The organism is Methylobacterium gregans (genome assembly GCF_022179245.1).
GTDB classification, from domain to species: Bacteria; Pseudomonadota; Alphaproteobacteria; order Rhizobiales; family Beijerinckiaceae; genus Methylobacterium; species Methylobacterium gregans.
Genome location: NZ_BPQM01000030.1, coordinates 1 through 55,485 on the forward strand (window position 1 = coordinate 1; position 55,485 = coordinate 55,485).

Below are 55,485 nucleotides of genomic sequence, written 5' to 3' on the forward strand. Positions count from 1 at the left end.
GATCGCGGTGCCGACCTCGGCCTGCCGCTCCCGGTCGAGGGTGCCGCGCGAGCGGTCCTCTTGTGCGAGCAGGAGGCCCGCCAGCACGACCTCGTCGTAGTAGGTGACGAGCGCCCGCTCCTTCAGGAACTGCCGGCCCTGGTCGATCGCCTCGGCCGGGTCGTTGGCGAGCATGCGCTGGTAGAAGATCTCGGGCGGCGCCAGCGCCGGCTGGTCGCCGAGTAGCACGTCGAGGTACCAGAGGCGCTCCACGTGACGGCCGAGCACCACGAGGCAGACGGTGAGCGGCGTCGCCAAGATAAGGCCGACGGGCCCCCAGAGGAAGGTCCAGATCGTCGCCGCCAGGATCACGGCGATCGGCGAGAGCCCGGTCGAGTGGCCGTAGAGCAGCGGCTCGACCACGTGGCCGGCGATCGGCTCGACCACCACGAACAGGATCGCGGTGGCGATCACCATGCTCCAGCCGGGATCGACCGCGGCGGCGAGGATCAGCGGCAGCACCGCGGAGACGACGGCGCCGATATAGGGCACGAAGCGCAGGATGGCGGCGAGCACGCCGAACAGGGTCGGGCTCGGCACACCGATGATCCAGAGGCCGAGCCCGATCACCACGCCGAACGAGATGTTGAGCGCGAGCTGGGCCAGGAAGAAGCGCGACAGCCGGCTCGCGGCGTCGTCGATCGCGGCCGTGGTGCGGCGCAGGTCGCCGGAGCCGGCGATGCGGATCGCCCGGTTCCGCAGGTCCTCGCGCTGGAGCAGGATGAAGATCGTGAAGAGCAGGATCAGGCCGGTCGTGGCGAGCGGGTGCAGGATCGGCCCAGCGAAAGTCTGAAAGGTCTCCAGCACGCCGGCCTTCGCCGCTCTGATCTCCACGGTCAGCGGGTGCGTGGCCGAGCCAGGCTCGCCCTTCAGCTCGGCCTGGGGCGGGGGCTGGAGCGCGTTGCCGAGATCCTGGACCATGTCGACGATGCGCGAGAGCGTGCCGGCGTCGGCGGTGGCCCCGCGCAGGGCCGCGATCTTGTCGCGCATGGTCAGGGAGTAGCGCGGCAGGTCGGCGGCGAGCTGGGCGCCCTCGCTGGCGATGAGACTGCCGACACCGAACAGCACCCCGAAGGTCACCGCGACGACGAGCAGCACCGCGAGCGCACGCGGCACGAGTAGGCGGCGCAGCGCCCGTACCGCCGGCACGAGGACGAAGCTCAGGAGGATCGCGAGCGTGACCGGCATCAGGATCTCGCGCCCGAGATAGAGCGCCGCCATGACGGCGAGCACGAGCAGCACCGAGGCCAGGGCGACGAAGATCGGCATCCCCTGCCGGATCTGCCGCGCGGTGACGGGATCGTCGCTCATCGGTTTCTCGGGGGCTCCCCGCCCGGATTACGCAGGAACACGTCTTTCCCCGCATGCAAGCCGGGAAGAGAGAAGGTGAGGCTCAGCCCGCAGCAGCCGTCTCGCCGAGGGCGGCGCTGATCTGGCTGAGCAGCTTCGAGAAATCGATCGGCTTCGGGTGGTAATCGTCGCAGCCCGCCTGGATCGCCTTGTCGCGGTCGCCCGACATGGCGTGGGCCGTGAGCGCGATGATCGGGATCGCGCGGGTGTCGCCGCCCGCCTTGAGCGCGCGCGCGGCGGACCAGCCGTCGAGCACCGGCAGGTTCATGTCGAGCAGGATGACGTCGGGCCGGCCCGCGCGCGCCTGCTGCACGCCGGCCTCCCCGTCATGGGCCAGGATCACCTCGTAGCCGCGGCGCTTGAGCCGGCGGGAGAGAAAGTCCCAGATCTCCTCGTGGTCCTCGACCAGCAATATCTTCGGCATCGACGAACAACATCCTTCGGGCGCGCCGGCCGCAGCCATCGCGTTCAAGCGCCCTGACAACGCGTGACGGTCGAGAATGGACCAGGGCCGGGGCGGATTTCTCCACCCCGGCCCAGTCCGTCCTCAGGCTTCGTCGAGGTGGAAATGCACGCTCTCGATGTTGGCCCGGTCGAAGGCCTGCATCACGTGCTGGTAGGAGCGCTCCATCTCGGTCGGTGCGTCGCCGGGCGTGTCCTCGGGCTTCAGGACGAACATCAGCATCGAGCGCCCGGTGACGTCGTAGCTGTCGCCGGCCTTGAAATGCTCCACCGACTGGCTGTCGGGGAGGTTGGTGTCGAGGAGCCGCGTCCACTCCTCGCCGCCCACCGTGTCCGGCAGGGTGAAGGACACGAGGTCGTGGTAGGCGTTGTAGAGGATGAGGAGCGTGGCATCCCCCCCGCGACGGTGGACGCCGGTGGCCTGCGCCCGCCCGTCGAGCAGCACGGCGAGGGCCCGGGCGCCGCCGTCGCCCCAGTTCTCGCCCTCCATCTCGGCACCGTCCGGCCGGAGCCACGTGACGTCCTTGACGCCGAGCTCCTCGTCGAAGCGGCCCGAGAGGAAGCGGCCGCGATTGAGGATCGGCAGGGCGTTCCTCAGGATGATCAGGCGCTGGGTGAACTCGGCGAGATCCCGCTCCTCCTCGCCGATGGCGTTCCAATCGAGCCAGGAGATCTCGTTGTCCTGGCAATAGGCGTTGTTGTTGCCGTTCTGGGTGCGGGCGAACTCGTCGCCGGCCAGCAGCATCGGCGTGCCGCGGGAGAGGAACAGCGTGGCCAGCATGTTGCGCATCTGGCGCAGGCGCACCGCCCGGATCTCCGGATCCGTCGTCGGACCCTCGACACCGTAATTGTACGAGAGGTTGTGTGAGTGACCGTCGCGGTTGTTCTCGCCGTTGGCCGCGTTGTGCTTGTCGTTGTAGGCCACCGTGTCGTGCAGAGTGAAGCCGTCATGGGCGGTCAGGAAGTTCACTGAGGCCCATGGCTTGCGCCCGCGTTTGTCGAACTTGTCGGCCGAGCCGGTGACGCGGGAGGCCAGATCCGGCAGCAGGCCGGCATCGCCCTTCCAGTAGGCACGGACATCGTCGCGAAAACGGTCGTTCCACTCGGCCCAGCCCGGCGGGAAGCCGCCGACCTGATAGCCGCCCGGGCCGCAATCCCAGGGCTCGGCGATGAGCTTGACGGAGTTCAGCACCGGATCCTGCCGGCAGGTGTCGAGGAAGCCGCCGCCCTCGTCGAAGCCGTAGGGCTCGCGGCCGAGGATGGTGGCGAGATCAAAGCGGAACCCGTCGACCTGCATCTCCTGCGCCCAGTAGCGGAGCGAGTCCGTGACGAGCTGCAGCACGCGCGGGTGCGAGAGGTTGAAGGTGTTCCCCGTGCCGGTATCGTTGATGTAGTAGCGCTTCTGGTCGGGCAGCAGGCGGTAGTACGAGGCGTTGTCGACGCCCTTGAACGACAGGGTCGGGCCCTTCTCGTTGCCCTCGGCGGTGTGGTTGTAGACAACGTCGAGGATCACCTCGAGGCCGGCGCCGTGCAGGCGCGAGACCATCTCCTTGAACTCCGAGAAGGCGAAGTCCGGCACCGCGGCGTAGCGCCGGGCGGGGGTGAAGAACGAGATGGTGTTGTAGCCCCAGTAGTTCACCAGCCCCTTCTCCTGCAGGTAGTCGTCCTGCACGAAGGAGTGGACCGGGAGCAGCTCGACCGAGGTGACGCCCAGACTCTTGATGTAGTCGAGCACGTCCGGCGTGCCGAGGCCCGCATAGGTGCCGCGCAGCTTCTCAGGAACTCGCGGGTGGAGCTTCGTCAGGCCCTTGACGTGGGCCTCGTACACGATCGTCTTCTCCCACGGCACGTGCGGCTTCTGGTGCCGCCCCCAGGTGAAGGCCGGGTCGATCACGCGCGAGCGGCGGGTGTAGGGGGCGCTGTCGCGCTCGTCGAAGGTGGTGTCGTCCCCCGTCTCCATCTTGTAGCCGAACAGCGCCGGGTTCCAGGTGATGGAGCCGACGAGGCCCTTGGCGTAGGGGTCGATCAGCAGCTTGTTCGGGTTGAAGCGGTGGCCGTTCTCCGGCTCGTAGGGGCCGTGGACGCGGTAGCCGTAGATCGTGCCGGGGCGCGCGTCCGGCAGGTAGCCGTGCCAGATCTCGTCGGTGTACTCGGGCAGCTCGATCCGCTCGATCTCGTTCTCGCCCGCGTCGTCGAACAGGCAGAGCTCGACCTTGGTCGCGTAGGCCGAGAAGATCGCGAAGTTGACGCCGAGGCCGTCCCAGGTGGCACCGAGCGGGTAGGGCAGCCCTTCCTGGATACGGGCGCGCGCCACGCGGGGCTGGGGCGCGGAACGGGAATTGTCTGGCATGCTCACTCCGGGAACCGCGGCCGGCCCTCGACGCGCGGCAGCCGGTGGCCGCCGCGGGGCTCGCGATCCTGGTCTGAACGTACTGGTGTCGGCGAAGCTCCCGTGCGCTGCAGAAAATTCCTGGCCGGCCGGCGGAGGGATGTGGAGAGCGGGCACCGGGGCGAACCGCCGCCGCTTGTGCGGCGCCCACCCGCCCCTCTGCGGCGGAGGGATGCGCGTCGCGACGACCGATCCTGATGCCCGAACCCGACAGCCCGCAGATGGGTGCGGATCGACGGCCTCAGAGGCGCTCCTCGACGAAGCGCTCGGCCTCCGGATCGCGGCCGCGGCCGGTCTCGCGCAGCATCGGCACGACCGCGTCGGCGTCCGGCGCGACGAGATAGCTGAGGTCAAGCCCCTCACGGATGAAGCCCTGCTCGCGCATGTGCGCGAACAGGGTGAGGAGCGGGCTCCAGAAATCGGCCACCGAGACCAGCACGATCGGCTTGCGGTGCTGGCCGAGCTGCGCCCAGGTCAGCTGCTCGACCAGCTCTTCCAGGGTGCCGATGCCGCCGGGCAAAGCCACGAAGGCGTCGGAGCGCTCGAACATCAGGCGCTTGCGGGTGTGCATGTCGCCCACAACGATCGTCTCCTGGATGTCCTCGAGCATGTGCTCGCGAGCCTGGAGGAAGTCCGGGATGATGCCGGTGACGTGGCCGCCGCCCTGCATCACCGCGCGCGCCACCGTGCCCATCAGCCCGACATCGCCGCCGCCGTAGACGAGGCCGATGCCAGCCCGCGCCAGCGCCGCGCCGAGGCGCTCGGCGGCCACGCGGAAGGCCGGGTTCCCGCCGAAGCCGGAACCGCAATAGACACAGACCGTCTTCACCGGAGCCATCCGGCCTCCTCCGTCACTCGTCCGTGCAAGCCGCAAGATCGGGGCCGATCATCCCGAAGAGCGGGCCAAAGTGCTGATGCACCCGGGAATTCTCCGCCGGTTCCTCCGCGGACGCGGTGGGGCGGCTTGGTGTCCCGACCATGTAGAGTATTATGGGCCGGCCAGTCGATGGTTTTAGCGGAAGCGGCGTCGCCCGTGGAAGCCGCCCAGGAGGTCCGAGGCCGAGATGTCCAGCGCGGTCGCACGCAGCCTCGCGCTCGCCGCAGGCGGGCTCATCACCGGCCTGGGCCTGGTGCTGGCCCTGTTCGGCGCCGACTTGCGGCAGCACTGGTCGCCGTCGCCCCAGGCTGCCCTGCCGCTGGCCGGACACGAGATCCCGCAGGGCACAGCCGCGCCCCCGGCCGCTCCGGCGGAGGCTGCCAAGCCGGAGAGTGCCGGGCAACAGCCACAACGACAGCCGGGAGCCCTCGCCCACCACGCGTCCGCCGCCCCCCGCTTCGACCTGGTGCGCGTGGAGCCCAACGGCGAATCCGTCGTGGCGGGCCGGGCCGCACCGAACACCACGGTCGAGCTCTTGGTCGACGGCAGGCCCGTTGCCCGCACCAGTGCCGACGCGGAGGGACAGTTCGCCCTGGTGCCGCCGCCCCTGCCGCGGGGCAACAGCGAGGTCTCCCTGCGGGCGACCGGACCTGACGGCCGCGCGATCACTTCCGGCCAGAGCGTGGCGGTGGCGGTGAGCGGGACCGCCAAGCCCCTCGTCGCCCTGACCGCGCCGGACGCCCCGACCGTGGTGCTGTCGCGGCCCGAGGCGGGGGGTGCCGCGCCGAGCGCCGCCGCGCCGGCCCGAAGCCTGCGCATCGTGAGCGTGGATGCGCAGGCGGGCGGCCGCCTCGACGTGACGGGCGAGGCGCAGCCGGGTGCCGCGGTGCGACTCTACCTCAACGACACGCTGGTGGCGCCGGCCCAGGCCGGGCCGGACGGCCGGGTCGTCGTCACCATCGGCAAGGGCGTGCGCCCGGGCGCCTACCGGGTGCGGCTCGACGCGGCCGATCCGAAGACCGGCGCCGTGCAGCAGCGCGCCGAGGCGCCCTTCAGCATGCCGGAGACGGCTGCGCGGGTCGCTGCCCGGCCGGCCCCGACCGAGACCGTCCGCCCGGGTACGCGGGTCGCGGCCGGCACGCCCGAGGCTGGAATCGCGGCATCCTCCACAGCCCCGCCCGCGGTCTCGCCCGCGGCGCCATCCGCCGCCGCCCCGGCCCTTTCCGGTCCGACAGAGGAGGCGCGCACGGCGCCGCCCGGCACGTTCGTGCCCGAGATCAACACGGCGAAGATCACCCGCGGCAACAGCCTCTGGCAGATCAGCCGGCGCATCTACGGCCGGGGCAACCGCTACACGGTGATCTACGACGCCAACCAGGAGCAGATCCGCGATCCCAACCGGATCTATCCTGGCCAGATCTTCGTGCTGCCGGAGGACAAGGGCGGAACGGCCGGACGCGGGCGGGGCTGAGGCGCCCGCGCAACCGCCCCCTGCCGCCCGCGACGGTGCGCAACTGGCGCGGCCGACCTATATGCGCTTGCGCCCCCGGTGGGCCGCAACCCGCGCGGGCCCGCCCATTCCGACAGAACCGCACCGCATGACCATCGAACCCGCGAGCCCGGCGGCGGCCGCCCCGGAGCGCCCCGGACTCGTCGCCACCTACCGCCGGCTCTGGCCCTATCTCTGGCCGCACGGGCGGATCGACCTGCAGCGGCGCGTCTTCCTGGCCTTCGGGCTGCTGCTGGTGGCCAAGCTCGCCACGATGGTGATGCCCTTCACCTTCAAGTGGGCGACCGACGCGCTGGTCGCGGCGGTCGGCGGCCACACGGAGGGCGTGCCGGCGGGGCTCATCGCCGCACCGATGCTCCTGATCGCCGCTTACGGCCTCGCCCGCATCCTGATGGTGGGGCTGACGCAGGTGCGCGACGGGCTCTTCGCCAAGGTGGCGATGCACGCGGTGCGCCGCCTCGCGCTCCAGACCTTCGAGCACATGCACCGTCTCAGCTTGCGCTTCCACCTCGAACGCAAGACCGGCGGCCTGACCCGCGTGCTCGAGCGCGGGCGCAACGGCATCGAGGAGTTGTCGCGCCTGATGGTGCTGACGCTGGTGCCGACCATCGTCGAGTTCGTGCTGGTGCTGGGCGTGCTCGCCTACGAGTTCGACTGGCTCTACTCGGCCGTCGTCCTGATCATGGTCGTGGCGTATCTGGGTTTCACCTACAAGGCTACCGAGTGGCGGATCGGCATCCGCCGCCGCATGAACGCCTCCGACACCGACGCCAACACGAAGGCGGTCGACTCGCTGCTGAACTTCGAGACAGTGAAGTATTTCGGCGCGGAGACCCGCGAGACCGCCCGCTACGAGGCCTCGATGGCGCAGTACGAGAAGGCCTCGACGCAGACCTACGTCTCGCTCGCGGTGCTCAACGCCGGACAGGCTGTGATCTTCACCCTCGGCATGACCGCGGTGATGTGGCTCGCCGCGCGGGACATCTTAGCCGGACGCACCACGATCGGCGGCTTCGTGCTCGCCAACACCATGCTGGTGCAGCTCTCCATGCCGCTCAACTTCATGGGCATGATCTATCGCGAGATCAAACAGGCGCTCATCGACATCGACGACATGTTCCGCATCCTCCACCGCAACCCGGAGATCGCGGACCGGCCGGACGCGGCGCCGCTCGCTGTCGGCACCGCGGCGGTGCGCTTCGAGGACGTGCACTTCGCCTACAACCTGGACCGGCCGATCCTGCGGGGCGTCTCCTTCGCGGTGCCCTCGGGGAAGACGGTCGCGATCGTCGGCCCGTCGGGGGCCGGGAAGTCGACGCTTTCGCGCCTGCTCTTCCGCTTCTACGAGCCTCAGAGCGGCCGCATCACGATCGACGGGCAGGACATCGCCGCCGTGCGGCAGGATTCCCTGCGCGCCGCTATCGGCATGGTCCCGCAGGACACGGTGCTGTTCAACGACACGATCGGCTACAACATCCGCTACGGCCGCTGGGAGGCCTCCGACGCCGAGGTGCGCGAGGCCGCGCGGCTGGCGCAGATCGACCGCTTCATCGAGGCGCTGCCGGAGGGCTACGACACGCCGGTGGGCGAGCGCGGCCTCAAGCTGTCGGGCGGCGAGAAGCAGCGGGTGGCCATCGCCCGCACCATCCTCAAGGGTCCGCCGATCCTCGTCCTCGACGAGGCGACCTCGGCACTCGATTCCTTCACCGAGCGCGAGATCCAGCACGCGCTCGACCGGGTCGCCCAAGGCCGGACAACCCTCGTCATCGCCCACCGGCTCTCGACGGTGGTCAACGCCGACGAAATCCTGGTGCTCGACCGCGGCGCGATCGTGGAGCGCGGCACCCACGGGGCGCTGCTTGCCCGGGGTGGCACCTACGCCGCCCTGTGGAACCGCCAGCGCGAGGCGGACGCCGCCCGCGAGGCCCTGAAGCGGGCGGAGGACCGGGAGGAAACCGCCGGCGCCTCGGTCGGCGAGCCGGTGGCGGCGGAGTAGCCGCCCCGGCTCGAGTGGCGAATATTTGAGCAAGATCTGAATTCGATGCGCACGAAATCTGTGGAACCGACCGGATCGAATTGAGTTTAAGGCCATCGACCGCGCGGGGCGCGGTTCAGCCCGCTGCCATTCAGCTCTTTCCTGCTCAGACGACTCCCATGCAGATCCGCACCGGCTTCACCCTCGCCTTCGACACGCCCGGCCCGACGCCGATGAACCTCCTGCTCAACGTCCGGCCGGAGCGCCGGCCGGATCTCGTGTCCCCGGAGGTGATCCGCTTCGATCCACCGGTGGCGGCGCACCAGCACGTCGACGATTTCGGCAACGTCTGCACCCGCATCGTCGCGCCGGGCGGGCGCATCACCATGAGCGCCGATTTCGTGGTGGCCGATTCGGGGGCGCCCGACGACCTCGCGCCGGAGGCGCGCCAGATCCCGGTCCACGACCTGCCGGACGAGGTGATGATCTTCCTGCTCGGATCACGCTACTGCGACACTGACAAGCTCTCGCAGACCGCCTGGAACCTGTTCGGCTCCACGCCGGAGGGCTGGGCCCGCGTCCAGGCGATCGTGGACTACGCCCACAACCGGCTGCGCTTCGACTACCAGATGGCCGACGCGACCCGCTCGGCCCATGACGGCCACGGCCAGCAGGTCGGCGTCTGCCGCGACTTCGCCCATCTGGCGATCACGCTCTGCCGCTGCATGAACATCCCGGCCCGCTACGCCACCGGCTATCTCGGTGATATCGGCGTGCCAAAGGACCCGGCGCCGATGGACTTCTCGGCCTGGTTCGAGGTGTTCCTGGAGGGCCCTCAGGGGCCGCGCTGGTACACGTTCGACGCGCGCCACAACACGCCCCGCATCGGCCGCATCGTGATGGCCCGGGGGCGCGACGCCACCGACTGCGCGCTGACCACAAGCTTCGGCCCGGCCTGGCTTGCCCGCTTCGAGGTGCATACCGACGAAGTGCCGGAGATGCCGCTCGCGCAGGCGGCCTGATGTCCGCGCACCCGTAACGCAGCGCGGCGGATCGGCGGCCGCGACCCGCCGCACGGTTGACGGACGGCGATGGGACTGCCATCCGCGGCGGCCTGACCCCTGAACGGGTCGGCCGCCGCAGTGAGGAAGACCCGCAAGCCCATGACCGATCTCCTCGAGACGATCCGCCGGGTGCTGGTGCCCATCCACAAGGAGGGCTACCCCTTCATCCTCATCGGCATCGTGCTCACGGTGCTGGCCGGCTACTTCTCCCAGTTCTTCGGCTGGATCTTCCTGATCCTGACACTGTGGGTCTGCTATTTCTTCCGCGACCCCGAACGCGTCACGCCGGTCGGCGACGGCCTCGTGGTCTCGCCCGCGGACGGACGGGTGAACCTCATCGCCAAGGCCCTGCCGCCGCCCGAGCTCGACCTGCCCCAGGTCCCGATGACCCGGGTCTCGGTCTTCATGAACGTGTTCGACTGCCACGTGAACCGCACGCCGGTGACGGGTACGATCGGACAGATCCACTACACGCCGGGCCTGTTCCTCAACGCCGAGCTCGACAAGGCGAGCGAGGACAACGAGCGCAACGGGCTCGTCATCGAGACCAAGTTCCGCGACATGCCGGTGCGCGTCGGCGTGGTGCAGATCGCCGGCCTCGTGGCGCGCCGCATCGTCGGCTTCGTGGGCGCGGGCGACCAGCTTCAGGTCGGCGAGCGCTTCGGCCTGATCCGCTTCGGCTCGCGCGTCGACGTCTACCTGCCGGAGGGCACGCGGGTGCTGGTCGGGCTCGGCCAGAAGGCGGTCGCGGGCGAGACCGTGCTCGCGGACCTCGCCGGCGGCCCCGAGCGGCAGTTCCGGCGCATCTGACGACACGCGGGGGAGCCCGATGGACGACCTCTTTCCGCCCTTTGAGCCGGACGCCAACGAGCCGCGCCCGCGCCGGTTCAAGCCGGTGCCGTTCCGGATGATCGCGCCCAACATGATCACCCTGATGGCGCTCTGCCTCGGGCTGACGGCGATTCGCCTCGCGTTCGAGGGCAAGTTCGAGCCGGCGGTGATCGCCATCGTGGTGGCGGGGCTCCTCGACGGCATCGACGGGCGGGTGGCGCGTCTGCTCAAGGGCACCTCGCGCTTCGGGGCCGAACTCGACTCGCTGGCCGACTTCGTCAACTTCGGCTGCGCCCCGGCGCTGATCCTCTACGGCTTCGCCCTGCACAACCTGAAATCGGTCGGCTGGATCGTGGCGCTGATCTTCGCCATCGCCATGGGGCTCAGGCTCGCCCGCTTCAACGCGATGCTGGACGATCCCAACCGCCCCGAGTGGAAGAAAGACTTTTTCGTCGGCATGCCGGCGCCGGCCGGGGCGCTTACCGCGATGCTGCCGCTCTACCTCAGCTTCCTCGGGCTCGGTTTCGAGGCCTGGGCCACGCCCGCGATCCTCGTCTACGTGCTGTGCATCGCGCTCCTCGTCGTCTCCACGGTGCCGACCTTCTCGGGCAAGACCATGGGCAAACGCGTACCGCGGGCCTGGGTGCTGCCGATCTTCCTGGCAGGCGTGGCCATCTTCGGGGTGGTGATCAGCTTCCCGTTCGAGGCCCTGGTGGCGATCAGCGTCGCGTATCTGGTGACGGTGCCGCTGGGCGCCGCCCAGTACCGCCGCCGCCAGAAGCTGGAGGACGCCGGCCGGACCGAGCCCGCGCCGCCGGCCGCGCCGGTCTGAGGACGGGAAGACCGGCGCGATTCGCGGTGGACGGCGACGTCACGCCCTGGTGCGCGCCGCTCGGGCACGCCACCCTTCCGCGGAGGATCATCCGCTGCGAAGGTCGGGTATGCTGGAAGAATTCAAGAAATTCGCGTTGCGCGGCAACGTGGTCGATCTCGCGGTCGGCGTGATCATCGGCGCAGCGTTCGGAGCGATCGTCACCTCGGCGGTGCAGGACGTGTTCATGCCGGTGATCGGCGCGATCACGGGCGGGCTCGATTTCTCGAACTACTACCTGCCGCTCTCCGCGAAGGTGCAGACCGGCCTCGCCTACGCGGAGGCGAAGAAACAGGGCGCTGTTCTCGGCTACGGCCAGTTCATCACCGTGGCGCTGAACTTCCTGATCGTCGCCTTCGTGCTGTTCCTCGTCATCCGGGCGATGAACCGCCTCCAGCACGCGGAGGAGAAGAAGCCCGAGAAGGCGGCCGAACTGCCGGCCGACGTGAAGATCCTCGGCGAGATCCGCGACATCCTGGCGGCCCAGCCGAAGGCCTGAGGCCCGCTTCCGCGGACGGTCAGGCTCTCGGCGCTCCGCCCTGCCCCTGGTCGTCCGGGTCGATGCCGAAGGCGTCGAGGATGCGGTCCAGCGCGTGCTCGACCGCGACCGTGCCCTCTTCGTGGGTCTTCAGCCGGGTCTCGAGCTTTGCGATCTGGGGCGCGAAGGCGTCGGGTACCGGCTCGTCGCCGAGGAATTGCGGTTTGCCGCCGTCGACCGGGAGCGCGCCGCGCAGCTGCTGCCCGAGATGGTCGCGCACCGGCTCCGGCAGGTTCGCCTTGTCGCCCTCGTCCATCGGATCGTCTCCTGTCTTCGCGTCCGCCAACGCGCGCGCGCGAAAAGCGTTTCGCCGAGCGTGAGACCCGGCCGGGCGTGCCGTCCCCGGGCGACCGGCGCCGGCAGGGCCACCCAAATAAAAAAGCCCCGGAGCGTGGGGCTCCGGGGCCTTCGGGCCGGTGCGGGGACCGACCCAGCGTCTTAGTCGATGACCTCGACGATGCGGTGGCTGCGGTCGACCAGCACCGGACGGTCGTTCACGACCGTGTAACGGTAGCCCGGACGCACGCGGTACTCATCCGGCACCTCGTAGTAGGTCACGCCCGAGGTCGGCAGGGTGGTGCCGACGGCGACGCGGCCGTCATAGTCGTAGGAGCGCACGTTGCGCTCGCGCACGTAGGAGCGGAAGCGCGGGGCCATGTCGACGCCCAGGATGCCGCCGACCGTGCCGGTCGCCGCGCCCACCGCGCCGCCGACGATGCCGCCGATCGGGCCGGCCGCATCGGCGCCGGCCGCCGCGCCGCGCTCGGCACCCGGGATCGTGCCCTGGGCCTGGGCGGCGAGCGGCAGCGAGAGGGCGAGGGCCGAGGCGGCGATGAGGGTCTTGATGCGCATGAAAGTCTCCGTCTTTGGGACGTTCGCCGCACCGTGATGCAGCGAAGTTCGGGGCGGTAACGCGCCAAGTCCCGAAACGGATGCGTCAAAAAATGCACCTCCGCGCATGCACGATCCCGTGCGCGGAGGCTGGAGTGAGGACGCGCTCAGCCCTCGCCGGGCATCGCCGACTTGATGAAGCGGTCGGATCCGAGGTCCTCCTCGTCGTAGCCGAGGAGCTCCGCGAGCCGCCCGCGGGCGCGGCTGACGCGGCTTTTCACGGTGCCGACCTTGCAGCCCATGATCGCGGCGGCCTCCTCGTAGGAGACGCCTTCGGCACCGACGAGCACCAGCGCCTCGCGCTGGTCCGGCGGGAGCTTGGCCAGCGCGCTCTGCAGGTCCTCGACGTCGAGCCGGTCGCCCTGGTGCGGCGCGGTCGCGAGCCGGGCCGCGTAGGAGCCGTCCTGGTCCTCGACCTCGCGCACGCGCTTGCGGTGGTCGGAGTAGAAGATGTTGCGCAGGATGGTGAAGAGCCACGCGTTGAGGTTCGTGCCCGGCTGGAAGCGGGCGCGGTGCTGCCAGCCCTTGAGCAGCGTGTCCTGCACGAGGTCGTCGGAGCGGGCCGGGTTCGAGGTCAGCGAGAGCGCGAAGGCGCGCAGGGACGGCACCGCCGCCAGCAGCCCGTTGCGGAACTCGGGCTCGATCGCCTCGCCGCGGGCGCGGAGCGCCGCCTCAAGCTGGTCGATCAGCTCGGCGAATCGGGTCGGCATCTCCTCGGCACCCAGGCGCTCGTAGGTGTCGCGCAGGTGGTCGCCGAGATGGGCGCGGATCGCGTGGGGCAGGTTCGGCCGGGCGGATGTCTCGCCGTCCGCGTCACGGTAGAGGACGTTCTCGGTCTCGTCGCGGGTCATGGCATGTCGCTTGTGTTCGGCGGCAGGGCGCGCCGGGCGGTCCGGACCCGGCGCGTGGACCGTGTGGCGGCATGCTGCCGGGCCGGTCCTCTATTGACATGCGTTGTAGCGCATCGGCTCTCATCGTGCACCTTCGCCGGCCGGTTAGCGGCCGTCCGTACCCTGCGCTCAACAGGGAGGGATCTCCGTCACCTGCGCGGCGCGGCCTCGCGTGCCGGGCCGGATCAGCCGAATCACGCCGTCGCGCAGCGACAGCACGTCGCCCCGCGCGAGGTCCGTCCAGCACTCGTCGCGGGTCAGCGCCTGCGTGGCGATCACGGTCACGATGTCCCGCTCGGTGGTCTCCTGGGCGAAGTCGACCCGCCAATCCTCGTCGATCAGCGTCGCGGTGCCGAAGGGCGCCTGCCGGGTGAGATAGCAGAGCCGCTTGCCGCAATGGGCGTAGAGAGTGCGGCTGTCGGTGAGCAGCATGTTGAACACGCCGAGCGTGTGCAGCTCGGCGCAGAGGCCGGCCACCGCCCGGTCGAGCGCGGCCGGCGCCGGCAGGCTGCGAAAGCGGGCCTGGAGCCGGCCCATCATCCAGCAGAAGGCGTACTCGCTGTCGGTTGAGCCGACCGGCGTGAAGGCGCCGAGCGGCAGCCGCTTCACGCCCTTCAACTGCCCGTTATGCGCGAAGGTCCAGGCCCGGCCCCAGAGCTCGCGGGTGAACGGGTGGGTGTTCTCCAGGCTGACCCGCCCACGATTGGCCTTCCGCACATGGGCGACCACGATGCGGCTCTTGATCGCCGCGTTGCGCAGGAACTTGGCGAGTTCCGAACGGGCGGAGGGCTCGGGCTCGTGGAAGCTCCTCTGCCCGCGCCCCTCGTAGAAGCTGATGCCCCAGCCGTCCGCGTGCGGGCCGGTCTCGCCGCCCCGGCGCGCCAGGGCCGCGAAGGAGAAGCGGATGTCGGTGGGCACGTTCGCGCTCATGCCCAGCAATTCGCACATGGTCCCGGATATCCACCCCTTGCGTCCCGCGCCACGCCCGCGGAAGAGCGGGATTTAGGGGCGTTGCGGGCGCGGAACAACAGAGCGTCCGCCCTTCATCCCCTCACTTCAGTGAGGCGGCGATGGCCTGCTGGATCCCGAGCACGTTGGCCCCTCGCCGCAGGGTGCGCTGGATCGGCTCGGGCCGCCCCGAGACCCAGATCTTCAATTCCGAATCGAGATCGAAATTGCCGGCGGTCTCCACCGAGAAGGACGTGATCGCCCGGTAGGGCACCGTCAGGTACTCGACCTTGCGGCCCGTGAGCCCCTGGCGGTCCACCAGGATCAGGCGCCGGTCGGTGAAGACGAAGAGGTCGCGGATCACCCGGAAGGCAACGCGCACCGGCTCGCCCTCGACGAGGATGCCGGCCATCTGCTCGTCGACCTCGCCGGGCTTCAGGTCGCTGCCGTGGCCGAGCAGGCCGTCGAGGAACCCCATTGCCGCCTCCTTCGACGACGGGAGCGTCGCCGTGCGGACGATGTGGGGCTTGCGGGCGGGCGCGGCAATCGACAGGTGTGGCGCGACGAATCGGAACGACGAACCCATGACCGCCCAGAAACTTCGCCTCGGCGTCAACATCGATCACGTCGCCACCGTGCGGAACGCCCGCGGCGAGTCCTACCCGGACCCGGTGAGGGCCGCGATGCTGGCCGTCGAGGCAGGAGCGGACGGCATCACCGCGCATCTGCGCGAGGACCGCCGCCACATCCGCGACGCGGACATGCGGGCGCTCAAGGCACGGTTGTCTGTACCGCTCAACTTCGAGATGGCGGCGACCGACGAGATGGTGGGGTTGGCCGTGGAGCTGCGCCCCCACGCCGCCTGCCTCGTGCCGGAGAAGCGCGAGGAGCGCACCACCGAGGGCGGGCTCGACATCGTCGGCGGCCGGGACCACCTCGCGCCCCGCATCCGGCAGCTGGCGGAGGCCGGCATCCGGGTCTCGCTCTTCGTGGAGCCGGAGCCCGAGGTGATGGAGGCGGCCCACGCGCTGGGCGCCCCGGTGGTCGAGTTGCATACCGGCAGCTACTGCAAGGCGGTGGTGGCGGGCGATGCGGCGCGGATCGCCCACGAGCTCGCCCGCATCGCCCGCGCGGCAGCGCACGGGGCCGGGCTCGGCCTGGAGATCCATGCGGGCCACGGATTGACGCTCGCGAGCGTCGGCCCGGTCGCGGCGCTACCCGAGATCCGCGAACTCAATATCGGCCACGCGCTCATCGCCGAGGCGATCTTCGTCGGCCTGCCCGAGGCCGTGCGCGACATGCGGGCCGCCATGGAGCGGGCTCGTGAGGGCGTGGGGCGCGCATGATCCTCGGCATCGGCTCCGACCTCTGCGACATCCGTCGCATCGAGCGCTCGCTGGAGCGCTTCGGCACGCGCTTCACCCACCGGATCTTCACGGAGGGCGAGCGGGCCAAGTGCGACCGGCGCGCCGCCCGCGCGCCCTCCTACGCGCGGCGCTTCGCCGCCAAGGAGGCCTGCGCCAAGGCGCTCGGCACGGGCCTGAGCCACGGCGTGTTCTGGCGCGACATGGAGGTGGTCAACCTCCCGACCGGCGCGCCGACGCTGCGCCTCACAGGCGGGGCCGCGGACCGGCTCCGGGCCATGCTGCCCGCCGGTCACGAGGCCCGGATCCACGTGACGCTCACGGACGAGCCGCCGCTCGCGCAAGCCTTCGTGATCGTCGAGGCGGTGCCCTCCGGCACATCCTGAGGGTCCCGAGCGGGACGGCCGCGTTGCGGGGCGACGGCGCTTGGTCTAGACCGCCGCATTCTGCGGACACGATCGCGGCTTAATCCCGAGGGCTTCAGGCTCCGGCAGGGCGGCCCCGAACGGCCGCGCTCGGCCGGATTTCCCACTGGGAATGGCCGGCGACGGGATCGAGCTGATGGAACGCGCGCGCGTGGATCACGACAGAGACCACCAGACCGGCGACCCCGGCATCTGGGCCAGCACCCGCGAGACCCTGAAGGTCGGCATCCAGGCGCTGCTGATCGCGCTCGTCGTGCGCACGCTGCTGTTCCAGCCCTTCAACATCCCCTCGTCGTCGCTGGTTCCAACGCTCCTGGTGGGCGATTACCTGTTCGTGTCGAAATATTCCTACGGCTACTCCAAGTACTCGCTGCCGCTGAGCGAGTACATTCCGATCAAGGCCAGCGGCCGGATCTGGGGCGCCGAGCCCAAGCGCGGCGACATCGCGGTGTTCAAGCTGCCGAAGGACAACGCGACCGACTACATCAAGCGCGTGATCGGCCTGCCGGGCGACAAGATCCAGGTCATCGAGGGCGTGCTCAACATCAACGGCAAGCCGGTCAAGCGCGAGCGCATCGCCGATTACGAGACGCTGGACGCCTACGGGCAGGTCACCAAGGTGCCCCAGTACAACGAGACCCTGCCCGGCGGCGTCACCCACCGGGTGATCGAGATCAACGGCGACAACGGATTCTGGGACAAGACCGAGGTCTACACCGTGCCGGCCGGTCACTACTTCATGATGGGCGACAACCGCGACAACTCCACCGATTCGCGCGACCTCGCCAACGTGGGCTACGTGCCGTTCGAGAACTTCGTCGGCCGCGCCGAGATGATCTTCTTCTCGATCGACGAGGGCACGCCCGCCTGGCAGATCTGGAACTGGCCGACCAAGACACGCTGGGGCCGGCTGTTCAGCACCATCAACTGACGGACGCTGACGTGACCGACGACGCCGCGCGTCCCTCCGCCGCCGCGCGGCGGGGACGGCGCCCCAAGCCGCCGCTGGGCCTGCTGGAGGCCCGCATCGGCCACAGCTTCGCCGACCGCGCCCTGCTGGAGCGGGCACTGACGCATGTCAGCAAGGCCGGCGGGCGCGGGGGCAGCTACCAGCGCCTTGAATTCCTCGGCGACCGAGTGCTGGGCCTCGCGGTGGCGGACCTGCTCTACGCCGCGCTGCCCGACGCCGACGAGGGCGAGCTGTCGCGCCGGCTCGCGGGCCTCGTGCGCCGGGAGACCTGTGCGGCGGTCTCGAATGCCTGGGAGGTCGGGCCGCACCTCGTGCTCGGCCAAGGCGAGGTCAGCGGCGGCGCGCGGCGCAACCAGACGATCCTGGCCGACGTCTGCGAGGCGATCCTCGGCGCGGTCTACCTCGATGCCGGCTACCTGAAGGCCCGCGAGATCGTGGAGGCCGCCTTCCGGCCGGCCGCGCTGACCGGTGCCCCCCGCGGGCGCGACGCCAAATCGGCCCTCCAGGAATGGGCGATGGCGCGCAGTCTCCCGCTGCCTACCTACGCGGTGGTGGAGCGCTCCGGGCCGGACCACGCGCCGCATTACCGCATCGCCGCGCAGGTCGAGGGGCTGGAGCCCGGGATCGGCGAGGGCCCCTCGAAACGGGTCGCCGAACAGGAGGCCGCCCGCGCGTTGATGGAACGGGAGGGCATCGCGGACGCCGCTCCGACGGAACCGAACGATGGCTGACGAGACACCCGACACCATATCCCAGGCACCGACTCCGCTGCCGGGCACACCGGATGGCGCGCGCGCGGGCTTCGTCGCGTTGATCGGCGTTCCGAACGCCGGCAAGTCGACGCTGCTCAACAGCCTCGTCGGCACCAAGGTCTCGATCGTCTCGCGCAAGGTGCAGACGACCCGCGCGCTGGTGCGGGGCATCGTGATCGAGGGCACGGCGCAGATCGTGCTGGTCGACACCCCCGGCATCTTCGCGCCCAAGCGCCGCCTCGACCGGGCGATGGTCCACTCCGCCTGGAGCGGGGCGGCCGATGCCGACGCGGTCTGCCTGCTGGTCGATGCCCGGAAGGGCGTGGACGAGGAGGTCGAGGCGGTGCTGGCCCGTCTGAAGGACGTGCGCCGCCCGCGCATCCTGATCCTCAACAAGATCGACCTGATCCCGCGCGAGCGCCTGCTGGAGCTCGCCGCCAAGCTCAACGGCCTCATCCCGTTCGAGCAGACCTTCATGGTCTCGGCGCTGAACGGCGACGGGGTCGAGACGCTGAAGCGGTCGCTCGCCGCCCTGATGCCCGAGGGGCCCTGGCTCTATCCCGAGGATCAGGTCTCGGACGCGCCCCTGCGCATGCTCGCCGCCGAGATCACCCGCGAGAAGATCTACGACCGCCTGCACGAGGAACTGCCCTACCGCTCCACCGTCGAGACCGACCAGTGGCAGATCCGGCCCGACGGCTCGGTGCGCATCGAGCAGACGATCTTCGTGGAACGCGAGAGCCAGCGCTCGATCGTGCTCGGCAAGGGCGGCCAGACCATCAAGGCGATCGGTCAGGCGGCCCGCATCGAGATCGCGGAGGCCGCGGACGCCAAGGTCCACCTCTTCCTGCACGTGAAGGTGCGCGAGAACTGGGCCGACGACCCCGCGCGCTACCGCGAGATGGGCCTCGAGTTCCCGCGGGGCTGACCCGCTTCCCCATGACCGAACCCACAGCCATCCTGTACGGCCTGCCCCCGGCCGAGCTCGCCGAGATCCCGGCGGGCGCCGCCCAGGTCTCGCCCCTGATCCCCGGCTCCGCGCGCCTGGAGGACGTGGCGCCCGGGAGCCTCGAGGCCGCCATCCTGCTCGCGCCGCCCGGCACGGTCGAGCGCCGCTATGCCCTGGCGCTGGCGCTCCGCGCGCTGAGGCCCGGCGGGCGTCTCACCACGCTCGCCCCGAAGGACCGCGGCGGCTCGCGGCTGGCGAAGGAACTCGCCGGCTTCGGCTGCGCGGTCGACGAGGAGGCGCGACGCCATCACCGCATCTGCGCCACGCCCCGCCCGGAGGCCCCCCGGGGCCTCGAGGAGGCGATCGCCGAGGGCGGTCCGCGCCACGTCGACAATCTCGCGCTCTGCACGCAGCCCGGCATCTTCTCCTGGGACCGGCTCGATCCGGGCAGCGCGCTGCTGCTGGCCACGCTGCCCCCCTTGCGCGGGCGCGGCGCCGATCTCGGCTGCGGCCTCGGGATCCTCGCCCGCGCGGTGCTGGCCTCGGAGGCGGTGACCATGCTCACCTGCATCGACATCGACCGCCGCGCCGTCGAGATGGCCCGGCGCAACCTCGGCGATTCCCGCGCGACCGTGCGCTGGGCCGACCTGCGCACGGCCGATCCGGATCTGACGAAGCTCGACTTCGTGGTGATGAACCCGCCCTTCCACGACGGCGGCGCCGAGGACCGGGCGCTCGGCCAGAGCTTCATCGCCCGCGCGGCCGCGAGCCTGCGGGCCGGCGGCGCGCTCTGGCTCACCGCCAACGCGCACCTGCCCTACGAGCGCGTGCTGGGCGAGGCCTTCGCGGAGGTGACGCTCAGGGCCTCGGCCAACGGCTACAAGGTCTACGAGGCGCGCAGATGAGCAAGGCGGTGCGCCTCGACAAGCTGCTCGCCAATCTGGGCTACGGCTCCCGCCGGGAGATCCAGGGCCTCGCCCGCGCGGGCGGCATCGTGCGCGACGGCGCCCCGATCGCAAATGCCGGCGCGCGCATCGTGCTCGACCCGGACCTGCCCGCCCGGATGCGGATCGACGGCGAATTCCTCGACCCGCTGCCCGGCCTCTGCCTGATGCTGCACAAGCCGCTGGGCGTCACCTGCTCCCACAAGGAGGCGGGCCCGCTGGTCTACGGCCTGCTCCCCGAGCGCTGGCGCCGGCGCGACCCGGCCCTCTCGACGGTCGGACGGCTGGACAAGGAGACCTCCGGTCTCCTCCTGCTCACCGACGACGGGGCGCTGCTGCACCGGATCATCTCACCGAAGGCGAGCGTGGCCAAGCGCTACCGCGTCACCCTCGACCGGCCGCTGAAGGGCGACGAGGGCGCGATCCTGGCCTCCGGCACCCTGATGCTGGAGGGCGAGGACCGTCCCCTCCTGCCGGTGGGCTTCGAGCCGGACGGCGCGACGCGCTGCACCGTGACGCTGACCGAAGGGCGCTACCACCAGGTCCGCCGCATGTTCGCGGCACTGGGCAACCATGTGACCGCGCTTCACCGCGACCGGGTCGGCGGCCTCGACCTTCCAGAGGATCTGGCGGCAGGCGATTATCGATTGATGGGGCCGGATGAGATCGCCGCGCTGTTCGCCGGCTGATCTGCGGTCCCGCGCCCATCGCGCGATTGCCTTCAGGGCCGCCCTCTGCTATGGGCCCGCCCATTCCACACGCGGGGCTGGCCTCATGACTGAATGAGGCGTTTCCGGTGGCTGGTCGGATCGGCCGGTCGCTTCCTCCGCGGCGGTATCAACCGGAGAACAAGTGAATCATGGCCGTCGATTTCACCATGCGCCAGCTCCTTGAGGCGGGCGCCCATTTTGGTCACCAGTCGCACCGCTGGAACCCGAAGATGCAGCCCTACATCTTCGGCACCCGCAACAACATCCACATCATCGACCTGGCCCAGACGGTCCCGGCGATGCACCAGGCCCTCCAGGCCGTCAGCGACACCGTCGCCCGCGGCGGCCGCGTGCTGTTCGTCGGCACGAAGCGCCAGGCCGCCGACACGATCGCCGACGCCGCCAAGCGCTCGGCCCAGTACTACGTCAACTCCCGCTGGCTCGGCGGCATGCTGACCAACTGGAAGACCATCTCGGGCTCGATCGCGCGCCTGCGCAAGGTCACCGAGACGCTCGAGACCGGCGGCCCCGGCCTTACCAAGAAGGAGCGCCTGATGCTGTCCCGTGAGAAGGACAAGCTCGAGAAGGCGCTCGGCGGCATCAAGGACATGGGCGGCGTGCCCGACCTGCTGTTCGTGATTGACACCAACAAGGAGCAGCTGGCGATCAAGGAGGCGAACCGCCTCGGCATCCCGGTCGCCGCCATCGTCGACACCAACTGCAACCCGGACGGCATCAGCTACATCGTCCCGGCCAACGACGACGCCGGCCGCGCCATCGCGCTCTACTGCGACCTCATCGCCCGCGCGGCGATCGACGGCATCTCGCGCGCTCAGGGCTCGTCGGGCGTCGATCTCGGCGCCTCCGAGGAGCCGATGGCCGAGGAGCTGCCGGCCAACGACGACCTCGCGGTCTCGTCCGAGGCGCTCGACCCGGCCGACGTGGCGCTGCTCGCCGAGTCGACCGAGCACTTCGAGCTACTCGCCGCCCCGCGCGGCGCGCCGGACGACCTGACCAAGCTCAACGGCGCCGGCCCGCAGATCGTGCAGAAGCTCAATGACGCCGGCATCTACCACTACTGGCAGATCGCCGCGATGAGCGCGGACGACGTCGCCAAGGTCGACGGCGACCTGAAGCTCAACGGCCGCATCGCCCGCGACGGCTGGGTCGACCAGGCCCGCGGCTTCGTCGAGGCCGCTGCAGCCGCCTGAGTCTTTTCAGAAGTCCGGGTCGGCTCTCGCCGATCCGGCTTCCCTGAGAAACCCATCTCCGGGCCCGGCGCTCCACAGGGCGCCGGGCCCTCTCATCTGACGGCTCCCACGGGAGCGAGACGAAAGGACCGGCCATGGCCAACATCACTGCCGCGATGGTGAAGGAGCTCCGCGAGAAGACCGGCGCGGGCATGATGGACTGCAAGGGCGCGCTGAACGAGACCCAGGGTGACCTCGAGGCCGCCGTCGACTGGCTGCGCAAGAAGGGCCTCGCCAAGGCCGCCAAGAAGGCCGGCCGCGTCGCCGCCGAGGGTCTGGTCGCCGTCGAGTCCGCCGGCCGCCACGCCGCGGTGGTCGAGGTGAACTCCGAGACCGACTTCGTCGCCCGCAACGACGCCTTCCAGGCCTTCGCCCGCGAGACCGCCAAGATCGCGCTCAACAGTGACGGCACGCTCGAGGGTCTCCAGGCCGCCCACTTCCCGGGCGCCAGCGAGACCGTCGCCGACAAGCTGCAGGGCCTGATCGCCACGATCGGCGAGAACATGACGCTGCGCCGCGTGACCAAGCTCGAGGTCGGCAAGGGCGTGATCGCGTCCTACGTGCACAACCAGATCTCCGAGGGCCTCGGGAAGATCGGCGTGCTGGTCGCGCTCGAGTCCGAGGGCGACGTGGACGCGCTCTCCGCGCTCGGCCGCCAGATCGCCATGCATGTCGCCGCGACCAACCCGGTGGCGCTCGACGCCTCGGGCGTCGACGCCGCGACGGTCGAGCGCGAGTCGAACATCCTGCGCGAGAAGAACGCCGGCAAGCCGGACCACGTCATGGCCAAGATCGTCGAGAGCGGCCTGAAGAGCTACTACAAGGAGGTCACCCTCTTGGAGCAGCCCTTCGTGCACGACGGCTCGAAGACCATCTCGCAGGTGCTCAAGGAAGCCGCCGGCAAGGTCGGCGCCCCGGTCACCCTGACCGCCTTCGTGCGCTACGCGCTCGGCGAGGGCATCGAGAAGGAAGAGGGTCCGGACTTCGCCACCGAAGTCGCCCAGCAGGCCGGCCGCGCCTGATCGGCCGAGGGCTGTACGTAATGGAGAAGCCCCGGCCGAGAGGCCGGGGCTTTTCTCGTTTTCGGGCCACCACGTCGCTCTCCCTCCCCCCTGTGCGGGGGAGGGTGGCGCCCGAAGGGCGACGGGAGAGGGGAACCCGGCTTCAGGCAAAGGCTCAGCGTCGATGCGGAGCGCATCCTGCACCGTCGCTCCCCTAACCCCACCCCGGCCTGGCGGCCGGCCCACCCTCCCCCGCAGAGGGGGGAGGGAAAGCGCACCCCTTACTGTCCCGGCGCGGTAGCAGACAGCGGCGATACGGAAGCGGCCTGCTCACCCCGCCGAAGCCTTGCGGCGATCCGCGAGACCGGCCTCAGCATCACCAGCGCGGCCCGCGCCAGACGGATCTGTCCCGGCAGTTGCCGCGGCCCGACCGGCCGGAAGACGAGGCGCGGGCTCGCGCGCTCGGCGGCCGCGACCGCCTCGCCGACGCGGGGCATCGCGGCGATCCGACGCGCCTCCTCGGCCGGCACACCGAGCCGACGCGCCCAGGCGAGGTCGCGCCCCATCCGGCCGGACGCGTGCAGACGGCGCAGGCGGTGGCGCAGCCAGCAGCGCAGCATCAGCCGGGGCACCCGCTCCATACGGGCGTCGCAGAGGGCATCGGGCTCCTCGCAGCGGGCGCGGATCGTGTCGGCGACGCCGCCGGGTGCCCGGCCCGAGAGCCGCGCCGAGATCGTCACCACCACGTCGCGCGGGTGGCGCACGCGAAAGCCCTGCTGCAGCAGGGCCGCCACGAAGGCGCCGTCCTCGCCCAGCGGGATCTCCGGCATGCCGCCGACCTGGGCGTAGGCGCCCGAGCGCACGGCGAGCGAGGCGCCGATCGTGGTGCGATGGCAGGGCCAGGGATCGTGCGGGTCCGGATCGAGGCAGGTCTCAATCTCGGTGATCAGTGCGTCGTACGCGTCCTCCAGCTTGCCGCGCGCCGGCAGCGAGGGCGGCAGCAGAGCGGCCTCCTCGGGGGCGAGCTCCACCCGACCGGCGACCGCATCGGCGCCGGCGTCGAGCGCCGCGAGGTTGCGGGCGACCCAGTCCGGCGGCACCCGGCTGTCGGCGTCCGAGGTCAGGATGGTGCCGGTCCCGGGTCCCGCCTCGATCCAGGCGGCGGCCGCGTCCATGGCGGCGCGGCGCGCCCAGCCCGCATGGGCCCGGTCGTAGGTCGCGGTGATCACCCGCACGGGCATGGGCAGGGTGGCCTGCAGGTCGGCGACGATGGCCTCCGTGCCGTCCGTGCAGTTGTTGAGGAACAGCACCAGCCCGAGCCGACCCGGGGCGAGCCCGGTCTGCGCTCCGATCGCCCGCAGGCAGGCCGCGATGCGCTCGGCCTCGTTGCGCACGGGGATCGCGATCACGACGTCGGGGCCGGCGGCGGGGACGAGAGCCTGCGAGGCGGCGGTCGGAAGAGCGGTGGGCGACACGAACGGCTCCGGTCGGATGGACCGCCGCACCGGGATACCCGGCCGCGTGGCCCTGGATCGCGCCGTCGGCCGCGGGTCGCAGGGCGCCCGCCGCTGCCGGCTTCATTCCCTCCCTAGTCCGGCCAAGCTGTACGATTGCCGAACGGATCGGCCTCGGCGACGAGCCGCGCCTGAACCAGCCCGGCAACCCTCGACGCCGCCGGGCCGGTTCGCGTAGAAGCCCCTCGGTTCGAGAGCAGGCCGGCCGCGCTCCGGCGGAGGAGTCTATATGCCGGAAACGCCCTTTCGCCGTGTCCTGGTGAAGCTCTCCGGCGAGGCGCTCGCCGCACCGGACGGCTACTGGCTCCACCCGCCGACGCTGGCAGGACTGGCCGAGGACATCGCCCGCACGATCGCGACCGGCATCCAGGTTGCCCTGGTGGTCGGCGGCGGCAACATGATCCGCGGCGCGCGCATCTCGCAGGCCGGCTTCATCGACCGGGCGACGGGCGACTCGCTCGGCATGATGGCGACCGTGATGAACTCGCTGGCGCTTGAGACCGCGCTGAACGCCGCGGGTGTCCAGGCGCGGACCATGTCGGCGGTCTCGATGCCGACGATCTGCGAGACCTTCGCGCGCCAGCCCGCGCTCCACCACCTCGACAAGGGGCAGGTCGTGGTGCTGGCCGGCGGCACCGGCAACCCGTACTTCACCACCGACACGGCGGCCGTGCTGCGTGCAGCCGAGCTGCGCTGCGAGGCCGTGCTGAAGGCGACCCAGGTGGACGGCGTCTACTCGGCCGATCCGAAGACCAACCCGGACGCAACGCGCTACGACCGCATCACCCACGACGAGGCGATCGCCCGCGACCTCAAGGTGATGGACACCGCCGCCTTCGCGCTGGCCCGCGAGAGCCGGCTCTCGATCGTGGTCGGCTCGGTCCACGCGCCGAGCTCGATCACCGCGATCCTGACCGGCGGCGCGCCCTGCACGCACGTGGTGCCGTAAGCCGGGGCGAAATCCGCCCGATCCGTTTGCGGGCGCTCCGGTTTTCGTTCATTGAGGCGCCGAACATCCGGGCCCGCGCGGCCCGGGCCCTTACCTTCCGCGAACGCGTCGGGATTTGACGAGATGGCCACACCGGACTTCGACCTCAACGACATCAAGCGCCGCATGCAGGGCGCGGTGGCCTCGCTCTCGAAGGATCTGGGGTCGCTGCGCACCGGCCGCGCCACCCCGAGCCTGCTCGACCCGATCCAGGTGGACGCCTACGGCTCGATGATGCCGATGGCCCAGGTCGCGACGGTGAGCGTGCCGGAGCCGCGCCTGCTCTCCATCTCGGTCTGGGACCGCAGCATGGTCACCGCTGTCGAGAAGGCGATCCGCGAGTCCGATCTCGGCCTCAACCCGCAGACGGAAGGGCAGACCATCCGGCTCCGCATCCCCGAGATGAACGAGCAGCGCCGCAAGGAGATGGTGAAGGTCGCCCACAAGTACGCCGAAGAGTCGCGCGTCGCCGTGCGCCACGTGCGCCGCGACGGGCTCGACCACCTCAAGAAGCTCCTGAAGGACAGCGCCATCTCGGAGGACGACGAGAAGCGCCAAGCCGGCGACGTGCAGAAGGCGACCGACCAATTCATCGCCGAGATCGATGGCGTGCTGGCCTCCAAGGAGAAGGAGATCATGCAGGTCTGACGCGAGACGCGTCGGGACCGCGCGTGATGGCGGGAGAAGCGGCACCGCCGCGGAAGGCCTTCGGCAGCCGGGAACTGGGTCTGCGCGTCCTCTCAGGATGCGTGCTGGCCGCGCTCGTCGTTTCGGGACTGGTTCTGGGCGGCTGGGCCTTCGCCGGCATCTGGCTCGCGGCCGCGATCGTCGGCGCGGGCGAGTGGATCGGCATGAGCCGCACGCTGCCGCGTCGCGCCCTCCTCGGCGTCACCGCGGTCACGCTCGCCGCGCTCACGATCTGCCTGGAGCGGGAGGTTCCCGTCTGGGTCGGCCTCACGATCCTCGCCGGTGGCGCGGCGGTCTGCCTCGCCCTCCCGCACGACAACCCGGGCCGGCTCCGAGCCCTCGGAGCCCTGCTCGGCGGGGCCGTGATCGCCCTGGTGCCGCCCGCTTTGCGCGACGCGCCGGAGATCGGCATCCTCGGCCCCGCCTGGATGTTCGCGGTGGTCTGGTCGACCGACATCGTGGCCTACTTCACCGGCCGCACCTTCGGCGGCCCGAAGCTGATGCCCGCGGTCTCGCCGAAGAAGACGTGGTCGGGCGCGATCGGCGGCCTCGTGGGCGCGGTCGTCGCCGGCACGGCCCTCGTCATGCTCGCCCGCCAGCAGGGCTGGAGCCCGCTGGCCGAGACCAACCTCGCCCTGGTGGCGCTGGTCAGCGCCGTGTCCTCGGTGCTGAGCCAGGCGGGCGATCTCCTCGAATCCGCCCTGAAGCGGCATTACGGGGTCAAGGATTCGGGCCGGTCGATCCCCGGCCACGGCGGCGTGATGGACCGCCTCGACGGATTTTTCGCGGTGGCGCTGCTCGCCGGCCTGTTCCTGGTCGCGCGGCGCCTCGCCGCCTGAAGGAGTTTTCTTCCGTGGCTCTCACCGTCTCCGTGCTCGGCGCGACCGGCTCGATCGGCCGCTCGACCACCGACCTCCTCGCCCAGCACGCCGATCGCTTCCGGGTCGGCGCGGTGGTGGGCGGGCGCGACGCGGCCGCGCTCGCCAAGCTCGCCCGCGCGATGAAGGCGGAGTTCGCCGCGCTCGCCGACGCGGCGGCCGGCCCGGCGCTCGCCGAGGCGCTCAGCGGTTCCGGCATCCCGAACGGGGCGGGCGAGAACGCGGTCATGGAGGCGGTTGCCCGCGACGCCGACATCGTGGTGGCGGCGGTGAGCGGGGCGGCCGGCCTCAAGCCCACCCACGCGGCGCTCCGCCTCGGCCGCACCGTGGCGCTCGCCAACAAGGAAAGCCTCGTCTGCGCGGGCGAGGCCTTCATGCGCGACGCCAAGCGCTACGGCGCGACCCTGCTGCCGGTTGATTCCGAGCACAACGCGCTCGCTCAGGCGCTCGGCCACGGCCCGGTCTCGGACGTCGCCAAGATGACGATCACGGCGTCGGGCGGCCCGTTCCGCACCTGGAACCGCGAGCGCATCGCGGCGGCCTCCGCGGCCGAGGCCGCCGCCCACCCGACCTGGTCGATGGGCATGAAGATCAACATCGATTCGGCCTCCCTGATGAACAAGGGGCTGGAGCTGATCGAGGCGCACCACCTGTTCGGCCTCGGCCACGACCGGCTCGACGCGATCGTGCACCCGCAATCGATCGTGCACGGGCTCGTCTACTGGCTCGACGGCGCGGTGACGGCGGGCCTGGCCATGCCCGACATGCGCGTGCCGATCGCCCACTGCCTGGGGCTGGGCGAGCGCCTGACCATCGCGCGTGGCCGGCCCCTCGACCTCGCGGCGGCGGGCAGCCTGACCTTCGAGCCGGTGGACGAGGAGCGCTTCCCCTGTCTGCGCATCGCCCGCGCGGCGCTCCGTGACGGCGGCGCGGCCCCGACCGTGATGAACGCGGCCAACGAGATCGCGGTGGCGGCCTTCATCCGCGGCGAGATCCCGTTCTACGGCATCGCCGATCTGGTCGAGCGGACCTGCACGCATTTTGCCGGCATCCACCGCAGCGCCCCCGCGGACGTGGACGAGGCCCTCGCCATCGACGCCGAGGCGCGGGCCTGGTCGGCGGAAGCGTTGCCGCGGCTGCGCGCGGCGGGCTGATCCGGCGGCCTCACACCTCCGGCCCGTACCCCGCGTGGAACACCCGCACCGCCTCCGTGACCCGGTGGCGGATCTCGTCGTCGGTCGGCGCCGCGCCCGCGTTGAACAGGAGGCGCGTCAGCATCCCGGCCTGGCAGAGTTGCAGGAAGTGCTTGGCGGCGAGCTCCGTATCGCAGGCCCGCAACCGTCCGGCCGTCACCTGCGCGTCGAGATAGGCTTTGAGCCGCCCGACGCCGCAGGCCGGCCCGGCCTCGTAGAAGGCCTGCCCGAAACGGGGGAACTTCTCGCAGGCGCCGATCACCATGCGGATGATCGAGACATGCTCCGGCCGCGCCATCATCGCGAGGTAGCTGGCACCCAGCCGTGTCAGCACGGCGCGCACGTCCGGGTCCGCCTCGTCGAGACGGAACAGGTTCTCGGCGAGCCCTTCCTTCTCCTCGACCGTCAGGGCCTCGAACAGCGCCTCCTTGCTATCGAAGTAGACGTAGAGCGTGCCCTTCGAGACGCCGGCGGCCTTCGCGATCTCGCCCATGCTGGCGCCGTCGAAGCCCGAGGCCATGAAGACCTGCCGCGCGCCTTCAAGGATCTGGCGGCGCTTCTCGCCCTCGCCCGAGGATGGCCCCGGCTGGGTGCCCTGCCCCCGCGTCAGTGTCGCCGCGCCCGTCATCGCCACCGCTCAGATTGACCGAACCGTTCAGTCAGTGATACGTACTGCCTCGATCCGGTCTCCGTCAACTCGGCCCGGATAATGACCGAACGGTTCGGTCAACAGTATCGAGGATGAGCGACATGTCGCTGCGCGAGGATGCCGACCGGTCGGACAGCGCCGTCGAGGTCTCCGAGCCGGAGGAGAGCGGCGGAGCACGCGCCGCGTCGCGCGCTCACGTCCTGCCGGCGTCGCCCGCCGCGAAGCCCCGCCGCCCGCTGCGCCGCGTTGTTCTGGCCCTGCTGCTCTGCGCCGCGCTCGGCGGGGGCGGCTACGCGGGCTGGCAATGGTGGACGGTTGGGCGCTTCTTCGTGAGCACGGACGACGCCTACGTCCAGGCGGACATCTCGGTGCTCGCCGCCAAGGTCCCGGGCTATCTCGCGGCGGTGCCGGTGGTGAACGGGCAGGCCGTGAAGGCGGGCGCGGTGATCGCCCGGCTCGACGACGGCGACTACCGGCTCGCCCTGAAGGCGGCGCAAGACAAGCTCGCCACCCAGGAGAGCACGATCCAGCGCATCGGCCGGCAGGCCGAGGCGGCGCAGGCGCAGGTGCTGCAGAGCGCCGCCCAGATCGATGCCGCCAAGGCCGACGCCGTGCGGGCGGGCGCCGACTACGCCCGCGCCACGCAGATGCAGGCGGATTACGTCGCCAAATCCCGCCTCGACCAAGCGAAGGCCGACCGCGACCGCACGGAGGCCGCCGTGAAGTCGGCCGAGGCGGCGCTGGCGGCGGCGCGCGCCAACGTCGCGGTGCTGCAGGCCCAGACCCGTGAGGCGGAGAGCCTCGCGGCGGAGCTGCGCACGGCCGTTGACCGGGCGCGGCGCGACCTCGATTTCGCGGTGATCCGCGCGCCCTTCGACGGGGTTGTCGGCAACAAGGCGGTCGAGGCCGGCGCCTACGTGTCGCCGGGCTCGCGGGTCGCCGCCCTGGTGCCGCTCCAGAGCGTGCGGGTGGACGCGAACTTCAAGGAGACCCAGCTCGTGCGCGTCCGCCCCGGCCAGGAGGTCCACATCCACGTGGACGCCTATCCGGATCGCGACATCGTCGGCACGGTGGAATCGCTCTCTCCGGCCTCCGGATCGGTCTTCAGCCTGCTGCCGCCCGACAACGCGACCGGCAACTTCACCAAGATCGTGCAGCGCCTGCCGGTGCGCGTCCACGTCCCCGAGGACGTTGCCCGCGAGGGCCTGCTGCGCCCCGGCCTCTCGGTGGTGGTGAAGGTCGACACCCGCGACGGCGCCGACGCGCCGGTCCAGACGCTCGCCGCCCGGCGCTGAGGCCGACGCCATGGCCGCCACCGCCGCAGCCGGATCCGTCCCGGCCGACCCGCCGCTCGACCGCCGCCGCATGGTGGCGTTCGTCTGCATGGTCTTCGGCATGTTCATGGCGATCCTGGACATCCAGATCGTCTCGGCCTCCCTGAACGAGATCCAGGCCGGCCTCTCGGCCTCTGGCGACGAGATCCCCTGGGTGCAGACGAGCTACCTCATCGCCGAGGTCATCTCGATCCCGCTCTCGGGCACGCTCTCGCGGGTGCTCTCGACGCGCTGGATGTTCTCGATCTCGGCCGGCGGCTTCACGCTGATGAGCCTGATGTGCGCGACTTCCTCGTCGATCGGCGAGATGATCGTCTGGCGCGCCGCGCAGGGGTTCATCGGCGGCGGCATGATCCCGACCGTGTTCGCCTCCGCCTTCACGATCTTCCCGCCCTCGAAGCGCACGATCGTCTCGCCGATGATCGGCCTCGTGGCGACGCTTGCGCCGACCATCGGTCCGACGGTCGGCGGCTACCTCACCGACCTGTTCTCCTGGCACTGGCTGTTCCTGATCAACATCGTGCCGGGCATCTTCGTCACGGTCTCGACCTGGTTCCTCGTCGATTTCGACCGGCCGAACCTCGATCTCCTGAAGTCCTTCGACTGGGCCGGCCTCGCCTTCATGGCGGGCTTCCTCGGCTGCCTCGAATACGTGCTCGAGGAAGGCCCGAACCACGACTGGCTGCAGGACGAGGCGGTCTTCGTCTGCGCGCTCGTCTGCACCGTCTCGGGCCTGCTGTTCTTCTGGCGCGTCTTCACGGCGCGCCAGCCGATCGTGGACCTGCGCGCCTTCTCGGACCGCAACTTCGCGGGCGGCTGCGTCTTCAGCTTCGTGATGGGCATCGGCCTCTACGGGCTGACCTACCTCTACCCGGTCTATCTCGCGCGCGTGCGCGGCTACTCGGCGCTGCAGATCGGCGAGACCATGTTCGTCTCAGGCCTCTGCATGTTCGCGACCGCCCCGATCGCCGGCAAGCTGTCGGCTAAGCTCGACCCGCGGGTGATGATGGCGATGGGGTTTTCCGGCTTCGCGGTCGGCACCTGGATTGTCACCGGGCTGACGAAGGATTGGGACTTCTGGGAGCTGCTGCTGCCGCAGGTGCTGCGCGGCTGCTCGCTGATGCTCTGCATGATCCCGATCAACAACATCGCGCTCGGCACCCTGCCGCCGGAGCGGATGAAGAACGCTTCGGGCCTGTTCAACCTCACGCGCAACCTCGGCGGCGCGGTGGGGCTGGCGCTGATCAACACGGTGCTGAATGCCCGCTGGGACCTCCATCTCGCGCGGCTGCACGAGCGCTTCACCTGGGCGAACACGGCCGCTCTGGAGCGCCTCGACGCGATGCGCCGCCAGTTCGAGGTGCTGGGTGGCGACGCCAACGGCATGGCGCTCAAGGCCATCACCAACACGGTGCGGATCCAGGGGCTGGTGATGAGCTTCGAGGACGTGTTCCTCGTCCTCACCGTACTCTTCCTGGCGATGGCCTGCGGCACCCCGCTGATCCGCCGACCACGCGGAGCAGCACCAGCCGGGGCTGGGCACTGAATCGCACTCCCTCTCCCTATGGGAGAGGGGACCCGCGCTTTGTCTGGGAGCCTGTCCAGGGCGTCGATGAAAAAAGCCCGCCCCGGTAAACCGGAGCGGGCTTCGGCAGACGTCGGGAGCGGGCGGTCAGCCCTGCGGCCACTCGCGGATGTCGACGAAGCGGCCGGCCACCGCCGCGGCGGCGGCCATCGCCGGGGAGACGAGGTGCGTGCGCCCGCGCGGGCCCTGGCGGCCCTCGAAGTTGCGGTTCGAGGTCGAGGCGCAGCGCTCGCCCGGACGCAGCTTGTCCGGGTTCATGCCCAGGCACATCGAGCAGCCCGGCTCGCGCCAGTCGAAGCCCGCGGCCTTCAGGATCTTGTCGAGACCCTCGGCCTCGGCCTGCGCCTTCACGAGGCCGGAGCCCGGCACGATCATCGCCGAGACGCTCTGGTGCACCTTGCGGTCGCCGACAACGCGGGCGACCTCGCGCAGGTCCTCGATGCGCCCGTTGGTGCAGGAGCCGATGAAGACCCGGTCGAGGGTGATGTCGGTGATCCGCGTGCCCGGCGTCAGGCCCATATAGGCCAGCGCCTTCTCCTTCGACTGCCGCTTGTTCTCGTCGGTGATCGCGGCCGGATCCGGCACGAGGCCCTGGACCGAGATCACGTCCTCGGGGCTCGTGCCCCAGCTGACGATCGGGGGGAGGTTGGCCGCATCGAGCCGGACCTCGCGGTCGAAATGGGCACCCTCGTCCGTGACAAGGCTCTCCCAGTAGCGGCGTGCCGCGTCGAAGGCCGCGCCCTGCGGCGCCTTCGGCCGGCCCTTCACGTACGCGAAGGTGGTCTCGTCGGGCGCCACCATGCCGGCGCGGGCACCGCCCTCGACCGACATGTTGCAGATCGTCATCCGGCCCTCCATCGAGAGCGCGCGGATGGCTTCGCCGGCATATTCGAGCACGTGGCCGGTGCCGCCCGCCGTGCCGATCTCGCCGATGATCGCCAGGATGATGTCCTTCGCGGTGACCCCCGGCGGCAGGGTGCCGTCGACGGTGACCCGCATGTTCTTGGCCTTCTTCTGCACCAGCGTCTGGGTGGCGAGCACGTGCTCGACCTCCGAGGTACCGATGCCGTGCGCCAGCGCCCCGAAGGCGCCGTGCGTCGAGGTGTGCGAGTCGCCGCAGACGATCGTCTGACCGGGCAGCGTGAAGCCCTGCTCCGGCCCGATGATGTGGACGATGCCCTGGCGGCGATCCAGCGCGTCGTAGAACTCGATGCCGAAGTCGCGCACGTTCTCGGCCAAGGCCTCGAGCTGCGTGCGGCTCTCCGGATCCTCGATTCCCGCCCTGCGGTCGGAGGTCTGGACGTTGTGGTCCACGACCGCGAGCGTCTTCTCGGGGTGGCGCACCTTGCGGCCGGCGACGCGTAGGCCCTCGAACGCCTGGGGGCTCGTCACCTCGTGTACGAGGTGGCGGTCGATGTAGAGGAGGCTGGTGCCGTCCGGCTGAACATCGACGACGTGGTCGTCCCAGATCTTGTCGTAGAGCGTGCGCGGGCTTGCCATGGCTTGAGTATTCGCTGTGGAGACCATCCGGGGCACCCGATGCACCCGGCTTGGAACCTCCCTTAGTAGGGGTCTAAGGCAGGAATCGGAAGAGGTCCCGCGCCGCTGCCGCGAGATGGCTGGCCGGCTTCTGTCGCACGGGTGCTCCGGCGGGCCACGACAACGCGGTCGGATGCGGTATGTGGGACGGGAGAGGCGTGCCCCGCGCGCCGGCCGGAGTCCGAACCGTGAGCGAGCCCGCCCCGCCCGAGATCCTGATGCTCCGGCCGATGCACACGGTCGTGGCGGAGGGCCTCGGTGCCCGCCACACCCTGCACCGGCTCGACACCGCCGCCGACCCGGAGGCGCTCCTCGCCGAGGTCGCGCCCCGCATCCGCGGCCTCGCGGTCGGCGCGCAGACGCCGGTCGACGCCGCCCTGATGGACCGGCTGCCGAATCTGGAGATCATCGCCAATTTCGGCGTCGGCTACGACACGGTCGATGCCCGGGCAGCCGCCGCGCGGGGCATCGTCGTCACCAACACCCCGGACGTGCTCACCGACGAGGTGGCCGACCTGACGCTCGGCCTGCTGCTGGCGACGCTCCGCCGGATCCCGCAGGCGGAGCGCTACCTGAGGGCCGGGCGCTGGCCCGAGGCGCCGTTCCCGCTCTCGCCCTCCTTGCGCGGGCGCCGGATCGGCATCCTGGGCCTCGGTCGGATCGGGCAGGCCATCGCGCGCCGGCTCGAAGGGTTCGGGGTCGCGATCGCCTATCACGGGCGCTCCCGGCAGGCGGACGTTCCTTACGCCTACCACCCGACCCTGCTGGGCCTCGCCGAGGCGGTGCACGTGCTGATCGTGGTGGCGCCGGGCGGCCCGGAGACCGCCGGCCTCATCGACGCCGCCGTGCTGCGGGCGCTGGGGCCGGAGGGCGTTCTGATCAACGTCGCCCGCGGCAGCCTCGTGGACGAGGCGGCGCTGGCAGCAGCGCTGCGGGAGGGCACCATCCAGGCGGCCGGGCTCGACGTCTTCGCGAAGGAGCCGCACGTGCCGGCGGAGCTCATCGGCCTCGACAACGCGGTGCTGCTGCCGCATGTCGGCTCGGCCTCGCACCACACCCGGGCGGCGATGGGCCAGCTCGTGGTCGACAACCTGCTCTCGTGGTTCGAGGGCCGCGGGCCCCTGACGCCGGTGGCCGAGACGCCCTGGCGGGCCGTCGCCGGGACATCCGGGAAAGCCGGGGCGTGAGACGGATCCTCCTCATCGCGCTTGCCGGCACCTTCGGCCTCGGCGGCGCAGCGGCGCAGGAGGCAATCCCCGCGCAGCCGCCACAGCTGCCGCCCCTGATGCCGTCCGCTCCACCGGACGTGCCTCCGTCCGCGCCGGAGGCGGTGCCGGCCGCGACGCCGCCCGCCGATCGCCTGCCCGACCGCTTCACCGGCGTGCCGGGCACCTGGGATCTCTCGCGCGACGGGACCAACCGGCGCTGCGTGATGACGCTCGGCATCGACAACGGGCCGGTGGGCCGCAAGCTCGCTTTCCCGGCGGGCTGCCGCCGGGCGCTGCCGATCACCGCCACGATGGTCGGCTGGCTCTACACCGAGGGCGGCGTGCGCCTCGTCGACAAGGACGTGCGCCCGCTCCTGATCTTCACGGCGCGGCCCGACCGCGGCAGCTACGGCGCGAAGGCCGAGAGCGGCGAGGTCTACAGCTTCGTGCCCCTCGACATCGCGGCGATGCGCCCGCCCGCGCCGGACACATCCCAGCCCTCGGCCGCGACGCCCCCGGAGGCCGCTCCGCCATCAGCCGGACAGCCCTCCGCCGGGCAGGCGGCCGCGGCCGCGATTCCCGCTCCGGCGGGGGGCGAGCCCGCACCCGGCCTCTACGCGCTCGACCGCTACCGCGACCGCGACGTCTGCCGTCTCGAACTCGCCAGCGGCGGGAACGTGACGTTGCTGCCGGGCTGCCGGGACAGCGGGGTCGAGGTGTTCGGACCCGCCACCTGGAGCTTCGGTGCCGGCCGACTGACGCTGAAGGCCCGGCGCGGCCACACGGTCGGTCTGGTGCCGACCGGCGAGGGCGCCTGGCGGCGCGACCCGGAGACCGGCACCACCTTCATCCTGCGCCGCGTCGAGCCGTAGAACGCGGCTGATCCCTTCCATGCCATCGTCACGGCGTCAGCCCGGGGCCGCGAAGCGGCGCCCCGGAATGACGGCGGAGGGGCTACCGGCAGAACGGCTGAGATCCGCCCCGGTCACCCGCCCTAGCCGACCTGATCCTGCACCGGCATCATGCGCTCGTGCAGGCCGTCGCGGCGGATCGCGACGTGCCAGACGGTCGCCAGGATGTGCAGGCCGACCAGGAGGTAGACCGCCCATTGCCCGACGAGGTGGACCGAGTGGAAGATCTTCTGCAGCCCCTCGTCCTTCGGCAGGCCCGGCACGGTGAACAGCCAGAAATACGGCGTCGCGCGGCCCGCCAGCGCGCTGAGCAGGTAGCCGCTCACCGGCATGATCAGGAAGACCGCGTAGAGGAGCCAGTGGTTAATCCGCCCGAGCACCGCGAGCGCGGCCGGCATTCTGGGCTCGGGCGGCGCCGGGTGGAGGATGCGCCAGACGATGCGCAGGACCACGAGAGCGAAGAGCGTCAGTCCCACCGACTTGTGCAGCACGAACAGGTCGCCCTTGGCCGGCGCGTCCCGGGCCAGGCTCGTCGCCACCCAGGCGAGCGGCAGCACCGCGGCGACGAGAAGCGCGGTCAGCCAGTGCAGGGCCTGGGCGATGCCGTTGTAGCGCGGCATGCCGGAGGCGGTGACGTAGGTGGGCGGCATCGGATCCTCCGGGCGCGGTCTGGACTTGATCCAAGTTAGATCCGCCGGCGGCGAAGGACATCCCTCCTGTAGACCGGTTGGTCGATCGCGCTACAAAACAGGCTTCGAAGCTTTCTCTGGAGGAGGACGTCATGACCCTGCTGCGTCGCGAGGCCCTCGTTCTGTTCGGCGCCGCGCTGGCCTGCCCCGCCCGCGCGGCCGATGGCCGGGCCACCGAGTTCACCTTCGAGAAGCCGGAGGGCGGCGCGTTGCCGCTCGCCGGGTACAAGGGCCGCCCGATCCTCGTGGTCAACACCGCGACCGCCTGCGGCTTCGCCGGTCAGCTCTCGGGCCTCCAGACCCTGTGGACCCGGTTCCAGGATCGCGGCCTCGCGGTCATCGGCGTCCCCTCCCCCGATTTCGGCAACCAGGAGCCCCTCGACGGGGCGGCGATCGCCGAGGCCGCGCGGAAGAACCACGGCGTCACCTTCCCGCTCACCGCCAAGACCCGGGTGAAGATGCCGAACGCCCACCCCTTCTACGCCTGGGCGGCCGCCGAGCGGCCGGGCGAGACCCCGCGCTGGAACTTCCACAAGTACCTGATCGCCCGGAACGGCACTCTGGCCGGCGCCTTCGCCACCCCGGTCGAGCCGAACGACCCGCGGGTGATCTCGGCCATCGCCGCGGAACTGGACAAGGCCTGAGCGCGCCTGGGGCGCCGTCCGCCCAGCCGCCCGCCCTCTTGCCAAACCTGAAAAAACCCCCTATGCGCCGGCCCTCGCGTTCGCTCCGGCCGGGGGCTGAACGGACGGTGCCGCTCGTCGGCACAGGATCCTCGGATCCGTCGTCCGGTGTCTCCGCCTTCGATCAACCGCTCGGGCCATCATCACGGCTCGAAGGGCTTGGCGCCGGGCAAGCGTGAACGAACCGGCCCGGCTCCCGCTCAATCCGCGCGTCCCGGGCCTCATCCACGATGAAAGGCCCGAAATGCCTCTCTACGAGCACGTGCTCCTCGCCCGCCAGGACGTGACGTCCCAGCAGGTCGAGACCATGATCGACACCTACAAGGGTGTGATCGAGCAGAACGGCGGCCGTCTCGAGAAGATCGAGATGTGGGGCGTCAAGTCCCTCGCCTACCGCATCAAGAAGAACCGCAAGGCGCACTTCGCGCTCCTCAACATCGACGCCCCCCCGGCCGCGATCGCCGAGATGGAGCGCCAGATGCAGATCTCGGAAGACATCCTGCGCTTCATGACGATCCGCGTCGAGGAGCTGGAGCAGGAGCCCTCCGCGATGATGCAGAAGCGCGACCGCGACGACCGTCGCGACCGCGAGCGCGGCCGTCGCCGCGACGACGAGGGCTTCGGTGGCGGCTTCGGCGGCGACCGCGGCGATCGTGGGGACCGTCCCGAGCGGGGCGAGCGTCCCGAGCGCAACTTCGGCGGGGAGAACTAAGTCATGGCCTTCGGTGCTGGTGGCGGCGGTGGCCGTCGTCCGTTCTTCCGTCGTCGCAAGACCTGCCCGTTCTCCGGCGCGAACGCGCCGAAGATCGACTACAAGGACGTGAAGCTCCTGTCGCGCTACGTATCGGAGCGCGGCAAGATCGTGCCGAGCCGCATCACCGCGGTCTCCGCCAAGAAGCAGCGCGAGCTGGCCCAGGCCATCAAGCGCTCGCGCTTCCTCGGCCTGCTGCCCTACGTCATCAAGTAGGCCGTCAGGCTGCCGGTCCGGGCTGCCCGGGCCGGCCTCCACATCAGCAGAAGACGACGCCTCTCACCGGTCGCCGTCATCGTTGGGGCGCACAGCGCCTCTAACCCCGGTCGTCCCAGACCGGCGGGACAGCGGAACCCATGACCCAGTATCTCGGCATCGGCATCGGCGCGGGCCTCGTCTCGGCCCTCCTGTTCGGCGTTCTCCTGAAAGGAACGCTGCTCGCCTTCGTGCTGAACCTCGTCTCGCCGCTCCCCATCCTGATCGTCGGCCTCGGCTGGAGCCACCGCGCCGCGCTCGCCGCCGCCGTCACCGGCAGCCTCGCGCTAGCGCTCGCGGTCTCGCCCTCGCTCGGCCTCGGCTTCGCCGCCTACCTCGCCCTGCCCGCGTGGTGGCTCGCCTACCTGACGCTCCTCGGCCGCCAGAACCCGGACGGCACCGGCGCAACCGGCACCACGGAATGGTACCCGACCGGGCGCCTGCTCGGCTGGGTCGGCACCACCGCGGGCGCCGCGGTCGTCGCCATCGCGCTGCTCTCCTCGTCGAGCTACGAGGCCTACGAGACGCAGATGCGTCAGCTCGCCGGCAACCTGATCCGGGTGCAGATGCGCGGGGCCCCGGCGCCCGCCCCCGTGCCGCGTGCCGAACAGGACGGCGAGCAGGCGGCCGAGCGCGGCCCCGAGGCGCCGGCCGAATCCGCCGACCCGAAGGTGAAGGCCCAGGCCGAGTTGCAGGCGGAGCTTGCCGAGGCGATGGGACGCCTGCTGCCCGGCATCGCCGCCACGGGCCTCGCCCTGCTCCTCGTCTTCTATCTCTGGGCCTCCGCCCGCATCGTGCGCCTCTCCGGCCGCCTGCTGCGGCCGTGGCCGGACATCCCCTCCACCATCATGCCGCGGGGCATGCTCGGCCTGCTCGCCGTCGCCGTCGTGCTCACTCTGGCGCCGGGCTATCTCGGCGTGTTCGGCACGGCGCTGGTCGGCGCGCTCTGCGCGGTCTTCGCGCTCCAGGGGCTCGCCGCCTTCCACGACCGCAGCCGCGGCCGTCCGGGCCGCGGGGCGCTGCTCTTCGGCCTCTACCTCATCCTCTTCGTGACGCAAGGCATCGCCCTCGTCGCGCTGACCCTGTTCGGCCTCGCCGATACCGCCCTCGACCGCCGCCGCCCCCGGGGCGGCCCGGCGACCTGAGATCCGTTCAAACACTCCCTGAAAGGAACAGAACCATGGAAGTCATCCTCCTCGAGCGCGTGGCCAAGCTCGGCCAGATGGGCGAGACCGTGAACGTCCGCCCGGGCTTTGCCCGCAACTTCCTCCTCGCCCGCGGCAAGGCTCTGCGCGCCACCGAGGCCAACAAGAAGCGCTTCGAGGACCAGCGCGCCCAGCTCGAGGCGCGCAACCTCGACCGCAAGAAGGACGCTGAGGCCGTCGCCGAGAAGCTCGACGGCCAGAACTTCATCCTGATCCGCCAGTCGGGCGAGACCGGCGTGCTCTACGGCTCGGTCTCCACCCGCGACCTCGCCGAGGTCGTCTCGAAGGATGGCTTCACCGTCGAGCGCGGCCAGTTCACCCTGAACCAGCCGATCAAGACGCTGGGCCTGCACACCGTGCCGGTCGTCCTTCACCCCGAGGTCGAGGTGAAGGTGACCGTCAACATCGCCCGCAGCCCCGAGGAGGCCGAGCGTCAGGCCCGCGGTGAGTCGGTCACCGAGCGCGAGGCGTTCAACCTCGACGACCTCGGCCTCGAGGTCGGCGCGGCGCTGGCCGATGCCGGCGAGGGCGCCGACGACCGCGGCTGAGCCGAGAGACCGGTGGACAACGGGGACGATCGTCCCCGAGGGTTGACCGGTTCCACATTTGTTCCAAACATGGACGCCCGCCGCTCCCCCGAGCGGCGGGCGTTCTTCGTGTCGCACCCGCGGCGCGCGGACGGCGCGGCAAGCATCGGTCAACCATACCGGTGCATGGTCCGCGCGAAGTGACGGTCGCGCGGCCCGCGGTGGGACGCGCCGGAGGAGCGACCTGCCGATGGCCCTGCCCAACGCCCTGACGGCCAAGCTCGAGGCGGTGCCGACCGAGTACCGGGTCCAGCCCCACAACATCGACGCGGAGCAGGCCCTGCTCGGCGCGATGCTGGTCAACAACGACGCCTATTACCGCGTCTCGGACTTCCTGCTCCCTGAGCACTTCATGGAGGAGGCGCACCAGCAGATCTTCACGGTCGCGGTGTCGCTGATCAAGGCGGGCAAGCTCGCCACACCCATCACCATGAAGACGTATCTCGGCGACGCCGATTTCGGCGGCCAGACGGTGATGCAGTACCTCGCGCGCCTGGCGGCGGACGCGACCACGGTCATCAACGCGGGCGAGTACGGCCGCACCATCTACGACCTCGCCATCCGGCGCCGGCTGATCAACATCGGCGAGGATCTGGTCAACGGCGCCTACGAGGCCCCGGTCGAGCAGGCGCCCCGCGAGCAGATCGAGCTGACCGAGCGCCGGCTCTACGAGCTGGCCGAGGCCGGCAAGTACGACGGCGGCTTCCAGAAGTTCTCGGACGCATTGACCGCCGCCATCGACATGGCGGCCAAGGCCTACCAGCGCGAGGGCAAGCTCTCCGGCATCGCCACGGGGCTCTCCGACCTCGACGCCAAGATGGGCGGCCTGCAGCCGTCGGACCTCATCATCCTCGCGGGGCGCCCGGCCATGGGCAAGACCTCGCTGGTGACCAACATCGCCTTCAACATCGCCAAGGCCTACCAGGGCGAGAAGGGGCAGGACGGCGTCACCAAGACCGTCAACGGCGGCATCGTCGGGTTCTTCTCGCTCGAGATGTCGGCCGAGCAATTGGCGACCCGCATCATCGCCGAGCAGTCCGGCGTGCCCTCCTACAAGATCCGCCGCGGCGACATCCGGCCGGAGGACTTCTACAAGATCACCGACGCCGCCCGGGACATGCAGACGATCCCGTTCTACATCGACCAGACCGGCGGTATCTCGATCGCGCAGCTCGCCGCCCGCGCGCGCCGCCTGAAGCGCCAGAAGGGCCTCGACCTCCTGATCGTGGACTACCTGCAGCTCCTCTCGGGCTCGTCCAAGAAGGGCGACAACCGCGTGCAGGAGATGACCGAGATCACCACCGGCATGAAGGCGCTCGCCAAGGAACTCTCGGTGCCGATCATCGCGCTCTCGCAGCTCTCCCGTCAGGTGGAGAACCGCGACGACAAGCGCCCGCAGCTCTCGGACCTGCGCGAATCGGGCTCGATCGAGCAGGACGCCGACGTGGTGATGTTCGTGTTCCGCGAGGAGTACTACGTCGGAAACAAGAAGCCGCGCGAGGGCACGGAGGAGTTCTTCGCCTGGGAAGCCGAGATGCAGCGCGTCCACGGCAAGGCCGAGGTGATCATCGGCAAGCAGCGCCACGGCCCCACCGGCACGGTCGAGTTGCAGTTCGACGCCAACATCACCCGCTTCTCGAACCTCGCTCAAAGCGACCGCCTGCCCGAGCCGATGTGATCCGCCCGCCCGGAGGGCGTGGCCGGCAGACGGCCCCGGCATGGATCGGCATTGCCGCGACGGCGTATAGGAGGGCGGAAACCCGCTGGACACCGGCGCTTGCCCGGAGGAACGAACGATTTCGCCCACCGAACCCGTCGGTCACGGCGCCCGCCTCACCGTCGATCTCTCCGCCATCGCCGAGAATTGGCGCCGCCTCGGCGCGCGGGCGCCCGGTACGCCCTGCGCGGCCGTGGTCAAAGCCGACGCCTACGGCTGCGGGCTCGCGGCGGTCGCCCCCGCCCTGTGGCGGGCGGGCTGCCGCACCTTCTTCGTGGCGCATCTCGCCGAGGGCGTGGCGGCGCGGCAAGCCGTCCCGGAGGCCACGATCTATGTGCTGAATGGCCTGCCGCCGGGCGGCGCCGACGCCTTCCTCCGCGACGACCTGCGCCCGGTCCTCGGCTCCCACGACGAGCTCGACGCCTGGGCGCAGGCGAGCGGCGGCGCGCGGCCGGCCGCGCTCCACGTCGACACCGGCATGAACCGGCTCGGCCTTTCGGTACCGGAGGCGCTGGCTCTGCGCGCCGATCCTCGCATCCGCGCCGCCGGCATCGACCTCGTGATGAGCCATCTCGTCAGCGCCGAGCTGCCGGAGGATCCGGTGAACGCCCGGCAGATCCGCGATTTCTCGGCCGCGCGCGCCGCCTTCCCGGAGATCCCAGCCTCGCTCGCCAATTCCTCGGGCATCTTCCTCGGAACCACCACGCACCACGACCTGCTGCGGCCGGGCTACGCCCTGTTCGGCGGCAACCCCACGCCAGGTCGGCCGAACCCGATGCGGCCCGTGGTGCGGCTGGAGGCTGAGATCGTGCAGGTTCGCGACGTCGCGGCGGGCACGGGCGCGGGCTACAACCACCGCTGGGTCGCGCCCGGCCCGCGGCGGCTGGCCACGCTCTCGCTCGGCTACGCGGACGGCTACCCGCGCGCGGCGAGCGGGCGCGGCCACGCGCTCGTCGGCGGGGTCGCGTGCCCGATCCTCGGCCTGATCTCGATGGACCTGATCATACTCGACGTCACCGAGGCGCCCGACGCCCGGCGCGGCGCGACCGCCGTGCTGATCGGCGACGCGCTCGACGTGGACAGTGTCGGGCGCGCGGCCGGCACGATCGGCTACGAGATCCTGACCGGGCTGGGTTCCCGGTATGTTCGCACCTATGTAGAGTGAGGCGGGATCGGCGCGGCCGGTTCGACCGTCGGCGCTCGCGAGATCCATGGCCAAGATCCACCAGACCTTCGTCTGCCAGTCCTGCGGGGCGGTCTACAACCGCTGGCGCGGGCGCTGCGAGGCCTGCAACGGCTGGAACACGATCGTCGAGGAGACGCCGGGCGGCGGCGTGCAGGCGGGCCCGGCCGCGACCCGGCCGTCGCGGGCGCGGGGGCGCGTCTTCCCGCTCGAAGGGCTGACCGGCGAGGTCAAACAGGCGCCGCGCCTCCCCTCCGGCATCGCGGAGCTGGACCGGGTGACCGGTGGCGGCTTCGTGCGCGGCTCGGTGATCCTGCTCGGGGGTGATCCGGGCATCGGCAAGTCGACCCTCCTGATGCAGGCCTCGGCCGCCATGGCCGCCACGGGTCAGCGCGTCGCCTACATCTCGGGCGAGGAGGCGGTCGGGCAGGTGCGCCTGCGAGCCGAACGCCTCGGCCTCGCCGACCGGCCCGTGGAGCTCGCCGCCGAGACCAATGTCGAGGACATCGTCGAGACGCTCTCGCAGGGCCGCCCGCCCGCGCTCGCCATCATCGACTCGATCCAGACCATGTGGACCGAGACGGTCGATTCCGCGCCCGGCACCGTCACGCAGGTGCGCTCCTCGGCCCAGAGCCTGATCCGCTTCGCCAAGACCACCGGCACGGCGGTGATCCTCGTCGGCCACGTCACGAAGGACGGGCAGATCGCGGGGCCGCGCGTGGTCGAGCACATGGTCGACGCGGTCGCCTCCTTCGAGGGCGACCAGGGCCACCATTTCCGCATCCTGCGCGCGGTCAAGAACCGCTTCGGCCCAACTGACGAGATCGGCGTGTTCGAGATGACGGACGGGGGGCTTGCCGAGGTACCGAACCCCTCCGCCCTGTTCCTGGCGGGGCGCGACCACCAGGCCGCGGGCACCGCGGTCTTCGCCGGCATGGAGGGTACACGGCCGCTCCTCGTCGAGATCCAGGCACTGGTGGCGCCCTCGGCGCTCGGCATGCCGCGGCGGGCGGTCGTCGGCTGGGATCCGAACCGGCTCTCGATGGTACTCGCGGTGCTGGAGGCCCATGGCGGCATCCGGCTCTCGGGCCACGACGTCTATCTCAACGTCGCGGGTGGTCTGCGCATCTCCGAGCCCGCGGCCGATCTCGCGGTGGCCGCAGCCCTCGTCTCCTCGCTGTCGGGCGCGGCGCTCCCGCCCGAGACCGTCTATTTCGGCGAGATCGGCCTATCCGGCGCGATCCGCCCGGTGGCCCAGGCAAGCGCGCGCCTGAAGGAGGCGCAGAAGCTCGGCTTCGCCAAGGCGCTGATGCCCCAAGGTCGCGAGACCGCCGACCGGGCGATCGCCACCGAGTCGCTGCGCCATATTGCCGACCTGGTCGCGGGCATCGCGGCCAACGGACCGAAGCGCGGCGGGCGGGGCCGAAACCACAACCCCCGCTACGAGGAGGCCGATTAGCGCGCGTCCGCTGGTTGCGCGCAATCCCCGCACAAGGGTGACGGCCGAGGTTCGTCAGGATATACAGGCGCCGCGGTCCCGGGGGAGCCGCGCGACGACCTGCCATGGCCGATCCCTTGCGTGACCCGATGCGCTGATGCCGTTCTCCATCCTCGATCTCGTCGTGCTCGGCATCGTGGTGATCTCCGCGCTGCTCGCGGCCGTGCGCGGCGTGACCCGCGAGGTGCTCGCGATCATCGCCTGGGTCGCCGCCGCCGCCGTCGCCTGGAAGTTCCACCCCATGCTGCTGCCGACCGTGAAGCAGCACGTGAGCAGCGACACGGTCGCGCTCGTGGCCTCGATCGCCGCGATCTTCCTGACGACGCTGATCATCGTCTCGATCATCACCGTGAAGATCTCCGACGTGGTGCTCGACTCGCGCATCGGGGCCGTCGACCGCTCGCTCGGCTTCCTGTTCGGAGCCGCCCGCGGCTTCCTGATCTGCGTGATCGGCTGGGTGTTCCTGTCCTGGCTGGTGCAGGGCAAGGTGCCGGACTGGGCCTCGCAGGCCCGCTCGCGCCCGATGCTGGAGAAATCCGGCGACGCGCTCGTCGCGCAGCTGCCCGAGAACCCGGAAGGCTTCCTCAAGCAGTTCAAGAAGCCGAAGGTCGACACGCCGCCGAACGAGCCGGTCGACGCCCCGGCCGAGGAGGCGCCGGCCCAGCGCCGCACGGACGGCGGAGCCACGTCGGCGCCGCGACGCTGACCTGCACGCGTCGGCGCTTGGTTGGCCGGCCAAAAGCCCTTAGATAACCGCCGTTGACGCAGCCGGGTGGAATGATTCCACGCGCGGGGCCTCGATCCCGTGCCATCATATCCGGCGCGCGCCGCCGGTTACCGGCGGCCATCAGGGACAGACATCGAGCATGCCCGACCGCGCCGTTGCCTCCGCCTCCGCCGATTTCGACCTCGATCTCGACGGCGATACGCTGCGCGAGGAGTGCGGCGTCTTCGGTATCTTCGATCATCCGGACGCCTCGGCCATCGTGGCGCTGGGGCTCCACGCCCTGCAGCACCGCGGCCAGGAGGCGGCCGGCATCGTCTCCTTCGACGGCGCGGTGTTCCACTCGGAGCGCCGTCCCGGCCTGGTCGGCGACTCGTTCTCGGACGGCGAGACCATCGCCCGCCTGAAGGGCCGCGCCGCGATCGGCCACGTGCGCTACTCGACCACCGGCGGCACCATCCTGCGCAACGTCCAGCCGCTCTTCGCGGAGCTCGCCAGCGGCGGCCTCGCGGTGGCGCATAACGGCAACCTGACCAACGCCCTCTCCATCCGCCGCGACCTCGTGCGCGACGGTGCGATCACGCAATCGACCTCGGACACCGAGGTGATCCTCCATCTCGCTGCGCGCTCGCGCAAACCCCGGATCATCGAGCGCTTCATCGACGCGCTCCAGGCGATCGAGGGCGCCTACGCGATCGTGGCGCTGACGAACAAGAAGCTGATCGGCGCCCGCGACCCGCAAGGCATCCGCCCGCTGGTGCTGGGCGAGCTCGACGGCCGCTACATGCTGGCCTCCGAGACCTGCGCGCTCGACATCATCGGCGCAAAGTTCGTGCGTGACATCGAGAACGGCGAGATCGTGGTGATCTCCGAGGAGGGCGTCGAGTCGATCCGCTTTGCCGAGAAGCGGCCGATCCGCCCCTGCATCTTCGAGTACATCTACTTCGCCCGTCCCGACTCGGTCGTGAACGGCAAGAGCGTCTACGCGGTGCGCAAGAACATCGGCCAGGAACTCGCCCGCGAGACGCCGGTCGAGGCGGACGTGGTCGTGCCGGTGCCGGATTCGGGCGTGCCGGCCGCGCTCGGCTTCGCGCAGGAGACCGGGCTGCCCTTCGAGATGGGCATCATCCGCAACCACTATGTCGGCCGCACCTTCATCCAGCCGACCCAGTCGGTGCGCGAACTCGGCGTGCGCATGAAGCACTCGGCCAACCGCGCGGCGATCGAGGGCAAGCGCATCGTGCTCGTCGATGACAGCCTGGTGCGCGGCACGACATCGGTGAAGATCGTCCGGATGATGCGCGAGGCCGGCGCGCGCGAGGTGCATTTCCGGATCGCCAGCCCGCCGATCATGCACCCGGACTTCTACGGCATCGACACGCCGGAGCGCGAGAAGCTGCTCGCCGCGACCCACGACCTCGAGGGGATGCGGAAGTATATCGGCGCGGATTCGCTCGCCTTCCTGTCGATCCCCGGCCTCTACCGGGCGATGGGCGAGGCTGAGCGCAACAGCGCCTGCCCGCAATACACCGACCACTGCTTCACCGGCGAGTACCCGACCGCGCTGACGGATCTGGCCATCGCCGGGCCGAAGCGCTTCGCGATGCTGGCCGAGGCGGACTGAGCCGATGGCGGAGAAGACCCTCGACGGCCGCGTCGCCGTCGTCACCGGTGCCTCGCGCGGCATCGGCCGGGCCGCCGTGCTGGCGCTGGCGGAGGCGGGCGCGCACGTCATCGCGGTCGCCCGCACGCAGGGTGCGCTGGAGGAGCTGGACGACGCGGTCCGGCAGCGGGGCGCCAGCGCGACCCTCGTGCCGCTCGACCTCACCGATTACGACGGCATCGACCGGCTGGGCGCCGCGATCAACGAGCGCTGGAAGCGGCTCGACATCGTGGTGGGCAACGCGGGCATCCTCGGCAACCTGATGCCGGTCGGGCACATCACCCCGAAGGTCTGGGACCAGGTGATGGCGATCAACGTCACGGCGAACTGGCGCCTGATCCGCTCGCTCGATCCGCTGCTGCAGATGTCGGACGCGGGCCGGGCGCTCTTCGTCTCCTCGGGCGCGGCCTCGAAGTGCCGGGCCTACTGGGGCCCGTACTCGGTCTCCAAGGCGGCCCTGGAAGCCTTGGTCCGCACCTACGCGGCCGAGACTGCCAACACCAAGATCCGGGCCATGCTCCTCAACCCGGGCCCGCTGCGCACCAGCATGCGCGCCGCCGCGATGCCGGGCGAGGATCCGGACACGCTGAAGACGCCGGAGGACCTCGCTCCGCACATCGTGCGGCTGGCGAGCCCCGCCTCCGAGGACAGCGGCAAACTCTACGATTTCCCGACCGACCGGGTTCTGGAATTCCGCGCCCCCGAGTAAGGGGGACCGGGGCCTCAGGCCCCGGCGGGTTCGGGCAGAGCCCGCCCCCTCGCGTTCCGGGTTCGCGTGCCATGATCGACGTCCGCTGCATCTGCGCCATCGGCCAGCGGGGCCAGCTCGGCCTCAACGGCCATCTGCCCTGGGAGGGTAACACCGACCCGCTCTTCGTGGAGGACGTGACGCGCTTCTTTGCGCTCACCATGGGGCACGTGCTGATCGCCGGCCCGAAGACGGTGGCCTCGGTGCCGGAATTCGCCTTCAAGGACCGCACCATCGACGTGATCCGCTCGCACGAGGATCCGGAGGCGGTGCTGAAGCGCTATCCGGGCCGGCGCATCTTCGTGGGCGGCGGCATCACGGTCTGGAATACTTACGCGAAGTATATCCAGCACTGGGACATCACGCGCCTGCCCTACGACGGCGAGGCCGACCGCTGGTTCGACCCGGCCTGGCTGGTGGGCGGCGCGCTGCGGGCACCGTAGCGGCACCTTTGCGGGCCCTCGGGAGTTGATGCGCACGCGTCCCCGAGGGTTCCCATGCGTTCAGCCTCCTTCCGCTTCGGCATTGAGGAAGAGTATTTTCTGGCCGATGCCGAGACCCGGGGCACGCCCCGCCGCTCGGTGAAGCCGTTCCACACGGAGGTGGCCGAGCGCCTGCCCGAGACCGGGCGGGAGCTGCTGCAGTGCCAGGTCGAGGTCTGCACGCCGCCGGTCACGGAGTTCGCTGCGGCGCGCGAGAGCCTCGCCCACCAGCGCGCGGCGCTCGCCGACCTCGCGGCCCAGCACGAGCTCCTCGTCTTCGCCGCCGGCACGCACCCGGTCGCCGACTGGGCCCGGCAATTGCCGACCAAGGGCGACCGCTACCGCGGCATCCTGCGCGACGTCGGCCTCGCCGGCCGGCGCAGCCTGATCTGCGGCATGCACGTCCATGTCGAGGTGCCGGACCCGGACGCGCGCATCGACCTGATGAACCGGCTGCTGCCGTTCCAGCCCCTGCTCTTCGCGCTGTCGGTCTCCTCCCCCTTCTGGCAGGGCAAGCCCACGGGGCTCACCGCGTACCGACTCAGCGCCTTCGGGGAGTTGCCCCGGACCGGTCTGCCCGAGCTCTTCGCCGGTCCCGAGGCCTATGCGCGCTACGTCCGCATCATGGAGCGAGCCGGCTCGATCCAGGATCCGAGCTTCCTGTGGTGGTCGCTCCGGCCCTCGATCAAGTTTCCAACCCTGGAACTGCGCATCGCCGATTCCTGCACGCGGCTGGAGGATGCGCTGGCGATCGCCGCCCTGTTCCGCTGCCTCGTGCGCCTCGTCGTGCGCCGGCCCGACCTGAATGCCGGGCTCGACGGCGTCTCGCGGGCGCTCGCCGAGGAGAACCTGTGGCGAGCCCAGCGCAGCGGCATCGGGGCCGAGCTGATCGACGAGGCGCGAGAGGAGGCGCTGCCCTACGCGGAAGCCCTCGACGAGCTGCTCGACCTGATCGCCGAGGACGCCGCGGCGCTCGGCTGCGCCGAGGAGGCGGCCCACGCCCGCACCATCCTCGCCGAGGGCACCAGCGCCGACAAGCAGATCGCCGCCTTCGAGGCCGCCCGCGAACAGGGGCTCACCAACCGTCAGGCGCTCGACGCGGTGGTGGATTGGCTGGCCGCGACGAGTCGGGGTGCCGCCTGATCAGCGCTTGTCGAACGGGTTCTCCGAGGTGCGCAAGGACAGGCGGATCGGCGTGCCCGGCAGATCGAAGGCCTCGCGCAGGCCGTTGACGAGGTAGCGGGTGTAGGATTTCGGCAGGGCGTTGAGCTGGTTGCCGAACAGCGCGAAGTGCGGCGGGCGGCTCTTCACCTGCGTGGCGTAGCGGATCTTGATGCGCCGGCCGGAGACGGCGGGCGGCGGGTTGCGGCTCGTGGCCTCGGAGAGCCAGTCGTTGATCCGCGAGGTCGAGACGCGGCGGTCCCAGACATCGGAGGCCTGCACCACAGCCTCCATCAGCTTGTCGATGCCGTTGCCGGCAAGCCCCGAGAGCGGCACCACCGACACACCGCGCACCTGTGGCAGCAGGCGGGTGCAGTCCTCGCGCAGCGTCTTCAGGAGGCCTGGCTGGTCGGCCACGAGGTCCCACTTGTTCAGTCCGATGACGAGCGCCCGACCCTCGCTCTCCACGAGATCGACGATGGTCAGATCCTGCTTCTCGAACGGGATGGTCGCGTCGAGAAGCACCACCACCACCTCTGCGAAGCGCACGGCGCGCAGACCATCCGAGACGGCGAGCTTCTCCAGCTTGTCGTCGATCCGGGCGCGGCGGCGCATGCCGGCAGTGTCGTGCAGCTTGATCCGGCGCCCGCGCCATTCCCAGTCGAGCGAGATCGAGTCGCGGGTGATGCCGGCCTCGGGGCCGACGAGCAGCCGCTCCTCGCCGAGCATCCGGTTGATCAGCGTCGACTTGCCGGCGTTGGGACGACCAACGATGGCGACGCGCAGGGGGCGGCCGCCGGGGGCGTCCGGGTCGTCGTCCTCTAGGTCCGGATCGAGCTTGGGCAGGGCGGTCTTCAGCGCCTCGTGCAGCTCGCCCACGCCCTCGCCGTGCTCGGCCGAGAACGGGATCGGATCGCCAAGGCCGAGGCGGAAGGATTCGTAGGCGCCGGCCATGCCGGCGCCGCCCTCGGCCTTGTTGGCGATGAGGATGACCTGCACGCCGGAGCGGCGCACGAGCTCGGCGAAGGGCTGGTCGGCCGGTAGCACGCCCGCGCGGGCATCGATGACGAACAGCACCACGTCGGCGGCGAGGATGGCGGCTTCCGTCTGCATGCGCATGCGGCCAGTCAGCGTGGCCTCGTCGGCCTCTTCCAGGCCGGCCGTGTCGATGATGCGGAATTCCAGGCCGCCGAACTGGACGTCGGCCTCGCGCCGGTCCCGGGTCACGCCGGGCCGGTCGTCCACTAAGGCGAGCTTGCGGCCGACCAGACGGTTGAACAGGGTCGACTTGCCGACATTCGGCCGGCCGACGATCGCGACGGTCGGCAAATCCATGGGGGTCTCTCGATCGTTCGTCTCTCGCAGGGACTGCTGGCGCCCGCGATTGTTCCAATGAAGGCGCCCGCCAGCCCGGGCCTCGGAGAGCCCAGGACGACGGGCGCGTGCAGGTCGATCCTTACACCAAGTCGCGCGAGCGACGGGTACGAAAAGATCTCAGCGCGTCGGCGGGGGTGGTGCGGCTGGCTCGGCCTTGGCCTCGGTCACCGTCACGGGACCGCCCGCCACGAGCGCCACGTAGACCTCGATGCGCTGGCGCAGGCCCTGAGGCGTCTCCGGGTCGGCGTTGATCTGGTCGAACCAGCGCCCCGCCTCCTCGTACTGGCCGCGCCGGAGCGCGGAGAGGCCCAGCATCTCGCGGGCGGTGTGGCGGAAGGGCGAGCCGGCGGCGAGGCTCTGCAGGCTCGCGAGCGCGGGCGCCGGATCGGCCAAGTCGATGCGCAGCAGCGCGGCGCGCAGGCGCGCGAGGTCGCGCAGGCCCTCGCCGACGCTCGCATCGCCCGCGATCGTGTCGAACTCCGCCGCGCCCTTCGCGGGGTCGGTCTTGCCGGTCTCGGTGGCGGCGCGGATGCGCGCGAGCAGGCGGTAGCCCGCCGGTCCCTGCGCTTCCAGGTCGTCGAAGATCTTGTCGGCCTCCTGGGCCTTGCCGTCGCGGGCGAGGCGATTGGCCCGGTCGAACTGCTCGGAGGCCGCCTCCGCGGCCGAGCGCTGCGCGCTCTGCCAGTAGCGCCAGCCGCCGACGCCGGCCACGAGGAGGATGGCCAGCGCGATGATCACGCCGCTGTAGCGCCGCCAGATTTTGGCGACCTGATCCCGGCGATAGTCGTCGTTGACCTCGCGGAAGAACTCGTTGTTCTCAGCCATTCGTCCCCGGCCCGCGGCGCACCGCGGACCACCTCGCTTCCGTCAGGGCCACGCGCCTAGCACGTTGTTCGGGGCTTGGCGACCGGTCGCGGAGACCGCGCTCAGGCCTGGCCCGGCCACACGGCGACGCCGATCAGCCAGGGATGCAGCCAGCGGGCGAAGACGAACCACGCGGCGACGCCGATCACGACGGCGAGCCCGTCGTTGCGCCAGCCGGCCGGGGCGGCCTGCCCGCCGTGCTGGCCGACCACGGCGCCGGCCGGCACGGCACGGCGCTTCACGCTGATGCGGTCGACCACCGCCCAGGCCAGGAAGGCGGCGAACAGGATGATCGAGCCGAGATCGCCGTTGGCGAGGAGGTGCGCGGTCGCCCAGATCTTCACGGCGAGCAGCATCGGGTGCTTGGCGAAGGCCCGGATCCGCCCCGGCAGATAGGCCGAGGCCATCACCACGAAGGCCAGCAGCACGAGGAGCAGGGCGAGGTGCCGGGTGAAGACCGGCGGGTTCCAGACCGGGATGTAGCCCGTGGCCCGGTAATGGCCGTAGCCGACCGCGATCAGCACGATCCCGAGCGCCGAGAGCAGCGTGTAGCCGAGCTTGTACCGGCCCTCGCCGACGCGCCCCACCAGTTCGGCCCGTGGCCCGCGCGCCATCGAGAAGGCATGGGTGCCGAGAAACAGCACGAGGCCGAGGATCATGATCAGCATGGGCGGGGTCTCGGAGGGGTCTCGCGGGCTGTGGAGGGGCGCGGCGCGCTCAAGCTCCTTGTAACGGTTCCGGACTGAAAGTCCTGCGGATTGTCGGGCAAGGCGGCCCGCGCGGCGGCCTGCCGCGGATCACCGGAGACCCGCGATGCGCGCGCCAGCTACCCTCGCCCTGGCCTTCGCGCTCATCGGCGCCCCCGCGGCGGCCGAGCCCGCCGGGCCGCCCCTGTCGAGTCTGACTCTGGTGGGGCCGCCGACGACGCTGTTCCGGGCGCCCCGCGACGCCTGCGACGGGGTGGACCTACCGGACGCCCCGCTGCGCGCCTTCCGCGACGCTGGCGGAGCGGTGGTGGCCTTCGGCCTGCATCACCGCAACCGGGCGCTGCGCGGACCGGATCTCGACCGGTTGAAGCTCGATTGCGCGGTGGTGCTCGAATCCGGCCACAAAGCCGATCCGGCGCTCTACGACGACCGTTCCTGGATCACCGCCACCTGGACGGAGGACGGGCGCGCGGTGGCCGCCCTCCTCCACCACGAGTACCACGCCGACGCGCATCCGGGCCGCTGCCGCGCGCAGAGCCTGATGGCCTGCTGGTACAACACGGTGACGGCCGCCGCCTCGCGCGACGGCGGCCGCAGCTTCGTGCGCGCGGATCCGCCCGCGGTGGTGGCCGCACCGCCCTTCACCCAGGATGTCGGCCAGACCCGGCACCGGGGCTTCTTCAACCCCTCGAACATCCTCGGCGACGGGCGCTGGCGCTACGCGCTCATCGCCACGACCGGCTGGGAGCGGCCGGGGAGCGATCAGGCGGCGGGCGTCTGCCTGTTCCGCAGCGACGACCCCGCCGACCCGCGCCGCTGGCGCGCCTGGACGGGGACCGGCTTCACCGCCGCCTTCCCGGATCCCTACCGGAGCAAGGCGAAGCGCGCCGATACCTGCCGGCCGGTCGGGCCGTTCCCAGGCCCGGTCGGGGCCGTGGTGCGCCACCGCGGCACGGGTGCATACGTCGCGGTCTTCATGGCGGCGGCCGGCGGCGAATTCCCGCAATCCGGCTTCTACTGGTCGAGTTCGCGCGACCTGATCGCCTGGGACCGGCCGCGGCTGCTGCTGGCGGGCGCCACCCTGTACGACGATCCGTGCGCCGCGAAGGGCGAGTTGATCGCCTACCCGTCGCTCCTCGATCCCGCGGCGAGCGGCCGCAACTTCGACGATGCCGGCGAGCGGGCGCTCCTCACCTACGCGACGCTCCGCACCGAGGGCTGCACGGTCACGGCCGAGCGCGACCTCGTGCGGCGCCCGGTGTCGATCAAGGTCTGGCCGTAGCGTCGCATGAGCCCTCCCCCGCTTGCCGGAGAGGGCTGAGGAAGCGGATGCGCGTTACCGCCCCTCGTCGATGCGCTGGCCGAGGAGCGCAATCGCCTTCTGGTAGACGCCGGCGGCGTTCCAGCCCTGGATCGCCGCGAAGTTCGGCTCGCCAGGCTGGTAGCCGGCGCCGGCCCGCCAGCCGTGGCCCTTGAGGAAGTTGGCCGTCGACATCAGCGCCGTGCTCGAATTGTCGAGGCTGCCGCCGGTGCCGTAGGTCAGCACGTTCTTGGGCAGGAACTGCGTGTGGCCGACCTCGCCGTGGGCGGCGCCGCGCGTCGCCGCGGTGAGCACGCCGCGGTCGACGAGCGTCAGCGCCGCGTAGAGCTGCTCGGTGAAGTACTCCGAGCGCCGGCAATCGTAGGCCAGCGTCGCCACGGCCGAGAGGGTGTTGATGTTGCCCTTCACGGCGCCGAAGCCGGTCTCCATGCCCCAGATCGCCAGGAGCGGGCCCGGCGGCACGCCGTAGCGCTGCTCGATCTGGGCGAAGAGCGCCGCGTTCTGCTGCTTCAGTTGGCGACCGCGGGCCACGATGGTGTTGCCGCCGCGCTTGGCCAGGAACTGGTCGAGCGAGAGCTTGAAGCTCTTCTGGCCCCGGTCGGCCGAGATGGTGGCGGTGGAGTACGAGGTCTCCGCAAGGGCGGCGAGGCTCTGGGCGCTCGCCCGCCCGCGCGCCTCCTGGGCGAACTCGCGCTTCCAGGCCTCGAAACCGGCACCGGTATTGCCGCACTGCGCGGCCTCGGCCTGGCCACCGAGGGCGGCGAGCACCGAGGCCGCCACGATCCCTGTGGCGATCCAAGGTGTCGTGAACCCGCGTCCGATCATCTAGAACTCCTGTGGAGCCAGCCGGCAGGGCAGCCCTGCCGCATCCGTGGGAGTGGCTATAATCCTGTGCGGGTACACAACCCAAGCGTTTTCCCGCTGCGCTTGCAGGCCTCCGGTCGTCTCTCCGTCGGCGCGTGACGGCAATACCGCGCGGGCGCGTGGTGACGCTCTGAGCTTCGGCGCGTGCCGTCAGCGATCGCGGGCAATCGAATCGGGGCGCCAGATCTACGTGGCGGCATCTACGTGTCGGCCCGTCCGGTCGATCCGGTCGATCCGGCCATGGCCGCGTTCAACTCGGCCATGGTCTCGTCGAAACTGTCGATCCCCGCGCGGGCGTAGCGCACCGCTTCCTCAGCGGTCAGCAAGCGGTCCGCCTGCGGATCATAGGCCATGCCGCCATTCATCCGGACCCAGGCCGCGATCGCCATCCAGGCGCCCACGCAGCCGGACAGCGAGGAGAAGTAGAATGCATATACGCACGGCCAAGGGCGCACGAAATCGACGTCGTCGTACGTTTCCGTCAAGTCCGCGAAGGTGAACGGATTGACCTCGAACCCGACCTCGCGTCCCCGCCACGTCGCGGGCAGGTGCCCCTGATGCCGGACCAGCTCACGGCTCGGCTGAAGTGTCAGGCCAAAATCGAGGGCCTCGATCGCGCGCTGCCAATCCGGAAATCCGTCCGGGGCGCGGTCGCAGAGGACGTAAGCTTCCATTGTCATGAGAGACCCTCACCATGCTCACATCCATCGGAAGACGACAGACTTTACGCTGACGCCTCGTTCGATATGAATCTCTATGACGGGCACGTCTTTACCGACGTTCAGCGCGGCGCGGATGTCTGCCACTCGCTTCGCCGACAAGCGCGCTCTACCGGTTTTGATGTCCCAAACAGCAAGGATTGGCGCCGACTCCGTACGACCATCGCGAAGGATCACATCCGTTCGGACACTGCCGTCCAGTCCGTAACGGACGAGCCCACCGCCACTGAAACTTTGCTCGACACCGTGACGTCCGGTGCCAGGCAGGTCGAGCGAGCGAATTGCGCGCGCCGACTGCAGATGGACCTGGATACCAAAGCCCGCACCGGATCCACCGCCGAGGTCCTCGACAATCTCTTTCACGACATCAACGAGCGTTTTGGTCCGCGCGTCGATCCTCGCGTTACCCGTCGCTTCGACACGCGTGACTATGACCGTGCCCCGACCGCCGTCCCAACGCCCTCGGGCGTCGCGCGACTGGTCATGCCGGAAGCCGGCCTTGATGCCTTCCACTCCCGCATACAGAAACGCGAGTTGTACCCGGAGTGCCGCGATCTCCAGATCGAGCGTCTGAGATGCGTCGTGTTGCGGCATTGGCCACCCCCGATTCGACCCGCATAGATTGTGTTATTTTTCCTTTTAGGTCAACAAATACCTATATCGCAGCGAACTGGTTCGCTCGCCTGCGAGGCTTCCGAGGCCCACCCACGCGGCTCCATCAAGTTTTTCTGAAGCTGCCGGCAAAAACGCCTACGGTTGGCGGATACCGCCGCCGTGTGTAGAGTCGCGCGGCGCAAAAGC

Annotated in this window: 56 protein-coding genes; 37 read left to right on the forward strand and 19 right to left on the reverse strand. The window is 70.7% G+C overall.

Annotation, left to right across the window (positions count from 1 at the left end; all coding sequences use genetic code 11):
• The 4 genes from MFF54_RS07510 to MFF54_RS07525 all read right to left on the reverse strand — a co-directional run.
• On the reverse strand, window positions 1-1,350 hold a 1,350-nt coding region (locus tag MFF54_RS07510; RefSeq protein WP_238301998.1), incomplete at its 3' end, for an AI-2E family transporter.
• Between the two features lie 82 nt (window positions 1,351-1,432).
• The gene (locus MFF54_RS07515; RefSeq protein WP_109950748.1) at window positions 1,433-1,813 is read right to left on the reverse strand and encodes a response regulator; all 381 of its coding nucleotides are present in this window, start codon (window positions 1,811-1,813) and stop codon (window positions 1,433-1,435) included.
• 123 nt (window positions 1,814-1,936) lie between these two features.
• Window positions 1,937-4,201, reverse strand: coding sequence for a glycogen debranching protein GlgX (glgX, locus tag MFF54_RS07520; protein ID WP_238301999.1), 2,265 nt, complete (start codon window positions 4,199-4,201; stop codon window positions 1,937-1,939).
• Window positions 4,202-4,481: 280 nt separating this feature from the next.
• Entirely contained in the window at window positions 4,482-5,078 is a 597-nt protein-coding gene (locus MFF54_RS07525) for an LOG family protein (protein WP_238302000.1), read from the reverse strand.
• 226 nt (window positions 5,079-5,304) lie between these two features.
• On the opposite strand from MFF54_RS07525, the gene MFF54_RS07530 reads away from it, so the two are divergent.
• The 6 genes from MFF54_RS07530 (at window position 5,305) to mscL (ending at window position 11,867) form a co-directional block, all read left to right on the forward strand.
• Window positions 5,305-6,588: a LysM peptidoglycan-binding domain-containing protein gene (locus MFF54_RS07530; RefSeq protein WP_238302001.1), complete on the forward strand. Its 1,284-nt coding sequence runs from the start codon at window positions 5,305-5,307 to the stop codon at window positions 6,586-6,588.
• A gap of 127 nt (window positions 6,589-6,715) precedes the next feature.
• Window positions 6,716-8,623: an ABCB family ABC transporter ATP-binding protein/permease gene (locus MFF54_RS07535; RefSeq protein ID WP_238302002.1), complete on the forward strand. Its 1,908-nt coding sequence runs from the start codon at window positions 6,716-6,718 to the stop codon at window positions 8,621-8,623.
• A gap of 158 nt (window positions 8,624-8,781) precedes the next feature.
• Window positions 8,782-9,624, forward strand: coding sequence for a transglutaminase-like domain-containing protein (locus MFF54_RS07540; protein WP_238302003.1), 843 nt, complete (start codon window positions 8,782-8,784; stop codon window positions 9,622-9,624).
• A gap of 141 nt (window positions 9,625-9,765) precedes the next feature.
• Window positions 9,766-10,476, forward strand: a complete 711-nt coding sequence (locus tag MFF54_RS07545) for a phosphatidylserine decarboxylase (RefSeq protein WP_238302004.1) — start codon at window positions 9,766-9,768, stop codon at window positions 10,474-10,476.
• 19 nt (window positions 10,477-10,495) lie between these two features.
• The gene (locus tag MFF54_RS07550) at window positions 10,496-11,329 is read left to right on the forward strand and encodes a CDP-alcohol phosphatidyltransferase family protein (protein WP_238302005.1); all 834 of its coding nucleotides are present in this window, start codon (window positions 10,496-10,498) and stop codon (window positions 11,327-11,329) included.
• 109 nt (window positions 11,330-11,438) lie between these two features.
• Window positions 11,439-11,867, forward strand: a complete 429-nt coding sequence (gene mscL / locus MFF54_RS07555; protein WP_238302006.1) for a large conductance mechanosensitive channel protein MscL — start codon at window positions 11,439-11,441, stop codon at window positions 11,865-11,867.
• Window positions 11,868-11,886: 19 nt separating this feature from the next.
• Here the strand turns inward: mscL and MFF54_RS07560 are convergent, their stop codons facing one another.
• The 5 genes from MFF54_RS07560 to MFF54_RS07580 all read right to left on the reverse strand — a co-directional run bounded on the left by MFF54_RS07560 (window position 11,887) and on the right by MFF54_RS07580 (window position 15,113).
• Window positions 11,887-12,162, reverse strand: coding sequence for a hypothetical protein (locus tag MFF54_RS07560; protein WP_238302007.1), 276 nt, complete (start codon window positions 12,160-12,162; stop codon window positions 11,887-11,889).
• A gap of 182 nt (window positions 12,163-12,344) precedes the next feature.
• Window positions 12,345-12,758: a DUF1236 domain-containing protein gene (locus tag MFF54_RS07565; protein WP_238302008.1), complete on the reverse strand. Its 414-nt coding sequence runs from the start codon at window positions 12,756-12,758 to the stop codon at window positions 12,345-12,347.
• 146 nt (window positions 12,759-12,904) lie between these two features.
• A complete protein-coding gene (locus MFF54_RS07570) occupies window positions 12,905-13,648 on the reverse strand; it encodes a sigma-70 family RNA polymerase sigma factor (protein ID WP_238302009.1) in 744 nt (247 codons plus the stop codon).
• A 168-nt stretch (window positions 13,649-13,816) separates the two neighbouring features.
• A complete protein-coding gene (locus tag MFF54_RS07575; RefSeq protein ID WP_238302010.1) occupies window positions 13,817-14,635 on the reverse strand; it encodes a class II glutamine amidotransferase in 819 nt (272 codons plus the stop codon).
• Between the two features lie 103 nt (window positions 14,636-14,738).
• Complete coding sequence (locus MFF54_RS07580) at window positions 14,739-15,113, reverse strand: PH domain-containing protein (RefSeq protein WP_238302011.1); 375 nt, start codon at window positions 15,111-15,113, stop codon at window positions 14,739-14,741.
• A 106-nt stretch (window positions 15,114-15,219) separates the two neighbouring features.
• Between MFF54_RS07580 and MFF54_RS07585 the strand changes: the two genes are divergently transcribed.
• From MFF54_RS07585 to tsf, 9 genes are all read left to right on the forward strand, one after another.
• Entirely contained in the window at window positions 15,220-15,981 is a 762-nt protein-coding gene (locus MFF54_RS07585; RefSeq protein ID WP_238302012.1) for a pyridoxine 5'-phosphate synthase, read from the forward strand.
• Window positions 15,978-16,385 (forward strand): holo-ACP synthase, encoded by a 408-nt coding sequence (gene acpS / locus MFF54_RS07590; protein WP_238302013.1) that lies wholly within the window; start codon window positions 15,978-15,980, stop codon window positions 16,383-16,385. Before MFF54_RS07585 ends, acpS begins: the two co-directional genes overlap by 4 nt.
• Window positions 16,386-16,560: 175 nt before the next feature.
• Window positions 16,561-17,355 (forward strand): signal peptidase I, encoded by a 795-nt coding sequence (lepB, locus tag MFF54_RS07595; RefSeq protein ID WP_238302014.1) that lies wholly within the window; start codon window positions 16,561-16,563, stop codon window positions 17,353-17,355.
• Between the two features lie 11 nt (window positions 17,356-17,366).
• Entirely contained in the window at window positions 17,367-18,125 is a 759-nt protein-coding gene (rnc, locus tag MFF54_RS07600; protein WP_238302015.1) for a ribonuclease III, read from the forward strand.
• The gene (era, locus tag MFF54_RS07605; RefSeq protein ID WP_238302016.1) at window positions 18,118-19,074 is read left to right on the forward strand and encodes a GTPase Era; all 957 of its coding nucleotides are present in this window, start codon (window positions 18,118-18,120) and stop codon (window positions 19,072-19,074) included. The genes rnc and era overlap by 8 nt, the downstream gene beginning before the upstream one ends.
• 11 nt (window positions 19,075-19,085) lie before the next feature.
• Complete coding sequence (locus MFF54_RS07610) at window positions 19,086-20,000, forward strand: class I SAM-dependent methyltransferase (RefSeq protein ID WP_238302017.1); 915 nt, start codon at window positions 19,086-19,088, stop codon at window positions 19,998-20,000.
• Window positions 19,997-20,728, forward strand: a complete 732-nt coding sequence (locus tag MFF54_RS07615; RefSeq protein WP_238302018.1) for a pseudouridine synthase — start codon at window positions 19,997-19,999, stop codon at window positions 20,726-20,728. The genes MFF54_RS07610 and MFF54_RS07615 overlap by 4 nt, the downstream gene beginning before the upstream one ends.
• A 170-nt stretch (window positions 20,729-20,898) precedes the next feature.
• On the forward strand, window positions 20,899-21,960 hold the full coding sequence (locus tag MFF54_RS07620) for a 30S ribosomal protein S2 (RefSeq protein ID WP_238302019.1): 1,062 nt from the start codon (window positions 20,899-20,901) through the stop codon (window positions 21,958-21,960).
• Window positions 21,961-22,094: 134 nt separating this feature from the next.
• Window positions 22,095-23,021: a translation elongation factor Ts gene (tsf, locus tag MFF54_RS07625; protein ID WP_238302020.1), complete on the forward strand. Its 927-nt coding sequence runs from the start codon at window positions 22,095-22,097 to the stop codon at window positions 23,019-23,021.
• 260 nt (window positions 23,022-23,281) lie between these two features.
• On the opposite strand, the gene MFF54_RS07630 is transcribed toward tsf, so the two are convergent.
• Window positions 23,282-24,475 carry a glycosyltransferase family 2 protein gene (locus MFF54_RS07630; RefSeq protein WP_238302021.1) on the reverse strand — a complete coding sequence of 398 codons (1,194 nt, stop codon included), beginning with the start codon at window positions 24,473-24,475 and terminating at the stop codon, window positions 23,282-23,284.
• 268 nt (window positions 24,476-24,743) lie between these two features.
• Here MFF54_RS07630 and pyrH point away from each other — a divergent pair, with 268 nt between their 5' ends.
• The 4 genes from pyrH (at window position 24,744) to dxr (ending at window position 28,221) form a co-directional block, all read left to right on the forward strand.
• A complete protein-coding gene (gene pyrH, locus MFF54_RS07635) occupies window positions 24,744-25,463 on the forward strand; it encodes a UMP kinase (RefSeq protein ID WP_238302022.1) in 720 nt (239 codons plus the stop codon).
• Window positions 25,464-25,586: 123 nt separating this feature from the next.
• Window positions 25,587-26,150, forward strand: coding sequence for a ribosome recycling factor (gene frr, locus MFF54_RS07640; protein ID WP_109950723.1), 564 nt, complete (start codon window positions 25,587-25,589; stop codon window positions 26,148-26,150).
• A 26-nt stretch (window positions 26,151-26,176) separates the two neighbouring features.
• Window positions 26,177-27,028 carry a phosphatidate cytidylyltransferase gene (locus tag MFF54_RS07645; protein WP_238302023.1) on the forward strand — a complete coding sequence of 284 codons (852 nt, stop codon included), beginning with the start codon at window positions 26,177-26,179 and terminating at the stop codon, window positions 27,026-27,028.
• Window positions 27,029-27,042: 14 nt separating this feature from the next.
• Window positions 27,043-28,221 (forward strand): 1-deoxy-D-xylulose-5-phosphate reductoisomerase, encoded by a 1,179-nt coding sequence (gene dxr, locus MFF54_RS07650; RefSeq protein ID WP_238302024.1) that lies wholly within the window; start codon window positions 27,043-27,045, stop codon window positions 28,219-28,221.
• A 10-nt stretch (window positions 28,222-28,231) separates the two neighbouring features.
• On the opposite strand, the gene MFF54_RS07655 is transcribed toward dxr, so the two are convergent.
• On the reverse strand, window positions 28,232-28,888 hold the full coding sequence (locus tag MFF54_RS07655; RefSeq protein WP_238302025.1) for a TetR/AcrR family transcriptional regulator: 657 nt from the start codon (window positions 28,886-28,888) through the stop codon (window positions 28,232-28,234).
• Between the two features lie 122 nt (window positions 28,889-29,010).
• On the opposite strand from MFF54_RS07655, the gene MFF54_RS07660 reads away from it, so the two are divergent.
• Entirely contained in the window at window positions 29,011-30,204 is a 1,194-nt protein-coding gene (locus MFF54_RS07660) for an HlyD family secretion protein (RefSeq protein ID WP_238302026.1), read from the forward strand.
• Between the two features lie 10 nt (window positions 30,205-30,214).
• Window positions 30,215-31,789 (forward strand): DHA2 family efflux MFS transporter permease subunit, encoded by a 1,575-nt coding sequence (locus MFF54_RS07665; RefSeq protein WP_238302027.1) that lies wholly within the window; start codon window positions 30,215-30,217, stop codon window positions 31,787-31,789.
• A 126-nt stretch (window positions 31,790-31,915) separates the two neighbouring features.
• Here MFF54_RS07665 and leuC read toward each other — a convergent pair whose 3' ends face one another.
• Window positions 31,916-33,328: a 3-isopropylmalate dehydratase large subunit gene (gene leuC, locus MFF54_RS07670; protein WP_238302028.1), complete on the reverse strand. Its 1,413-nt coding sequence runs from the start codon at window positions 33,326-33,328 to the stop codon at window positions 31,916-31,918.
• Between the two features lie 257 nt (window positions 33,329-33,585).
• Between leuC and MFF54_RS07675 the strand changes: the two genes are divergently transcribed.
• Both MFF54_RS07675 and MFF54_RS07680 read left to right on the forward strand, forming a co-directional pair.
• Window positions 33,586-34,554, forward strand: a complete 969-nt coding sequence (locus MFF54_RS07675) for a 2-hydroxyacid dehydrogenase (RefSeq protein WP_238302141.1) — start codon at window positions 33,586-33,588, stop codon at window positions 34,552-34,554.
• Window positions 34,551-35,447, forward strand: a complete 897-nt coding sequence (locus MFF54_RS07680; protein WP_238302029.1) for an AprI/Inh family metalloprotease inhibitor — start codon at window positions 34,551-34,553, stop codon at window positions 35,445-35,447. The genes MFF54_RS07675 and MFF54_RS07680 overlap by 4 nt, the downstream gene beginning before the upstream one ends.
• A gap of 122 nt (window positions 35,448-35,569) precedes the next feature.
• On the opposite strand, the gene MFF54_RS07685 is transcribed toward MFF54_RS07680, so the two are convergent.
• The gene (locus MFF54_RS07685; RefSeq protein ID WP_238302030.1) at window positions 35,570-36,136 is read right to left on the reverse strand and encodes a cytochrome b; all 567 of its coding nucleotides are present in this window, start codon (window positions 36,134-36,136) and stop codon (window positions 35,570-35,572) included.
• 131 nt (window positions 36,137-36,267) lie between these two features.
• On the opposite strand from MFF54_RS07685, the gene MFF54_RS07690 reads away from it, so the two are divergent.
• The 13 genes from MFF54_RS07690 to MFF54_RS07750 all read left to right on the forward strand — a co-directional run bounded on the left by MFF54_RS07690 (window position 36,268) and on the right by MFF54_RS07750 (window position 48,814).
• Window positions 36,268-36,819: a glutathione peroxidase gene (locus MFF54_RS07690; RefSeq protein WP_238302031.1), complete on the forward strand. Its 552-nt coding sequence runs from the start codon at window positions 36,268-36,270 to the stop codon at window positions 36,817-36,819.
• 283 nt (window positions 36,820-37,102) lie between these two features.
• Window positions 37,103-37,570 (forward strand): 30S ribosomal protein S6, encoded by a 468-nt coding sequence (gene rpsF, locus MFF54_RS07695; protein WP_238302032.1) that lies wholly within the window; start codon window positions 37,103-37,105, stop codon window positions 37,568-37,570.
• Window positions 37,571-37,573: 3 nt separating this feature from the next.
• Entirely contained in the window at window positions 37,574-37,825 is a 252-nt protein-coding gene (gene rpsR / locus MFF54_RS07700) for a 30S ribosomal protein S18 (RefSeq protein WP_066921788.1), read from the forward strand.
• A gap of 140 nt (window positions 37,826-37,965) precedes the next feature.
• Window positions 37,966-39,009: a DUF2232 domain-containing protein gene (locus tag MFF54_RS07705; protein WP_238302033.1), complete on the forward strand. Its 1,044-nt coding sequence runs from the start codon at window positions 37,966-37,968 to the stop codon at window positions 39,007-39,009.
• A gap of 35 nt (window positions 39,010-39,044) precedes the next feature.
• Window positions 39,045-39,617, forward strand: a complete 573-nt coding sequence (gene rplI, locus MFF54_RS07710) for a 50S ribosomal protein L9 (RefSeq protein ID WP_238302034.1) — start codon at window positions 39,045-39,047, stop codon at window positions 39,615-39,617.
• Between the two features lie 229 nt (window positions 39,618-39,846).
• Window positions 39,847-41,334 carry a replicative DNA helicase gene (locus MFF54_RS07715; protein WP_238302035.1) on the forward strand — a complete coding sequence of 496 codons (1,488 nt, stop codon included), beginning with the start codon at window positions 39,847-39,849 and terminating at the stop codon, window positions 41,332-41,334.
• Window positions 41,335-41,452: 118 nt separating this feature from the next.
• On the forward strand, window positions 41,453-42,538 hold the full coding sequence (alr, locus tag MFF54_RS07720; RefSeq protein WP_238302142.1) for an alanine racemase: 1,086 nt from the start codon (window positions 41,453-41,455) through the stop codon (window positions 42,536-42,538).
• Between the two features lie 46 nt (window positions 42,539-42,584).
• On the forward strand, window positions 42,585-44,015 hold the full coding sequence (gene radA, locus MFF54_RS07725) for a DNA repair protein RadA (RefSeq protein ID WP_238302036.1): 1,431 nt from the start codon (window positions 42,585-42,587) through the stop codon (window positions 44,013-44,015).
• 136 nt (window positions 44,016-44,151) lie between these two features.
• Complete coding sequence (locus tag MFF54_RS07730) at window positions 44,152-44,760, forward strand: CvpA family protein (protein WP_238302037.1); 609 nt, start codon at window positions 44,152-44,154, stop codon at window positions 44,758-44,760.
• A gap of 160 nt (window positions 44,761-44,920) precedes the next feature.
• Complete coding sequence (gene purF / locus MFF54_RS07735) at window positions 44,921-46,402, forward strand: amidophosphoribosyltransferase (RefSeq protein WP_238302038.1); 1,482 nt, start codon at window positions 44,921-44,923, stop codon at window positions 46,400-46,402.
• A gap of 4 nt (window positions 46,403-46,406) precedes the next feature.
• Window positions 46,407-47,150, forward strand: a complete 744-nt coding sequence (locus MFF54_RS07740) for an SDR family NAD(P)-dependent oxidoreductase (RefSeq protein ID WP_238302039.1) — start codon at window positions 46,407-46,409, stop codon at window positions 47,148-47,150.
• Between the two features lie 71 nt (window positions 47,151-47,221).
• On the forward strand, window positions 47,222-47,632 hold the full coding sequence (locus tag MFF54_RS07745; RefSeq protein WP_238302040.1) for a dihydrofolate reductase: 411 nt from the start codon (window positions 47,222-47,224) through the stop codon (window positions 47,630-47,632).
• A gap of 54 nt (window positions 47,633-47,686) precedes the next feature.
• Window positions 47,687-48,814, forward strand: a complete 1,128-nt coding sequence (locus MFF54_RS07750; protein WP_238302041.1) for a carboxylate-amine ligase — start codon at window positions 47,687-47,689, stop codon at window positions 48,812-48,814.
• On the opposite strand, the gene der is transcribed toward MFF54_RS07750, so the two are convergent.
• The 3 genes from der to MFF54_RS07765 form a co-directional block, all read right to left on the reverse strand.
• Entirely contained in the window at window positions 48,815-50,167 is a 1,353-nt protein-coding gene (gene der / locus MFF54_RS07755) for a ribosome biogenesis GTPase Der (protein WP_238302042.1), read from the reverse strand.
• Between the two features lie 159 nt (window positions 50,168-50,326).
• Window positions 50,327-51,034: a tetratricopeptide repeat protein gene (locus MFF54_RS07760; protein ID WP_238302043.1), complete on the reverse strand. Its 708-nt coding sequence runs from the start codon at window positions 51,032-51,034 to the stop codon at window positions 50,327-50,329.
• Window positions 51,035-51,135: 101 nt separating this feature from the next.
• Entirely contained in the window at window positions 51,136-51,741 is a 606-nt protein-coding gene (locus tag MFF54_RS07765) for an NnrU family protein (RefSeq protein ID WP_238302044.1), read from the reverse strand.
• A gap of 145 nt (window positions 51,742-51,886) precedes the next feature.
• Here MFF54_RS07765 and MFF54_RS07770 point away from each other — a divergent pair, with 145 nt between their 5' ends.
• Entirely contained in the window at window positions 51,887-53,062 is a 1,176-nt protein-coding gene (locus MFF54_RS07770) for a hypothetical protein (RefSeq protein ID WP_238302045.1), read from the forward strand.
• Window positions 53,063-53,116: 54 nt separating this feature from the next.
• On the opposite strand, the gene MFF54_RS07775 is transcribed toward MFF54_RS07770, so the two are convergent.
• The 3 genes from MFF54_RS07775 to MFF54_RS07785 all read right to left on the reverse strand — a co-directional run bounded on the left by MFF54_RS07775 (window position 53,117) and on the right by MFF54_RS07785 (window position 55,278).
• On the reverse strand, window positions 53,117-53,926 hold the full coding sequence (locus MFF54_RS07775; protein WP_238302046.1) for a lytic murein transglycosylase: 810 nt from the start codon (window positions 53,924-53,926) through the stop codon (window positions 53,117-53,119).
• 239 nt (window positions 53,927-54,165) lie between these two features.
• Window positions 54,166-54,645 (reverse strand): hypothetical protein, encoded by a 480-nt coding sequence (locus MFF54_RS07780; RefSeq protein ID WP_238302047.1) that lies wholly within the window; start codon window positions 54,643-54,645, stop codon window positions 54,166-54,168.
• Window positions 54,646-54,663: 18 nt separating this feature from the next.
• Window positions 54,664-55,278, reverse strand: a complete 615-nt coding sequence (locus MFF54_RS07785) for a hypothetical protein (RefSeq protein ID WP_238302048.1) — start codon at window positions 55,276-55,278, stop codon at window positions 54,664-54,666.
• Window positions 55,279-55,485 lie beyond the last annotated feature (207 nt).

Bases quoted from the DNA above. Each gene is read 5' to 3' on its own strand.
- MFF54_RS07515 (WP_109950748.1), bottom strand. From the start codon at position 1,813: ATGCCGAAGATATTGCTGGTCGAGGACCACGAGGAGATCTGGGACTTT.
- glgX (WP_238301999.1), bottom strand. From the start codon at position 4,201: ATGCCAGACAATTCCCGTTCCGCGCCCCAGCCCCGCGTGGCGCGCGCC.
- MFF54_RS07525 (WP_238302000.1), bottom strand. From the start codon at position 5,078: ATGGCTCCGGTGAAGACGGTCTGTGTCTATTGCGGTTCCGGCTTCGGC.
- MFF54_RS07530 (WP_238302001.1), top strand. From the start codon at position 5,305: ATGTCCAGCGCGGTCGCACGCAGCCTCGCGCTCGCCGCAGGCGGGCTC.
- MFF54_RS07535 (WP_238302002.1), top strand. From the start codon at position 6,716: ATGACCATCGAACCCGCGAGCCCGGCGGCGGCCGCCCCGGAGCGCCCC.
- MFF54_RS07540 (WP_238302003.1), top strand. From the start codon at position 8,782: ATGCAGATCCGCACCGGCTTCACCCTCGCCTTCGACACGCCCGGCCCG.
- MFF54_RS07545 (WP_238302004.1), top strand. From the start codon at position 9,766: ATGACCGATCTCCTCGAGACGATCCGCCGGGTGCTGGTGCCCATCCAC.
- MFF54_RS07550 (WP_238302005.1), top strand. From the start codon at position 10,496: ATGGACGACCTCTTTCCGCCCTTTGAGCCGGACGCCAACGAGCCGCGC.
- mscL (WP_238302006.1), top strand. From the start codon at position 11,439: ATGCTGGAAGAATTCAAGAAATTCGCGTTGCGCGGCAACGTGGTCGAT.
- MFF54_RS07560 (WP_238302007.1), bottom strand. From the start codon at position 12,162: ATGGACGAGGGCGACAAGGCGAACCTGCCGGAGCCGGTGCGCGACCAT.
- MFF54_RS07565 (WP_238302008.1), bottom strand. From the start codon at position 12,758: ATGCGCATCAAGACCCTCATCGCCGCCTCGGCCCTCGCCCTCTCGCTG.
- MFF54_RS07570 (WP_238302009.1), bottom strand. From the start codon at position 13,648: ATGACCCGCGACGAGACCGAGAACGTCCTCTACCGTGACGCGGACGGC.
- MFF54_RS07575 (WP_238302010.1), bottom strand. From the start codon at position 14,635: ATGTGCGAATTGCTGGGCATGAGCGCGAACGTGCCCACCGACATCCGC.
- MFF54_RS07580 (WP_238302011.1), bottom strand. From the start codon at position 15,113: ATGGGGTTCCTCGACGGCCTGCTCGGCCACGGCAGCGACCTGAAGCCC.
- MFF54_RS07585 (WP_238302012.1), top strand. From the start codon at position 15,220: ATGACCGCCCAGAAACTTCGCCTCGGCGTCAACATCGATCACGTCGCC.
- acpS (WP_238302013.1), top strand. From the start codon at position 15,978: ATGATCCTCGGCATCGGCTCCGACCTCTGCGACATCCGTCGCATCGAG.
- lepB (WP_238302014.1), top strand. From the start codon at position 16,561: ATGGAACGCGCGCGCGTGGATCACGACAGAGACCACCAGACCGGCGAC.
- era (WP_238302016.1), top strand. From the start codon at position 18,118: ATGGCTGACGAGACACCCGACACCATATCCCAGGCACCGACTCCGCTG.
- MFF54_RS07610 (WP_238302017.1), top strand. From the start codon at position 19,086: ATGACCGAACCCACAGCCATCCTGTACGGCCTGCCCCCGGCCGAGCTC.
- MFF54_RS07615 (WP_238302018.1), top strand. From the start codon at position 19,997: ATGAGCAAGGCGGTGCGCCTCGACAAGCTGCTCGCCAATCTGGGCTAC.
- MFF54_RS07620 (WP_238302019.1), top strand. From the start codon at position 20,899: ATGGCCGTCGATTTCACCATGCGCCAGCTCCTTGAGGCGGGCGCCCAT.
- tsf (WP_238302020.1), top strand. From the start codon at position 22,095: ATGGCCAACATCACTGCCGCGATGGTGAAGGAGCTCCGCGAGAAGACC.
- pyrH (WP_238302022.1), top strand. From the start codon at position 24,744: ATGCCGGAAACGCCCTTTCGCCGTGTCCTGGTGAAGCTCTCCGGCGAG.
- frr (WP_109950723.1), top strand. From the start codon at position 25,587: ATGGCCACACCGGACTTCGACCTCAACGACATCAAGCGCCGCATGCAG.
- MFF54_RS07645 (WP_238302023.1), top strand. From the start codon at position 26,177: ATGGCGGGAGAAGCGGCACCGCCGCGGAAGGCCTTCGGCAGCCGGGAA.
- MFF54_RS07655 (WP_238302025.1), bottom strand. From the start codon at position 28,888: ATGACGGGCGCGGCGACACTGACGCGGGGGCAGGGCACCCAGCCGGGG.
- MFF54_RS07660 (WP_238302026.1), top strand. From the start codon at position 29,011: ATGTCGCTGCGCGAGGATGCCGACCGGTCGGACAGCGCCGTCGAGGTC.
- MFF54_RS07665 (WP_238302027.1), top strand. From the start codon at position 30,215: ATGGCCGCCACCGCCGCAGCCGGATCCGTCCCGGCCGACCCGCCGCTC.
- leuC (WP_238302028.1), bottom strand. From the start codon at position 33,328: ATGGCAAGCCCGCGCACGCTCTACGACAAGATCTGGGACGACCACGTC.
- MFF54_RS07675 (WP_238302141.1), top strand. From the start codon at position 33,586: ATGCTCCGGCCGATGCACACGGTCGTGGCGGAGGGCCTCGGTGCCCGC.
- MFF54_RS07685 (WP_238302030.1), bottom strand. From the start codon at position 36,136: ATGCCGCCCACCTACGTCACCGCCTCCGGCATGCCGCGCTACAACGGC.
- MFF54_RS07690 (WP_238302031.1), top strand. From the start codon at position 36,268: ATGACCCTGCTGCGTCGCGAGGCCCTCGTTCTGTTCGGCGCCGCGCTG.
- rpsF (WP_238302032.1), top strand. From the start codon at position 37,103: ATGCCTCTCTACGAGCACGTGCTCCTCGCCCGCCAGGACGTGACGTCC.
- rpsR (WP_066921788.1), top strand. From the start codon at position 37,574: ATGGCCTTCGGTGCTGGTGGCGGCGGTGGCCGTCGTCCGTTCTTCCGT.
- MFF54_RS07705 (WP_238302033.1), top strand. From the start codon at position 37,966: ATGACCCAGTATCTCGGCATCGGCATCGGCGCGGGCCTCGTCTCGGCC.
- rplI (WP_238302034.1), top strand. From the start codon at position 39,045: ATGGAAGTCATCCTCCTCGAGCGCGTGGCCAAGCTCGGCCAGATGGGC.
- MFF54_RS07715 (WP_238302035.1), top strand. From the start codon at position 39,847: ATGGCCCTGCCCAACGCCCTGACGGCCAAGCTCGAGGCGGTGCCGACC.
- radA (WP_238302036.1), top strand. From the start codon at position 42,585: ATGGCCAAGATCCACCAGACCTTCGTCTGCCAGTCCTGCGGGGCGGTC.
- MFF54_RS07730 (WP_238302037.1), top strand. From the start codon at position 44,152: ATGCCGTTCTCCATCCTCGATCTCGTCGTGCTCGGCATCGTGGTGATC.
- purF (WP_238302038.1), top strand. From the start codon at position 44,921: ATGCCCGACCGCGCCGTTGCCTCCGCCTCCGCCGATTTCGACCTCGAT.
- MFF54_RS07740 (WP_238302039.1), top strand. From the start codon at position 46,407: ATGGCGGAGAAGACCCTCGACGGCCGCGTCGCCGTCGTCACCGGTGCC.
- MFF54_RS07745 (WP_238302040.1), top strand. From the start codon at position 47,222: ATGATCGACGTCCGCTGCATCTGCGCCATCGGCCAGCGGGGCCAGCTC.
- MFF54_RS07750 (WP_238302041.1), top strand. From the start codon at position 47,687: ATGCGTTCAGCCTCCTTCCGCTTCGGCATTGAGGAAGAGTATTTTCTG.
- der (WP_238302042.1), bottom strand. From the start codon at position 50,167: ATGGATTTGCCGACCGTCGCGATCGTCGGCCGGCCGAATGTCGGCAAG.
- MFF54_RS07760 (WP_238302043.1), bottom strand. From the start codon at position 51,034: ATGGCTGAGAACAACGAGTTCTTCCGCGAGGTCAACGACGACTATCGC.
- MFF54_RS07765 (WP_238302044.1), bottom strand. From the start codon at position 51,741: ATGCTGATCATGATCCTCGGCCTCGTGCTGTTTCTCGGCACCCATGCC.
- MFF54_RS07770 (WP_238302045.1), top strand. From the start codon at position 51,887: ATGCGCGCGCCAGCTACCCTCGCCCTGGCCTTCGCGCTCATCGGCGCC.
- MFF54_RS07775 (WP_238302046.1), bottom strand. From the start codon at position 53,926: ATGATCGGACGCGGGTTCACGACACCTTGGATCGCCACAGGGATCGTG.
- MFF54_RS07780 (WP_238302047.1), bottom strand. From the start codon at position 54,645: ATGACAATGGAAGCTTACGTCCTCTGCGACCGCGCCCCGGACGGATTT.
- MFF54_RS07785 (WP_238302048.1), bottom strand. From the start codon at position 55,278: ATGCCGCAACACGACGCATCTCAGACGCTCGATCTGGAGATCGCGGCA.